Below are 47,575 nucleotides of genomic sequence, written 5' to 3' on the forward strand. Positions count from 1 at the left end.
ACTTATTCAAAACGGCCGCTTTACGTTCTTCGGAATAACGTGGCATGAATGCTCCCATGCCGCCCCGACTAGTGAAATTCAGGCTAAATCGCCAACTGGACAACTAGGCTGACAGAGGGGGCTATGACCCGAATAGTGAATACTTTAAGAAAAAGAATGGGGTAGTAAAGGGGATGGAGTAAATATATTTAACAATCACAGTCACAGCGACGTCTGCTACATTGCGGCTTTGCCTTCATTTCGCAGCCGCGCGTGCTGTGGGCGTTGTAGGTGTCCACAAATGATCAGAGTTCTACTTTTATTGTTTGCAGTTGCATATTTAAGTGCGTGCGGAACTGAAGAGGCAGATCGAGGAGAGAAAACGGAATACTTTGAATTCCCCTCGAAAGCGGAAAGTTCGAAAAATGTAGAGCTTACTCTAAGGCCAGTTAATTTAAAGCTAGAGATTCCGAAGAGCCATATTGAGAGTATTGCCCATCCCTACAAGCCTTGGGCTCAAGAAATTTGGGATCAGGTAAATATTGAAGCTCTGATTCCAGGTCTAATTTTCAAAAACCACGAAAATTATAATGATTTTAATGAAGAAAATTTGGATAGACTTTTGAGAATTAGAATAGGTATGTTGTCGAGTGATCAGTCTTTTGAGTTGATAACGCTAAATGGCGATTACGAAGAATTTAGCTATTTAGAAGAATATAATTTGAGGTCATATGTCAATATAAGAAATTATGGAGCGGAAAGCCAGAAGCTAGTGCAAGACAGGGGGCCGGACGTATTTATCGTAGATGAGCCTCACATGGTGACACCCTCTGGAAACCCAATCGTTATCAATTGTCGTATCGGTCGATGCTATGTGAGTGTGGTGATTCTATCGTTTCAGTTTCCTGAAGACGACCGGAAAGATTTTGGTGGAGTTAATGGCATCAGAATAGAATACGATTACCATAAAAAATATTTAAAGGAATGGGAGAGGATGCATGACTTCGTACTGTCAACTATTAACGCATATATCCAATATCCCAGTATAGAACTATAACAAGTCAATGTTGACGGACAGTTTCTCCGTGGCTTCACCACTCCAAAACTGCCGCAAATTTCAGCGTCATGTTTCTCTCAGAGCAGGCTCAAGTCCAAGGTGATCGACAAAAGGGATAAAGTCGCTATCTAGAAACAGCAGTGGTAGCTCTTTCTCTATGCAGAAGGTCGCGATGATCACGTCGGCAGTCTTTCGGATTGTGACGCCCTTTTTGCGGAGTGTCCGATAGTTGTCAGCGCAAACAACTGCCATGTCTTTGCCAAACATTTCATACTGTTCCAGCGAGAGCAGGCTTTGTTTGGTCTGACGATAGTGTTTGTCGTTGCGGATGCCTTGTAGGATTTCCAGAAATATGAGGTCGCCGATAGCGATGGATCCGTGGATTATTGAGGCATCCAACAGGTCAGTGTGCGGGTTCTTGACGCCGTTGAAATAGTCGATCCAGACGCTGGTATCAACCAATATCATCCGGCGCTCCGCATTTCATCCAGGTCGCCTTCCCACTTGATTTTGCCTCGCAGCTTTCGAATTTCCTGCTGCTTGCTAAGCTGGACCAGAAGTTTCAGGCCTTGCTCAACGGCTTCTTTTTTGGTTTTGTAGCCGGAGGCTTTGAGGGCTTCGGCCATCAACTGATCGTCAATGACAATGTTCGTTCTCATGGTGCACCTATGTGTATGGTTGTCAATTTATATACACAATCTAGCACTTCAAGGAATACATAACAATCGGCTGCACAGCGACCAGTTTTCCGCTGCTTCGCAGCTCCAAACCGGCGCGTGAGCCGGGCGTTACCCCTAGTCTGAATATTCGCTTCGCGAACGTCCACATCCCCGGCAAGACTCATCAAAAGCGAACACTCCCCCCGCTGCAATATGAGCCAATTTCCCACTGCTCTGAAAAACCTACGTCCAGTCTGTCTCGATATCAATGATTTGAGCCACACCCCAGATGTCGGCCATGAAATCGCAGATGCTGCTCGATAAAGCTCGAGATAAAGAAGTAGCTGTGGTCGTAGCCCTCCCGGAAATTGAGCTCCAGCGGGTAATTGCTGGTGCTGGCTGCGGCCGCAAGCGCCTCTGGCCGAAGTTGATCAGTCAGAAAGTTATCCGCGTCCCCCTGGTCGACCAGTGCCGGTACGAACTGTGTTGCATCCCGCATCAGCAGGCTGGCGTCGTATTCGGCCCAACGCGAGCTGTCTTTGCCCAGGTAGGCAGTAAAGGCCTTTTTGCCCCATGGGCAGTTTACCGGGTTGCTGATCGGGCTGAAGGCCGACACGGACTGGTACCGCGCCGGGTTGCGCAGAGCCAGAACCAGGGCGCCATGACCACCCATTGAATGGCCCGCAATCGAGCGTTGATTCGTTACCGGGAAAACAGATTCGATCAGTGCAGGCAGCTCATTGAGAGCATAGTCGTACATGCGGTAGTGGGGATGCCATGGGCTTTCGGTCGCGTTTACATAGAAGCCCGCCCCCTGGCCAAGATCGTAGCTTTCATCGTCGGCAACGTGATCGCCCCGGGGGCTGGTATCCGGTGCCACGATGGCCATGCCCAGTTCTGCAGCCGCGCGATGGGCGCCGGCTTTCTGCATGAAGTTTTCGTCTGTGCAGGTGAGGCCGGAAAGCCAGTAAAGCACCGGCACTTTCTGTCCGTTGGCAACCTGCGGTGGCAGGTAGATGGCGAAGCGCATAGCGCAGCCAAGGCTTTCGGACGGATGGCTGTACTGTTTGTGCCAGCCGCCAAAACTTTTGTTACTGCTCAGGTTTTCAAGGGTCATTGGACACTCCGTTGCGGGGCGGCCCGCCGAAGTGGCGGGCCGCCCTCACCATCACTTGTCGAAATGGATAACGCTGCGAATGCTCTTGCCTTCGTGCATCAACTCAAAGGCTTCGTTGATGTCATCGAGGCCCATGGTGTGGGTGATGAAATCATTCAGCTTGAACTCCCCTTGCATGTAGCGTTCAACAATGCCAGGTAGCTCGGAACGGCCTTTGACCCCGCCGAAGGCGGATCCTCTCCAGACGCGACCGGTAACGAGCTGGAACGGGCGGGTGGAAATTTCCTGGCCTGCCCCGGCGACGCCAATAATGACCGACTCGCCCCATCCCTTGTGGCAACATTCCAGTGCGGACCGCATGACATCGACGTTGCCTATGCATTCGAAGGAATAGTCCACGCCACCGTCAGTCAGTTCAACGATCACTTCCTGAATCGGCTTATCGTAGTCTTTGGGGTTGATGCAGTCAGTTGCGCCCAACTGCCGGGCGAGATCGAACTTGCTGTCATTGATATCGATGCCGATGATTCGACTCGCCTTGGCCATGGTTGCACCAATAATCGCGGAGAGGCCGATGCCGCCGAGACCGAAAATAGCCACCGTAGCGCCTTCTTCTACCTTGGCAGTGTTCATGACCGCGCCCATGCCGGTGGTTACGCCGCAGCCCAGCAGGCACACCTCTTCCAGCGGGGCTTCCTTGTTGACCTTCGCCAGCGAAATCTCCGGCAGAACGGTGTACTCGGAGAAGGTCGAGCAGCCCATGTAGTGATAGATTGGCTGGCCGTCCTTGTAGAAGCGGCTGGTGCCATCGGGCATCAGCCCCTTGCCCTGGGTTTCGCGGATTTTCCCGCACAGGTTGGTTTTGCCGGACAGGCAGAATTTGCACTCGCCACATTCGGGGGTATACAAAGGAATCACATGATCGCCGACGGCAACACTGGTAACGCCTTCACCAATAGCCTCTACAATGCCGCCCCCTTCATGGCCAAGGATTGCTGGAAAGTTGCCCTCGGGATCCTCACCCGAGAGGGTAAACGCATCGGTGTGGCATACACCGGTTGCGATCACTTTTATCCGTACTTCCCCTGCTTTCGGGGGCATCACGTCCACCTCTTCAACCGACAGTGGCTGACCCGGGCCCCAGGCAATTGCTGCTTTTGATTTGATTATCTCAGCCATAACGTTCTCCATTGATTATTCAGGAAGGGCGGGATGCCCAAACGAAGGCCATATTGTATTTATGGCTCTTTGATTGATAATCGCTGTTTTTATCAAATCACCTTTACGTGTGTGCAATAATCGGGTGGTGCAACGCAAAAAGGGAAAACCATGTATCGCTGGGAAGGGGTAAACGAGTTTGTGGCGGTTGCTGAAACCGAGAGTTTCACGCGTGCCGCGAAGCGACTGGATGTGTCGACGGCACAGGTCAGCCGTCAGGTCAGTGCCCTGGAGGCCCGCTTATCGACGCGGTTGTTCTACCGCACCACACGCCGGGTGTCGGTAACCGAGGCCGGACAGATCTTTTACCAGCACTGCCGGCAGGTACTTGATGCCCTGGAGCAGGCGGAACGCTCTATTACCAACATGCAGCTGGTCCCGCGAGGCAGGCTGAGGCTGACTGCGCCGGTGACCTATGGAGAGAAATCCATTGCGCCGCTGGTCAATGACTTCGTTTTGCGATACCCCGAACTCGACGTGGACATGAAGCTTACCAACCAGACACTGGATCTGGTCGCTGAGGGGTACGATCTTGCCGTGCGCATGGGAAAGCTGCAGGATTCGACCTTGATGGCCCGGCGTCTCGCATCCCGAACCCTATACGTGTGTGCCTCGCCCGATTATCTCGCCACGCACGGCACGCCTCACTCGTTGTCCGAACTGGCGAACCACAACTGCCTGCTGGGAAACCTGGATTACTGGCGCTTCCAGGAATTGGGCCAGCCGCGCAACGTGCGGGTAACGGGGAACATCCGCTGCGACAGTGGCAGGGCCCTGCTTGATGCCGCCCTCAAGGGGATTGGCATTGTTCAGCTTCCGGATTACTACGTTCAGAGCGCACTGGATTCCAGGCTGTTGATTCCGGTGCTGACCCGTTATCAGGAAGACGATGACGGTATCTGGGCGGTGTATCCCCATAACCGTCATCTGTCGCCGAAGATAAGGCTGCTGCTGGATTTTCTTTCGGAATCCCTGAAACCTGGCGGTTCTCCGCCGGACGCAGCAAACGCGGATTATTAAGCAATGAACCGATAGGATTGTGTATTCAAAGAACGGCGCTTTGCGACCGTAGCTCCCGTCTGTACCTCCTCAAGCCAGCCTGAATTCCAAAGAGTGTCAGGAGCACCGACCAAGCTGTCGGCCACACTTCAGCGCCAACGGCCGGCCAAACTGTGGGTTCAAGAACACTTTTGTTATACTCGCCGGATTCGACAATAAACCGGGTCATGGAATGGGCCGAACACGATGATGACCAAAAAGGATCTTCCCCTCCGTCAGTTGCTGAAACTGCGCAATTCCTGGATCGCCTGGGTGGTATTCCTGGTGTCTGTGGTTGCGACGGTATTGCTTTGGCAGGTCTCCATCCGGCTGGTTGAAGATCGCACCGAGGCCCGATTCCGAACTCAGTCCCTGCAGCTTAAGACCGCGATTGAAGAACGCCTGCTCAATTACGAACAGGTTCTTGCCGGCAGTGCCGGTCTGTTTGCTGTCACCGGTAAAGTCACACGCGATCAGTGGAAAGAGTACGTCGACAACGTCGATATCAATCGTTATTACCCCGGCATTGAGGGTATCGGCTACGTTGAGCGTATTGGTGTCCGCGAAATGGCCGATCACATTGCCTCGGTTCGGGCGGAGGGGCTTTACAATTATCTGGTCAAACCGCTGGGTACCGGGCCCTACTACTATCCCATGGTTTATCTGGAGCCGGGCACCGAGCGTAATCGCAAGGCGCTGGGTTATGACGCTTTCAGTGACCCCATACACCGTACTGCCATGGAACAGGCCAGGGATGACGCTATCCCGACGGTTACCGGCAAGGTTGTGCTGGTGCAGGAGTCTGTGGCCGAGGATCAGGCTGGTTTTCTGATGTACTACCCGGTGTTCCAGGGCGGCGAGATTCCGGAGATCAGGGCCGAGCGCCGCATGATGCTGGCCGGGTACGTGTTCAGTGCCTTCCGGATGAACAACCTGATCGACGGTATTGTTGGCCTGATATCGCCATTTCTGGATGTGCGCATCTACGACAGCGGGGTGGTGGCACGAGATACCCTGATGTATGGCTCCAATCTCGGTTCGCTGGACAACGAATTCAGCTTTGAAATGAGCCAGACCATCAGACACGGTGGCCGGGAGTGGCTGCTGCAGACCCGTTCCACGCCAGCCTTTGATTATCTCGCCGCCGACCCACGCCCCCCGATTGTTCTCGGCTCTGGCCTGGCCATCAGTTTGCTGCTCTGGCTGTTCGTGCTGGCCCTGATTCGCTCCCGGCTGATTGCCCAGGTCAGCGCCGGCCGTTATCGCGCCATCACTGAGGGCGCAGCCAACGTCACCCTGGTCATGGATCGTCGTGGGCGCCCGCTTTATGCCAGCCCGTCCAGTCGTGACATCCTGGGATTCGATCCGGACAAGGTGGAAGCCCTGGAATTCGAGAAGCTGGTGCACATGGATGACTGGTCGCACCTGCAAAGAGGTTTTGAAGAGTCCATGGCCTCACCGGGCAAACAGATGCCGGTGGTGCGTGCCCGGGTGCGTGATGCCGATGGCCAGTGGCGTGATATGGAAGGCACCTTCACCGCGATGCTCTCGGTGCCTGGCGTCAACGGTGTGGTTCTGAGCCTTCGGGATCTTACCCAGCTAAAGGCAGCTCAGTCCGAACTGCACCGACTGGCGTTCTATGATCCGCTGACCGGACTCGCCAACCGGCAGCTGTTCCGGGATCGGTTGAATCACGTGGTTCGTCGCAGCCGCCGAAGTGGCGAGGCGGCAGCCCTGATGTTCCTTGATCTGGACGGTTTCAAACGAATCAACGATACCCTGGGGCACGATGCCGGTGACGAACTCCTGCGTCAGGTCGCACAATGGCTGGAAGGCTGTGTCCGTGAGGAAGATTCCGTGGCCCGGCTCGGTGGCGACGAATTTGTGGTGTTGTTGTCCCGGATCAGTGGCTCCGAAGCCGCCGGCAAAGTGGCGGAAAACATATTGCGGCGCCTGTGCCAGCGTATTCGACTGAACGACCATGAAGTAGGTGTGACCGTCAGCATCGGGATCACCATGATCCCTCACGACAGTGAGGATGCAGGCGCTCTGATGAAATATGCCGACCTGGCCATGTATCGCGCCAAGGAGCTGGGGCGCAACACGTATCAGTTCTTCACGCCGGCCATGAACATCCAGGCCGCCCGTCGCTTGCTGCAGCAGGAAGAGCTGGCCACGGCACTCGATGGCGACCGGTTTGTTCTGCACTACCAGCCAAAAGTGGATCTGGCCACTCAGCGGGTGATCGGTGTGGAGGCTTTCCTGCGCTGGCATCATCCGGAAAAAGGTCTGGTCTCGGCCCAGCAGTTCATCACCCTGGCAGAAGAAACCGGGTTGATCATCCGCCTGGGCGAGCTGGCCCTGCGGCAAGCCTGTATCCAGGTCCAGGCGCTTGAGCGGGCCGGGTTCGAGTCGCTGAAGATGGCGGTGAACTTCTCGGTGCGTCAGCTGACGGACTCCGGCTTCCTGGACATGATCCGGCGGGTGATTACCGAGACGGGAGTCTCTCCCGAGCGGCTGGAGCTGGAAATGCCGGCGGAGTTGCTCAATGAAGACCCGAGAATGTTGCGGGAATTGCTGGTGTCGCTGAACGACCTGGGCGTGTGCCTGATTCTGGATGATTTCGGTACCGGCTCCTGCTCACTGGTGGCGCTGCAGCAGTTGCCGCTGGATGTGATCAAGATTGATCATCGCTTCATTCGCGACATTCCCTATAACGTCAGTGCCACCGATGTGGCGTCGGCGGTGATCGCCCTGGCTCACAAGCTGCACCTGACGGTGGTGGCGGAAGGGGTGGAAACGCTGCAGCAGCTGACGTTCTTGAAATCCGCCGGTTGCGCCCAGTGCCAGGGCAATCTGTTCAGCTATCCGCTGGACGAAGATGCCCTGATCGGATTCCTGATCCGGCAGTACGAGAAGCCGCTTATTTCCTGATCATGGCAATGGCGGCCTGTAACCGGTAAAATCACGCCGTTCCCGGATCCCGGTAGCGGCCCCTCCGGGCTCAATCCTACGTCTTATATGAGTAATCATTGTCTGTGACTGAACTGAGCCGAATCCGTAACTTTTCCATTATTGCCCACATCGACCACGGTAAATCCACGTTGGCGGATCGTTTTATCCAGATCTGCGGTGGCCTGACTGACCGTGAAATGGCCGAACAGGTCCTGGACTCCATGGATCTGGAGCGGGAACGCGGGATCACCATCAAGGCCCAGAGCGTCACGCTCAACTACAAGGCAAAGGATGGGGAAATCTACAAACTGAATTTCATCGATACCCCGGGCCACGTGGATTTCTCCTACGAGGTGTCCCGCTCACTGTATGCCTGTGAAGGGGCGCTGCTGGTGGTGGATGCTGGCCAGGGTGTGGAAGCCCAGTCGGTGGCCAACTGTTACACCGCTATCGAACAGGGCCTGGAGGTGGTGCCGGTCCTGAACAAGATGGACCTGCCCCAGGCCGAGCCCGACCGGGTTGCGGCGGAGATTGAGGACATTATCGGCATTGATGCTTCCGATGCCGTGCGCTGCAGTGCCAAAAGCGGACTGGGTGTTGAGGATGTGCTCGAGGATCTGATCAAGAAGATTCCGCCTCCCAAAGGCGATCGCAGTGCGCCTTTGCAGGCGCTGATTATTGATTCGTGGTTTGATAACTACCTGGGCGTGGTGTCACTGGTGCGGGTGACCGAAGGTGTGCTGCGCAAGGGCGACAAAATCATCATCAAGTCCACCAAGAAAGCCTGGAACGCCGACAAGGTCGGTGTCTTCAATCCCAAGCCCACCGACACTGATGTGCTTGAAGCGGGTGACGTCGGTTTCGTTGTTGCGGGAATCAAGGATATCCACGGTGCGCCGGTGGGTGACACCATCGTGCACCAGAAGTTTGCGGAAGAAACCCCGATGCTGCCGGGGTTCAAGAAAGTGAAACCCCAGGTTTACGCCGGTCTGTTCCCGGTCAGCGCCGATGATTATGACGATTTCCGGGATGCCCTGGAAAAGCTTACCCTCAACGACGCCTCGCTGTTCTTTGAGCCTGAGAACTCTGACGCCCTGGGCTTTGGCTTCCGCTGTGGTTTCCTGGGCATGCTGCACATGGAAATCATCCAGGAGCGGCTGGAGCGAGAGTACGATCTGGATCTGATTACCACGGCGCCGACGGTAATCTATGAAGTGGTCACCAAGCAGGGTGAGACTCTGTCGGTGGACAACCCATCACGGCTTCCGGATATTGGTTCCATCGAAGAAATGCGTGAGCCCATTGTCGAGGCCAACATCCTGGTACCCCAGGAGCACCTCGGTAATGTCATTGCCCTGTGTGAAGAAAAGCGCGGTGTGCAGAAGAACATGCACTTCATGTCCACACAGGTACAGCTCACCTACGAGCTGCCGATGGCGGAAGTGGTGATGGACTTCTTTGACCGGATCAAATCGGCCAGCCGCGGCTTTGCATCACTGGATTACCACTTTGTCCGTTTCCAGAGTGCCAACCTGGTTCGCCTGGATGTGCTGATCAACGGGGATCGTGTCGACGCCCTGGCGCTGATTGTGCACCGGGATCTGTCCCACCGCAAAGGGCGCCAGTTGATCGAGAAGATGAAAGAGCTGATCCCGCGTCAGATGTTTGATATTGCCATTCAGGCTGCCATTGGTACCCAGGTGGTCTCCCGGGTAACGGTCAAGGCCCTGCGCAAGAACGTAACGGCGAAGTGTTACGGTGGCGACGTCAGCCGCAAAAAGAAACTGCTTCAGAAGCAGAAGGAAGGTAAAAAACGCATGAAGCAGCTGGGTAATGTCGAGGTGCCTCAGGAAGCGTTTCTTGCTGTATTGAAAGTGGATAACTAAAAAGGCACCTGGATGGACATTGATTTTCCACTGGTACTGGTGGTTCTGACTTTCGTGACCGGAGCGGTCTGGCTGGCGGACATCGCGTTCCTGAGAAAGCGTCGGCTTGCCGGCGCAGAGCAGGGTGGCCAGGTAGACGAATCAGCCGATGAGTTCGAGGACCGGGAACCCTGGCTGGTGGATATCAGCCGCTCATTTTTCCCCGTGCTGGCGGTAGTCCTGGTGCTTCGGTCGTTCCTGATCGAGCCGTTCCAGATCCCCTCAGGCTCCATGTTGCCGACCCTAGAAGTGGGGGATTTTATCCTGGTCAACAAGTACGCCTATGGCCTGCGCCTGCCGGTGGCCGGTACCAAGATTGTTGAGATCGCCGATCCGGAGCGGGGTGATGTCATGGTGTTCCGCTATCCTGAGGATGGCACCACCAATTACATCAAGCGGGTTGTCGGCCTGCCGGGCGATCATATTCGTTACCGCAACAAGCAACTGTTCATCAATGATGAGCCGGTTCCCCGGGATTTCGTTGCGCGCTTGCCCCCCATGGAACGCTGGCGGGAACAGTTGGGTGAGGTTGAACATGATCTGTACCTGACCATGGGGCGGGTGAGCGGTTCCGGTGAGGGAGAATGGGTTGTTCCTGAAGGCCATTACTTTGTCATGGGCGATAACCGCGACAACAGTAACGACAGCCGTTTCTGGGGCACGGTGCCGGATGAGATGGTGGTGGGCAAGGCCTTTGCCATCTGGATGCACTGGAAATCACTGACAAGTCTGCCATCTTTTGATCGGGTGGGTGGCATCCAATAATTCTGATGGTTCCGGAGTATAAGACGATGAGAAGATACTATCCCGCAGGCCTGAACACGCAGCAGGGCGGCGCTTTGACGATGATGATCATGGCTCTGTTCTTTGGTGGCCTGCTGACTCTGGCGATCAAGATCGGGCCGGCCTACCTGGATGACTTTACCATCCAGGAAGCTCTGGAAAGCCTGGATGGTACCGACGGCCTGTCACAGATGGGGCCGGCACAGGTGCGCAGCCTGATTAACAAGCGCCTGAGTGTGAATAACGTTGACGGTTTTGATCCAAAGAACATCTCCGTTGAAAAAAATGGCGAACTGGTCGTGATCAAGGTGGATTACGAGGTTCGCAATAACATCTTCCGGAACGTGGACACCGTTGTGCACTTCCAGCACGAGTATGAGTTTCAGGGCCAGTGAGTTCACAACCAGACCTAGACCAACTTCAGCGCCGCATTGGCTACCAGTTCAAGGAACCGGAGCGGCTTCTGCTGGCGCTGACCCATCGCAGTTTTGGCAACCAGAATAACGAACGTCTTGAATTTCTGGGCGATTCTATCGTGAACATGGTGATCGCCGAGTATCTGTATCTTCATTTCGAGAAGGCCCGGGAAGGGCAGTTGAGCCGGCTTCGGGCCCGTATGGTCAAGGGGGTTACCCTCGCGGAGATCGGTCGTGAATTTCAGTTGGGCCAGTATCTGAGGCTCGGTTCGGGAGAGCTGAAAAGTGGTGGCTTCCGCCGTGAGTCCATTCTCGCCGATGCCGTGGAATCCATTATCGGGGCCATTTATCTGGACAGCGACTTTCATACCTGTCGGGCTCAGGTGTTACGCTGGTTTGAACAGCGCTTGGCAAACCTGGATATTCAGGACACACAGAAAGATCCGAAAACCCGGTTGCAGGAGTACCTGCAGTCCAGGCAATTTCCGTTGCCTCGCTATGAAGTGATTTCCGTTGACGGCGAGGCCCACAACCAGACTTTCCATGTCTCCTGCGCCTTGCCCTCGCTGGACCGTAAAACCACAGGCACTGGCAGTAGTCGACGTGTTGCTGAACAGCAGGCCGCCCGAAATGCACTCAAGCAACTGGGTGTGGAGAATTCCTGATGACTGATATTACCCGCCCGGAAAACCCGGAAAGCCGCTGTGGTTTCGTCGCCATTGTCGGCCGGCCGAATGTGGGCAAGTCCACACTGCTCAATCACATCCTTGGCCAGAAGCTGAGCATCACTTCGCGGAAGCCACAGACCACCAGGCATCAGGTGCTCGGTATCAAGACCGAAGGCCCGGTACAGGCCATTTATGTCGATACACCGGGCATGCATGAGGATGAGCCCCGGGCCCTGAACCGCTATATGAACAAGGCCGCCGCGTCCGCCCTGATCGACGTGGATGTGGTGGTCTTCGTGGTGGATCAGCTGGCGTGGACCAGTGCCGATGAGATGGTGCTGGAGAAGCTCAAGCGGGTAAAGTGCCCGGTTATCCTGGCGGTCAACAAAGTCGACAAGCTGGAGAAGCGGGAGCTGTTGTTGCCCCATCTGGAGGCTCTGTCTAAAAAGCGGGACTTTGCCGAGATCATTCCTCTTTCGGCACTGAAAGAGACTAATCTGGAGCCGCTGGAATCGGCTGTTGGCCGTTTCCTGCCCGAAAGTGTCCACTTCTACCCCGATGATCAGATCACAGACCGCAGTGAACGCTTTATGGCGGCCGAAATGGTCCGGGAGAAAATTACTCGCCAACTTGGCGCTGAACTGCCGTATTCCGTGGCAGTGGAGATTGAAGAGTTCAAGCACCAGGGCAATACCCTGCATGTTTCGGCACTGATTCTGGTCGAACGGGAAGGCCAGAAGAAAATCATCATTGGCGATAAGGGTGAGCGCCTGCGCAGTATCGGTCAGGAAGCCCGGGTTGATATGGAGCGGATGTTCGGGTCCAAGGTGATGCTCCGGCTCTGGGTCAAGGTCAAGCGAGGCTGGGCTGACAGCGACAGGGCTCTGAAAAGCCTGGGCATGAGCGATTTCTGAGGCCGCCATGAAGGGCGCGGTGCAGCAAGAGCCCGCTTATGTGGTCCATCGGCGACCCTGGCGCGAAACCGCCTTGCTGGTGGATCTGTTTACTCTGAATCACGGCCGCATGAGTGTGGTTGCCCGCGGCGCCAACAGCACCAGAAGCCCGCTCAAGGCCCAATTGCAGCCGTTCCAGCCGTTATTAGTGGACTGGACCGGCAAGAGCGAGCTGAAAACCCTGGTGCAGCTGGAAGTTCGCAGCGCGCCAGCGGTCAGCCAACCCCGTGCACTGTACAGTGGTTTCTACATTAATGAACTGGTTCAGCGGGTGTTACCGGTGGCCGATCCCTCCCCCGCGTTGTTTGCCAGCTATATTGAAACCCTGCAGGCCCTGGCGGATCTGTCTTCACAGGACGATGTCGAGCCTTTGCTGAGGCGTTTTGAGCGGGCGTTCGCCGCCTCGCTTGGCTACGATTTTGCCTGGGACGAAACCACGGATACCGGTATGCCTGTACAGGCGGGGGAGCTCTATGGCTACGACCCGGGCCAGGGGATCGTTTCCAATCTCTCGCCCGAGCTGCCATTGCGCCAATTGCCGGGTGAGGCATTGCTGGCACTGGCGGCCGACGATTTCATAAGTGAAGCGCCCCGTAAAACCGCCAAGCGCGTCATGCGGGTGCTGGTGGATTACCTTTTGCAGGGCAGGCCGCTGCACAGCCGTTCCCTGTTCAGTCATTCGAATCCGTCATCTGGGAGAGAATCATGAATACCCGAGTCCTGCTAGGAGTGAATATTGATCATGTGGCCACCTTGCGTCAGGCCCGCGGTACCCGTTACCCGGACCCTGTGCAGGCGGCGTTGGTGGCGGAAGAAGCCGGTGCCGATGGCATCACCATTCACCCCCGTGAGGATCGCCGGCATATCCAGGACCGGGATGTGCTGCTGTTGCGGGAAGTACTGCAGACCAAAATGAATCTGGAAATGGCGGTGACAGACGCCATGCTGGCGTTCGCCGAGCAGGTGCGCCCGGAATGTGTTTGCCTGGTGCCGGAGAAACGCGAGGAGCTCACCACCGAAGGTGGACTGGATGTGGATGGCCAGGAAGAGCGGGTGGCCAAGGCCTGTGATCGTCTGGCAAAAATCGGCGCCGAGGTTTCGTTGTTTATTGATCCGGACCCGGTACAGATCGACGCGGCGGTGCGCTGCGGAGCGCCGGTGGTGGAGTTGCATACCGGTGAATACGCCGAGGCCGGGGAACCCGAAGCGGTGGAAGCCTCATTCAAAGTGCTTGCCGATGCCGTGGCCTATGCCCGCAAGAAGGGGCTGATTGTGAATGCCGGCCATGGTCTGCACTACCACAACACCGAGCGGGTGGCCGCTATTCCGGGTATCAATGAACTGAACATCGGCCATGCGATCATCGCCCGTGCCGTCTTTACCGGCCTGAAAGATGCGGTCCGGGACATGAAGGCGATTCTTGACCGGGCCAGAGCCTGATCAACAATCAGGTGGTTTCCGGCTGGCGCTGCTGTTCCCGGAACAGTTGCTGCCAGTCGGTCTGCTCACTCCAGATCTGCAGCCGCTCCATGGCCGCAATCAGTTGATCTTTTAACAGCTCACGATCCGGAGCCTCGCACTTCAGGGCGGTCTCGAACCGGTTGGCGGCTGTGCGCAGCTCCGGAACGCCGCAGTAGCGGGTGGCCCCGTGAAGCTTATGCACGCACTCAAGCAGGGGCTCGTTGTCGCCGGTCTGCCAGAGCGCCTGAATCCGGTCGATATCGTTGTGTAACTGCTCCAGCAGCATGCTGAACAGCTCCTCCGCCAGATCGGCCTTGCCCGCCGCCAGTTGAATGCTCTCCTCTACACTGACGCAGTCCTGCTGCATCCGGCGATTTGACGGCCGCAGTGTCCGGCGGGTATCCCGTACTTCGGAGATCCGGAAGCGATCTGCGCTATTGGTGCAGTCGTAGCCGGTGTATTCGCGAATCAGTTCCACCAGTTGGCTGCTGCTGATCGGCTTGGGCATATAGCCGTCGAAGCCTTGTTGCGCCAGCCGTTCCTGTTCGTCCGCCAGAGCGTGGGCGGTCAGGGCAATAATGGGGGTGTGGTGTGAGCCGCTGTCCAGATCACGGATGCGGGCCGTGGTTTCCACGCCGTCCATACCCGGCATCTGCAGGTCCATGAACACCAGGTCAAAGGCTTTCTGACGGACCTTGGTCAATGCCTCGAATCCGCTGGAGGCGCCTTCTGCTTCCAGGCGACAGTCATTGAGCAAGGTCATTACCAGTTTCAGGTTGGCTTCGTTATCGTCCACCGCCAGAATGCGGGGCGTGCCTGAGCCGCTGTTCTGCCTCAATGGTAGCGCGGCTTCCGGCGCGCTTCGGTTGCCCGACTGAATGCCATGGATCAGCAGCAGTTCATCGTAGAGGGCGTCCCGGCAGACCGGTTTGGTCAGGTGGCCGCTGGCCAGGCCCGACAGCGGCGTGTCGTGGGTTTCCAGAGTGGGCGTCAGCAACAGGGTGCGGCAGTCGCGTTCCACTTCCAGGGAACGCACCAGGTTGCAGTACTGGCTGGAGTTGAGCAGGTGGCGGGTAATGCCGATGATGGCGCCGGCGTAGCCTTCCTGCCTCCGTTGCGCCTCTTCTATCTGTTCCTGCAGTGCTCCGGGTGAGGCAACCCGTTCAACGGCCACGCCCCAGTCCCTTAACAGGTGCTCCACCGCCAGCCCGGTGGTCTTCTGGTGTTCGAGATAGATGATCTTTTCGCCCCGGAGCGCCTCTTTGGGGCTGGAGCTGTCACCGGTTGAGGACAGTTCCGGGGTCAGGGTAAACCAGAACGTGGAACCTTTGCCCAGCTCACTTTCCAGGCCGATCTTGCCGCCCATTTCTTCCACCAGCCGTTTGGAGATGGCCAGACCCAGACCGGTACCGCCATACTGCCGGGCGGTGGAGGCATCGGCCTGGCTGAAGGCGTTAAACAGTGACTGCTGCTGGGCACGTGACAGACCAACGCCGGAATCGGTGATGCTCAGGCGCAGAGTAACCCGGTTATGCTCGGTATCTTCGTCTTCCAGACTCGCCCGTAATACCACTTCGCCGGTCTGGGTGAACTTGATGGCATTGTTTACCAGGTTGGTGATCACCTGCTTGACTCGCAGCGGATCCCCCATGATGTTGTCCGGTACATCGTTGTAGACCAGTGGCACAAGGTCCAGGTTTTTAGCGTGGGCCGCCGGTGCCAGCATGACCATCACTTCCTCCACGATATCCCGGAGCTGGAACGGCACGCGGTCCAGAATCAGTTTGCCGGCTTCGATCTTGGAGAAATCCAGAATGTCGTTAATGATGGTCAGCAGGATTTCCGAGGATTTGCGGATGGTGTTCAGGTGGTCGCGCTGCTGGCGGGGCAGTGGGCTTTTCAGCAACAGCTCGGTGAAGCCGATGATGCCGTTCAGCGGCGTCCGGATTTCATGGGACATGTTGGCCAGGAACTCGGATTTGATCCGGCTCGCTTCCAGTGCTTCCTTGCGGGCAAAGTCCAGTTCGATATTCTGGATTTCAATGGTCTCCAGGGTCTCCCGCAGGTCCTCGGTGGCCTGGTCAATGTTCTGTTGCATTTCGGCCTGGGCCTTGCTCAATTCCGAGGCCATATCATTGAGCCCCGACTCCAGCTGTTCGAACTCCGGGCCGGCACTGGTGTAAACCCGGGTGTCGAGCTTGCCTTCCTTGAGTTTGGCTACGGCTTCGTTGAGCTGGAACACCGGATCGGTAAAGGCACGGCTCAGCCGCAGCGCGATGGCAAGACTGAGCAGGACACCACCGATCACCAGCAGCAGCGAGATCAGCAGCGCCTTGTAGGTTTCCTTTTCCGTGCGGACGTGGGACATCTCTACGGCAACCCAGCCCAGCGGGGCGTGGCGCTTCGCCGCAGACTGGCGGGCGTCCGGGTCCAGCATGGTCTCGATCATCAGATCCTGAAGGTGAACCGGCGTGACAAAACGAGTGCTGCTGTCGTGGGTCACCCGGACCGGCTGGTTGGGTTCCAGCGGTGCCATCGCCACGGTTTCAGCGCTGCCCGGGCCGGTATGAAGCATGCGCTGGCCATCGCTGCCATAGAAGGTGATGGAGCGAACATCCTGTTCTTCAAGAAGTGCGTTGGAGAGGCTGCTCAGCAGGCTGCGATTGGCCGTGAACAGGCCGTATTCAGAGCCTGCGGCAAGCTGTCGGGACAGGGACTCTCCGCGATCCTTCAGCAGGTTCTCAATGTTGTTCACCCAGCTGTAGGTAAAGAATAGTCCTAACAACAGCGTGGTGAGCAGGGTGGGAACCAGAGTTACCACCAGTACTTTCTTGCGAATGCCCCAACGTCGCATACCGTGTTCCTGTAAAATTACCTTGTCCGCCGACAGGACACGCCTGCTGGTGGATACTTCCATGTCAGCATAGCTGAACGGCAATGATATAACCGTGGCCGTTATCCCGGAAACAGACAGTTATAGCCGCAGGTCATGGATATAGCGACAAGCTGTATTGGGACAAGGCGGCCATAACGCGTATGATTCGAATCCGAAAGTGTATCACAGGGTATCAATATGATTTTCCCCACCATTGAAGATTATGTCGGCCATACACCCCTGGTGCGTCTGCAGCGTCTGCCGGGAGACACCAGTAACGTCATCCTGGCAAAACTGGAGGGGAACAACCCGGCAGGTTCGGTGAAAGACCGGCCGGCTTTGAGCATGATCCAGGAGGCTGAACGCCGGGGCGAGATCAATCCCGGGGACACCCTGATTGAAGCCACCTCCGGCAATACCGGTATCGCGCTGGCCATGGCTGCGGCCATCAAGGGCTACCGAATGGTGCTGATCATGCCTGATAACCTGAGTGAGGAGCGCCGGGCCTCCATGCGTGCATACGGCGCCCAGGTGGTGAACGTTTCCCGTGAGCAGGGCATGGAAGGCGCCCGGGATCTGGCCATTCGAATGGAGGCCGAGGGCAAGGGCAAGGTTCTGGACCAGTTCAGCAATGCCGATAACCCTTCGGCCCACTATCACACCACGGGCCCGGAAATCTGGGAGCAGACCGCCGGGCGGGTTACGCACTTTGTCAGCTCCATGGGCACCACCGGCACCATCATGGGCGTGTCCCGTTACCTGAAAGAGCGCAATCCCGATATCCGTATTATCGGCCTGCAGCCAGAGGATGGGGCGTCAATTCCGGGTATTCGCCGCTGGCCGGAGGCTTACCTGCCGAAAATCTACGATGCCAGCCGGGTCGACCAGGTTCTGGATATTGGCCAGCAGGAAGCCGAGGACACCATGCGGGCACTGGCCGAGCGAGAGGGCATTTTCTGTGGTGTGTCCTCCGGCGGTGCCATTGCAGCGGCCCTGAAATTGTCCCGTGAGGTTGAAAACGCCGTGATCGTGGCCATTATCTGTGACCGCGGAGACCGTTACCTCTCCACCGGTGTGTTTCCCGGCGCCTGAGTGGCCCCTAATCAAGAGAATTCTATATGAGTAAGCGTCGCCGCAAGGTTCTGCCCAAGGAGCCTGTGCGTTGTGAAATCGAGACCCTGAGCCACGATGGCCGGGGCATTGCCCGCGCTGATGGCAAAACCCAGTTTGTTGACGGAGCCCTGCCGGGCGAAACCGTGATGGCCAAAATGGTCAGCACCCGCAGCCGGTTTGATGAACTGCGCACAACCGAAGTGCTGGAAGCAGCGCCTGACCGCCAGCAGCCGCCCTGTGAGTTTGCCGATCTTTGCGGTGGTTGCAGTCTTCAGCACATGAGCGCCGATGCCCAGATCCGGTTCAAGGAAAATACCCTGCGCGAGCATTTTGCCCACTTTGGGGGCATTGAACCGGAGCAGTGGGTGGCTCCGATGCGTTCTCCGGATAGCCTCGGCTACCGTCGCAAGGCGCGGCTGGGCGTACGTTATGTGAAGGCCCGGGAGTCGGTGCTGGTTGGTTTCCGGGAGAAACGCAACAGCTTTCTGACCGATATTGACCGCTGCGTGGTGCTGGATCCCCGGATCGGTGAGCGAATCGAGCCCCTTCGGGAGTTGCTGCATGGCATGGCGGCATTTGACCGGATTGCCCAGGTGGAAGTGGCCTGTGGCGATGATACGGCTGCCATGGTGTTCCGTAACATGGATGACCTGGTGCCGGACGACCGGGAAAAGCTGATCGCCTTTGGTCAGGCCCATGACTTGCATATCTATCTGCAGCCCAAGGGCCCGGACACCGTGCACCGGATCTGGCCGGAATCCGGCGGGCGGGACGATGAGCGTCTGACCTATCGTATGGATGAGTTTGACCTCACCATGGCCTTTCATCCTATGGACTTCACCCAGGTGAACGCCGGTATCAACCGCAATATGGTGCACCGTGCGGTCGAGTGGCTGGACGTCCAGCCGGGTGAGCGGGTGCTGGATCTGTTCTGTGGTCTGGGCAACTTTACGCTGCCACTGGCCCGCAAGGGCGGGCAGGTTGTGGGTGTGGAGGGCGACGATGCCATGGTGGTTCGCGGCCGTGAAAACGCCCGCCTGAACGATCTCTCCAATGTGGAATTCCACGGGGCAGATCTGCACGGGGATTTCACCGGGCAATCCTGGGCAAAAGAGGGGTTTGACAAGATTCTGATCGATCCGCCACGTTCAGGCGCGGAGGAGATCTGTAAGTATCTGACCGCTTTCGGTGCCAACCGCATTGTTTACGTGTCCTGCAACCCCGCTACCCTGGCGCGGGATGCCGGGGTGATGGTGCGCAACGGTTATCGGCTGGTACAGGCCGGTGTGATGGATATGTTTCCCCATACCACCCACGTTGAGTCCATTGCGTTGTTTGAGCGTAGCGCAGACTGACCGGGTTTCGGGGATACGCAATGGAACGGCCAGGATGGCCGTGAGAATAACCGAAAAACAAACGGGTAAAGCTCTGCCATGGTAAAAGTTCGGGAAGACTATTCGATCAGCGGTGACGGCGAGGTCGATATAGACCGCTGCGTGCACCACATCGCTGAACAGACTCATCTCGAGGATCCGGATCAGCTTCGGCGGGCTTGTGAGAAAGCCGCCCAGATCGCCGTTCAGGCGTTCCGGGAAGACCGCTTGTGGGCGCCCGGTGCCAGCAGTTTCCGGACCGGTCTGGAAATGGCGCAGGTTTTGGCAGAGCTGCATCTTGATCAGGCCAGCCTGGTTGCCGCCGTGCTCTATCGGGCGGTGCGGGAAGAACGGGTGCCGCTTGAAGAGGTTCGCAAGGAATTCGGCGATGAAGTGGCGGGGCTGATTAACGGCGTGCAGCAGATGGCTGCGATTTCGTCCATCCATCATCCGCTCAAGGGCAATGTCCTGGGGCAGAGCGAAGGCCAGTTGGACAATGTCCGCAAGATGCTGGTCACCATGATTGATGACGTTCGGGTGGCGCTCATCAAACTGGCAGAGCGCACCTGCGCTATCCGCGCAGTGAAAGATGCGCCGGAAGAAAAACGCATGCGCGTGGCCCGGGAAGTCTTCGACATCTATGCTCCGTTGGCGCACAGGCTCGGTATCGGCCACATCAAATGGGAGCTGGAAGATCTCTCGTTCCGCTACTTGCATGGCTCCGCGTACAAGAAAATCGCCAAGTTGCTGGATGAGAAACGGCTGGACCGTGAAAGCTACATCCGCCGGGTGATTGATACCCTGCAAACCGAGCTCAAGGCTTCCGGTATCAAGGCCGAGCTCAGCGGGCGGGCCAAGCACATCTACAGTATCTGGCGGAAGATGCGTCGTAAGGGAATCGATTTTTCCCAGGTTTACGATGTCCGTGCCGTGCGCATTCTGGTGCCGGAAGTGCGTGATTGCTATGGCGCGCTGGGGATTGTTCACACCCTGTGGCGCCACATTCCCAACGAGTTTGATGACTACATTGCCAACCCCAAGGAGAACGGTTACCAGTCGCTGCACACGGCTGTGATCGGCCCGGAAGGCAAGGTCATGGAGGTGCAGATTCGTACCCATGCCATGCATGAAGAAGCGGAGCTGGGTGTGTGTGCCCACTGGCTGTACAAGGGCACCGATACCAGGAACAAATCCACCGGCTACGACGCCAAGATCAACTGGTTGCGCCAGGTTCTGGAATGGCAGGAGGAGCTGGGTGACATTTCCGGACTGGCGGATCACCTGAAATCCGACGTGGCCTCAGACCGGGTGTATGTGTTTACGCCGGAAGGCCATGTGGTAGACCTGCCCCAGGGCGCCACGCCGGTGGATTTTGCCTACCGGGTGCATACCGAAATTGGTCATGCCTGCCGAGGTGCCAGGGTGAACAGCCGCATCGTTCCGCTGACCTACCCGCTCAAGACCGGGGATCAGGTATTTATTCTGACTTCCAATAATCCGGCTCCCAGCAGGGACTGGCTCAACCCGAGCCTGGGCTATATTCAGACGTCCAGGGCCCGAGCGAAGGTTACACACTGGTTCAAACAGCAGAACCGTGACCGCAATGTCATTGACGGCCGCGCTATTCTGGAAGATGAGTTCAAGCGCCTGTCGCTGTTTGATGTGGAGCTGGAACAACTGGCGGCCAAGGTCAACTACCACAGCATTGATGATATGTTTGCCGCCATCGGGGCGGGAGACCTGCGGCCTACTCATGTGGCCAATGTGGCTCAGCAACTGTTGGAGCCCCGGTCCGAACAGCTGGATCTTAAGCTGACCCCGAACCGGAAAAAGCCCTACGACACTGAATCCGATATCCAGATACTTGGTGTTGGCAAGCTGAAAACTCAGGTGGCCAAGTGCTGCAAGCCGCTGCCCGGCGACCCGATCGGAGGCTATATCACCGTGGGCCGCGGCGTGACCGTGCATCGCCAGGACTGCCTCACGTTCCTGAACCTGCGGGAATTTGAACCGAACCGCATCATTGAAGTGAACTGGGGCGGGCAGCCCGCGGCGGTCTATCCGGTGGATATCGAAATCGAGGCCTACGATCGATCCGGTCTGCTGCGTGATATCACCCAGGTGCTGTCTTCGTCCCGCAGTGATGTGTTGTCTCTCAACACCGTGACCAACAAAGACGAAAACACGGCCACTATGCGGGTGACGGTGGAAATCTCCAGCCTGGAGCAGTTGGCGCGGCTGCTGGCCCAGATTCGGAACCTGCCGAACATCATCGACGTAAGGCGGAAACGCGGATGAGTTACAGCATCGAAGATCTGAAACACCTGATGGCCCGGCTCCGGGATCCGGACACCGGTTGCCCCTGGGACACCAAACAGACCTTTGCCAGCATCGTGCCCCACACGATTGAAGAAGCTTACGAAGTCGCTGATGCCATCGAGCAGGAGGATTTCCCACATCTGAAAGACGAACTGGGAGATCTTCTTTTCCAGGTCATCTTCTATGCCCGCATGGGAGAAGAAGCCGGACACTTTGAGTTTGATGGTATTGTTGACCATTTGGTTCGCAAGCTGGTTCGGCGCCATCCCCACGTGTTTCCGGGGGGCACGCTGGAGAGCCGTATCGATCCGGATAATCGACCCGACGAAGCCTGGATCAAGGAAAGCTGGGAGCGCATCAAGGCCGAGGAGCGTGCTGAGAAACCGGTGGCGAATACTCCGGCCAGCCGTCTGGACGGTATTGCCCGCACCCTGCCGGCCATGGCCCGGGCGGAAAAACTGCAACGGCGTGCGGCCCGGCATGGCTTCGACTGGCCGGATATCGGCCCGGTGTTCGACAAACTTCACGAAGAGATCGATGAGCTGAAGGAAGCCTGGCAAATGGCCGAGGCCGGTACCGGAGATCTGGATGCGGTTGAGGACGAGCTGGGTGACCTGCTGTTTGTTTGCGTAAATCTGGCACGTTTCCTGAAAGTAAATCCCGAGCAGGCCCTGAAGCGAACCAATCACAAGTTTGATGCCCGGTTCCGTGCCATTGAGCGGGTGCTGGAAAAAGAAGGTCGTAATCTGGATGAAGAAACCCTGGAAGCGCTGGATGCCGTGTGGCAGAGCGTGAAAGGGGTGGAAAAGGAGTAGGGAAGCGGAACTGGAAACCGTCACCGATAGGTACAATCCGTTACCAATTTTCCGTCACCGGCCTGTCATTCTTCGTCTACACTTCCGGGAACAGTCGCACTGAAAAAGTGCGTTGTGCCATCAAACAAGATGCAGGAGTGAAGGCACCATGAAGATCAAAGATCTGGTCAAGCACTGGGATAAACACGGCCGTGGAAGACTGACCCGGGATGCCGCCTATCTGTCTTTGGCTGACCAGCATCATGACCGTTTGCAGAAGCTTGCGGCACTGTATCCGATGAAGTCCACTCAGGATCTGATGCGGGATCTGATCTCCGCCGCTCTCGACGAGCTGGAAACCAGTTTCCCCTACGTTCAGGGTGAGAAGGTTGTGGCTTACGACGAGGATGGCTTTGAAATCTATGAGGACAAAGGCCTGACGCCGCAATTCGTTGCCCTGAGCCAGAAACACATCAAGCGCCTCAAGGCCCGCCAGTTGGAGTCGGTTGCCTGACGGTTGCCAACACCCATTGCCATAGATTCTGTAACAACAACGCCGGGCTCAGCCCGGCGTTGTTGTTTGTATTACGACTTCTTCTGTTCTGCCAATCGGTCTTTCAGCGGGCCCTGGCTGATCAGGTCGTCCAGAGCGGCGGCAATCATGTCGTTCAGGATCTCACTTTCGCTCCGGTCCGGGTAGAGTTCCGCCAGGGCCGCAATCCGTGCGGCATCTTCCAGAGGCAGGCGCAGGTTGTATTCATGGCTGCGCTCCTGGGCCTGTTTTTCCTTTTCCCAATGCTGGGGCAGATCGGTCACTTTCATGTCAGCTCCTGAGCGAAGTGGTTGAATCGTCAATAGACTTTCTGCGTTGCTCCCTAGTATCGTAAGTTTAGATTGTTTCCGTCAATTCAGAAGGAACCTGCCGTGACCGAACTGCACCCGGATCTTCGAGAAAACGTACGTTTGCTGGGCGATCTGCTTGGCCAGAGCATACTCCGATTCCCCGGACAGGACTGCTACGACCGCATTGAAGAAATCCGCGCCGCCGCCAAGGCTGACCGGCGCCAGGAAAGCGGTTCCGGACAACGCCTGGTGAAGCTCCTGGGCCAGCTCAGCGATGATGAGCTGTTACCGGTGACCCGAGCCTTTAACCAGTTCCTTAATCTTGCCAACCTGGCTGAGCAGTACCATGGAATTCGTCGCAAGCAGGGGCATCCGTCAGATCTGATGGTGGAATCCCTGGGGGACGTGTTTGATCGGCTGAAGTCCGGGGGGATAGACCCGCAAGAGTTGCATCGGAAGGTTGCAGATTTACGCATAGAGTTTGTGCTCACCGCGCACCCCACCGAAGTGGCCCGGCGTACATTGATCCTCAAGTACGATGAAATGTCCGATTGCCTGTCGAGGCTGGATCATGACGACCTGATGCCCGGTGAACGGGAGGAAATTGTTGACCGGTTGTCGCTGTTGATTGCCGAGGCCTGGCATACCGACGAGATTCGGCATGAAAGGCCGACCGCCGTGGACGAGGCCAAGTGGGGCTTCGCCGTTATCGAGAACAGTCTCTGGCAGGCGCTGCCGAAATTTCTCCGTAGCCTGGACACCTCGCTGTCGGAGGCGACCGGTCAGGGGCTTCCGTTGCAGGTGTCGCCGATCCGAATTGCCTCGTGGATGGGGGGAGACCGTGATGGCAACCCCAATGTCACCCACGAAGTGACCCGAGAAGTGTTTCTGCTTGGTCGCTGGATGGCCGCAGATCTCTATCTGCGCGATATCCAGGCGCTGAGAGCAGAGCTTTCCATGTGGCAGGCAAGCGATGAATTGCGGGCCGAGGTGGGAGATTCCCGGGAGCCGTATCGCCAGGTGCTGGCCCAGTTGAGGGAACGCCTGATCAAGACCCGGGACTGGGCCGAAGCCAGCGTCAAGGGCGAGCCGGCAGACGATTCGGGCATTCTGTTCGAGAATGAGGATCTCACCGGGCCGTTGGAATTGTGCTATCGCTCCCTGATGGAGTGCGGGCTGGAAGCCATTGCCAATGGTCCGCTGCTGGATACCATTCGCCGGGCGCACACCTTCGGCCTGCCACTGATCCGACTGGATATCCGCCAGGAGGCCTCACGCCACGCCGAGGCGGTGGCAGAGATGGTGAACTACCTGGGGTTGGGTGACTATCTGTCCTGGTCGGAACAGGAGCGCCAGGCGTTTCTGGTCAAGGAACTGAAGGGGCGGCGCCCCCTGGTGCCCCGGAATTGGCAACCCTCCGAGCCGGTGCGCGAGGTGCTGGCAACCTGCGAGGTGGTCGCTGGCCAGACACCGGAAGCCCTGGGTTCCTATGTGATTTCCATGGCCAGCAAGCCCTCGGACGTTTTAAACGTGATTTTGCTGCTGCGGGAAGCGGGGATGACTTTCCCCATGCGCGTTGTGCCGCTGTTCGAAACGTTGGATGATCTCAAGGGGGCTCCCGACAGTATGGCGGCCCTGTACGAGGTGGACTGGTATCGGGAATACTGCAGCGGGCGCCAGGAAGTGATGATCGGCTATTCAGACTCCTCGAAGGATGCCGGCCAGTTGATGGCGGCCTGGGCCCAGTACCAGGCCCAGGAGAAGCTGACCGAAGTGGCCAATCGGTATGGAGTGCATCTGACTCTGTTTCATGGCCGCGGCGGCACCGTAGGCCGGGGCGGTGGTCCGGCGAATCGGGCGATTCTGTCCCAGCCGCCGGGCTCGGTGAACGGCAGCTTCCGGATTACCGAGCAGGGCGAGATGATCCGCTTTAAATTTGGTCTGCCGAGGCTGGCGGTGCAGAGTCTGACCTTGTACACCACCGCGGTGATTGAGGCGACCCTGGCGCCACCACCTGTGCCAAAGGATGAGTGGCGCGAGGTGATGGACTGGCTGACCGAGCGTTCGCTGCGGTCCTACCGTGAGGTGGTCCGTGAGAATCCGGATTTTGTGCCTTACTTCCGCCAGGTCACACCGGAAACGGCTTTGGGTAAACTTGCCCTTGGCAGCCGGCCGGCCCGGCGCAAGGCCACAGGGGGCGTTGAAAGCCTGAGAGCCATTCCGTGGATTTTTGCCTGGACCCAGATGCGGTTGATGCTGCCCAGCTGGCTGGGCAGTGATGTTGCCCTCGAAGAGGCGGCCCAGGCGGACCGCCTGTCCGAGCTGCGGGAGATGATGCAGGGCTGGCCGTTCTTCCGCACCTACGTGGATATGCTGGAAATGGTCCTCGCCAAGGCAGATTTGCGTATTGCCAGCTATTACGAGCAGACCCTGGTTGAGGACGAGCACTTGCTGGCGCTTGGCCAGAGCCTGAGGCAGCGTTTGCAGGGCTGCATTGAGCGTCTGCTGGAGCTCAAACAGCAACAGACTCTGCTGGAGCAGGAGCCGGTGTTTGCCCATTCAATGAAAGTTCGGAATCCCTACACTGATCCGCTGCACTATTTGCAGGCAGAATTGCTCAGGCGTGACCGGGAAAGCGAGGGGGCAGGAAAGGTGCCGGAAATGGTCGAGAGGGCGCTGAAGGTGACCATGGCCGGAATTTCTGCCGGTATGCGAAATACCGGTTAAGGTGCATAATAAGGCCGGGGCCGGACAGCCCCGGCCCATTTGCTTTAAGGAGTTACCCCCGTTGGCATTGTCGGAGAGGCTTTCGCGTTTTCTGGCCCGCAAGGGCATTACCTACCAGCCACTGGAAACGGAGCCCGTTGCCAATCTGGACGCGGCGGTGCTTGCTTCGGGTAAACCCCAGCATGACTTTATCAAGGCGACCCTGCTGATCGATATCAATGGGGTGGTTATGGTGGTACACCGTTTTGACAGCACGCTTGATATGGATGCCGTGCACCAGTTCACCGGTCGGCGCATGCAGCCGCTGACGGCGCGCCAGACTTCCCGGTTGTTCGGAGACTGTGACGCCGGATTCGTACCTCCGATCGGAGCCGCCTGGGAGCTGCCGGTTCTGGTGGATGAAGATGTAGTGACAGCCGAAAGTGTGATCTTCTCCGGCGGCACGGACCACAGCCTGGTTGAAATGGACGGCCGGGCCTTCCGCCTGGCTCAGGCTGGCGCCCGGCAGGGGCATCTGGTTATTCGTGGTCAGGGCGTGGAAGATCGCGAAGCCCTGACTCTGGAAGACGTGGCAGACAAACTGCAAAAGCTTTATCGGCTGCCGCCAATGCCGGCTCTGGCATTGCGAATCCTGCGGCTGACCGCCAACACAGAAGCGACGGCCAAAGAGCTGGCCGAGTTGATTGAATTTGACCCCAGTATGACCGCGCAGATCATGCGCTATGCCCGATCAGCGCTGTTCAACTACCCCGGCCAGATAAACTCTGTACAGGAAGCGGTCACCCGGGTCCTCGGCTTTGACCGGGTTGCCCACATTGCCTTGGGTATTGCCTCGGTGCGAGCGTTTGATGTGCCCCGCGGAGGCATGCTCGGCATGGACAATTTCTGGCGCCACTCGCTTTATTGCGCGTTCCTGTGCCAGAACCTCGCCGCCTATTCCGGCCGCGACAAGGGGCTCGCCTATCTGTGCGGATTGCTGCACAACTTCGGCTTGCTACTGGTGGGGCATCTGTTTCCATCGGAGTTTGAAGAGCTTAATGCTCTGCGGGAAATCAACCCGGAGGCAAGCATGCACTCGCTCGAGCAGGAAGTGTTTGGCCACAGTGAGCGCCAGGATATTCTGGCTGTTGGTCATGGTGCCATTGGCGGTATTCTGCACCGGCTGTGGCAGTTGCCGGAAGCCGTAATCAAAGCGGCCGGCATGCACCAGCACATCGGATACCATGGCGAGCACGAGGAATATGTCCAGATGGTGCAGCTGGCCAATGCCATGCTCAAGGAGCGTGGTATCGGTGACGAACTCAATCCTGACGACCTGCCGGCACTGGTTGAAAGCCTTGGGCTCCGGGCGGATGTGCTGGAACGGGTTCAGAGCGACATGGACCAGGTGGCTTCCGATCTGGACGTGTTGGCGTCTTCCCTCGCTTCCTGATTATTCCCAGCCCTGCACCGGCCGTTGAGGCTGCTGACAGCCAGGCTTTCGGACAATGATACGGAGGTCGACTTTCTCTGCCGGGTGTGAGTTCGTATAATGCTGCCTCGTTTTTGTGCGTGTGCGCCGGATACACGGTCCGGAGCCGTCGAGAGGTTGTCGCAAAGGCAGAGGTCTTTGCCATAACTTTTCAAACGATAATATAAAGCAATGGGAGCACAACGTTATGCGAATCATTATGTTAGGCGCGCCAGGCGCAGGTAAGGGCACCCAGGCCCAGTTTATTACCGAGCGTTTCGAGATCCCCCAGATCTCCACGGGTGATATGCTCCGCGCTGCGGTCAAAGCCGAATCCGAGCTGGGCCTGCAGGTTAAAGAGGTTATGGCGTCTGGTGGCCTGGTGTCTGATGACATCATCATTGCCCTGATTGAAGAGCGTATCCAGCAGCCAGATTGCAAGAACGGCTTCCTGCTGGATGGCTTCCCGCGCACCATTCCACAGGCTGAGGCCCTGAAAGACCAGGGTATCGCCATCGACTACGTAGTCGAAATCTCGGTTGAAGACGAAGAAATCGTCAGCCGCCTGTCTGGCCGTCGTGTACACGAGGGCAGTGGCCGCATCTACCACGTTAAATACGATCCGCCCAAGGTAGAAGGCAAAGACGATGAGACCGGCGAAGCGCTGATCCAGCGTGAAGACGACAAGGAAGAGACCGTTCGCAAGCGCCTCAAAATCTATCATGAGCAGACAGCGCCGCTGGTGGGCTTCTACCAGAGCTGGGCAGAGAAAGCCCCGGCCGATGCGCCCAAGTATGTGCGCGTTGAAGGCGTTGGCAGCCTCGACAGCATTCGCGATCAGATTCTGTCCCAACTGAAGTGATCGAAACCGGCTCAGCCCAGGAGGCGTGATTCTGTGAAACTTCTGGCACTGGATACCTCATCCGAGGGCTGTTCCGCGGCACTCTGGCTGGATGGCCGGGTGACCGAGCGATTCGAGGTGGCTCCGCGGGGCCACACTCGCCTGTTAATGCCCATGGTTCGCGAATTGTGCGCGGAGCAGGGCCTGTCCCCAACCGATCTCGATGCGCTGGCGTTCGCCCGGGGCCCAGGCTCTTTCACCGGGCTGCGGATTGCAACCGGTGTAGTCCAGGGATTGGCCTGGGGGCTGGATATCCCCGTGGTTCCAGTGTCGTCCCTGGCGGCGGTGGCGCTCGCGGCGATCGAAACGCACGCCCTGCAGGAGGGTGATTGCATTGCGGTGGCCTTTGACGCCCGCATGGGGGAGGTTTACTGGGGCGTGTTCCGCTGTGAGGCGGGGCTTCCAGTGTTGCTGAGCGAGGAGCGGGTCTGCCCGCCTGACGCGGTGACTCTGCCACCGGATGCCGGTGGCAACTGGTACGGCGCCGGTCAGGGCTGGACCCTGAAAGAGCAGATGCCCGGTGAACTCGTTGAACGCCTCGCAGCCATTGACGATACGTTGTTGCCGGCAGCGGCTCAGGTGGCGAAGCTGGCCGAACAGGGAATGTCGAACGGGCAGGCGGTGCCAGCAGAGCAGGCACAACCGGTGTATATCCGGGACGAAGTGGCCTGGAAGAAGTTGCCCGGTCGGGAGTGAACCCCGCTCCAACCGCCGTCTTTGCATTCTGCACCAGATCCTCCATAATGCGATGACGACTCTGAATCCTCACCCCGGTGGTGCGTTATGATTGGCGGCATCAATCCCTCAAATCCTTCGTTGTACCAGGCGGGTAATAACTCCCCGGCCCGGGAACGCACGGATGTATTCCGCACCCCGGCGGCGGACCCCCAGGCACTTGCCACGGGTGATGTTCGCAACCAGCTCAATACCGCCCGTCAGGATCGGGATACCGCCCCCGGTAATCCGGCACAGCCCGGTGGTACCGGCCCGGAACTGGACAGCCGGCGTGTCGAAGCCCGGCGCGCGGCGGAAGATGCCCGGCTTGAACGTTTCCGCGCAGATGAATTGCCGCTTCCTGCCGCCCGCGCGCTGTCGGCTTTTGCCGGCGTTGCCGCTGCCGGACAGGAGTTTGAGAGCGGCAGCGTGCTGAGCGGAATTGATATTCTGGTCTGATGCCGTCGCCTTCCTCTCACACCGAGCTTCCGGATTCCTCGTCTCTCCGTCACATCCTGGCCGTTGCTCATAGCCCCGTGGCTGAACCGGGCGTAGCCCGTACGCTGGCCACCGAGCTGGGGCTTGACTGGCTGGGCGTGGTCGCCCCCAAACAGGTTCGGGACTACGGTCTTCTATTGTTCATGGACGAGCATGGGCTGGCGTTACAACAAACCGGTAAAGGTGCGCCCGGGCCAGTCAGGGCGGAATTTGTCAGTGGCAAGATGGGCTACCGGCGCGAGCACGGTGGTGGCGCTGGCCAGTTGGTGGCGCGCGCCGTGGGTATGCAGAAAACCCGCGCTCCGTTGCAGGTGCTTGATGCCACCGCCGGCCTCGGCCAGGACGCCTTTGTACTGGCCTCCCTGGGGTGCCAGATGACACTGTTCGAGCGTAACCCGATCATTCATGCCCTGTTGGCCGATGGCCTGTACCGGGCTAGCCTGAATGAGGCTTGTGCACCGATTGTGGCGCGAATGACGCTGCACTCTGGCAACTCACTGGACTGGATGAACCAGGCAGGACCCGAAGCCGTCGATGTGGTCTATCTGGACCCGATGTTTCCGCATCGGGACAAGTCTGCGCTGGTCAAGAAGGAAATGCAGGTGTTCCGGCAGGTGGTGGGTGATGATGACGACGCCAGCCAGCTACTGGAGGCCGCGCTCGGCTGTGCCCGCTATCGGGTGGTGGTCAAACGCCCCCGCAAGGCACCCGCGATCGCCGGACCGGAGCCGGCTGCACGGGTTGAGGGTAAAAGCAGTCGCTACGACATCTATCCGATCCGGGCGCTGCCGGCCTGACAGTGCCGCAGCGATCTGTCAGGCGTCGAGCATGGTGACCTGCTGGATCGCCTGGCGTTTCTCCACGCTCAGAACCAGACGGGCGTCTTCAGCCACTTCATCCAGACCCTCGCCATAGCACAGCCGGCCGTCTTCATCGGTTGTGAGAACGCCGTTTTTCTGCATATTGGCGATGAAGTTCCGGAACAGGGTCTTGTCAAAGAACTCCGGTGCGTTCAGGCCGAACAGAATCGACATCCGTTCCGCCAGCAATGTGCTCTGTTCTTCCAGCTCTGCCGCCGTCAGGTTGCCGGAGCCATATTTCCTGAGTATGCCCAGGGTGATGTGATAGCGTTCCAGGGTCTGGATGATGAAGCGGGACAGAATCCGCGACCGCAGCATCGCTTCGGTACCTTCCTCAGGCCGTCCCAGACGCTCATCCTCAAGCCTGATCAGCAAGCCCTGGTCCACCAGCACGTCAATCCACTGATTGATCACCGCGTCTACCTTTTCCTGGTCATACTGCAGGAACAGCTCTGACTGCAGGTAGGGATAGGCGACGCTGGTGAGGAAAACGATCTTTTCCCGGCTCAGGCTGGCCTTGTTCTCGAACAGGCTGGCAATGAGGGCTGGCAGAGCAAACAGATGCTGGATGTTGTTCCGATAGTAAGTCATCAGGATGGCGTTCGAGCCCTCCAGGGCAATAATGTCGCCCAGTTTCTGGGGCTGACGGGTAATCAGCCCCATGTTCTCGCAATAGGCAATCCAGTCCCGGCCGCTGCCTTCGGGCAGGGTAATGGTTTCGGCATAGGGATAGGCGCGGAGCAGGTCAGCATACTTGTCCAGCAGGCGGATCAGCTGGCCCTCATCCATCGCCAGCCGCTCAGTGCCCAGCAGAACGGTGGCCGTCATGCCAATCGGGTTCACGGCCACCGAGGCGTTGATGTTGCTGGCCACACGCTGGGACAGATTATCAACGGCCTGGTTCAGCCAGGGGGGACGATACTCGGTGTCATAGGCTTCGTGGCGCCAGCTTTCGTGAACGTCGTCCAGTACCTTGTCCAGGTGGATCGGATCACCGAAGTTGACGGCAACGCGGCCAAACGAGTTGGTCAGTTTGCGAGCGGTCTTGGCGAGACCGAAAATGCTTTCTTTCTGTTTCTTTTTCCCGCGCAGCTCGCCGAGGTAGGAGCGCCCTTCCATGACTTTCTCGTAGCCGATGTACACCGGTACAAAAACGATGGGCTTGCGGTGATCCCGCAGGAAGCTTCGCACGGTCATTGACAGCATGCCCGGGCGCGGAGGCAGCATGCGGCCGGTCCGGGAGCGGCCACCCTCGACGAAATACTCCACCGAGTAGCCCCGGGTGAACATCACATGCATGTACTCGTTGAACACCGTGGCGTAAAGCGGGTTGTCCTTGAAGCTGCGGCGCATGAAAAACGCGCCACCACGTCGCAGGATTGGTCCCACGATGGGCATGTTCAGGTTAATGCCTGCCGCAATGTGGGGCGGCATCAGGCCGTTTTTGTAGAGCACATAGGACAGCAGCAGGTAATCGATGTGGGAGCGGTGGCAGGGTACGTAGACCACAGCGTTGTCCTGTGCCGCTTCCTTGGCTACCCCAATGTTGTGAATGGCAATGCCGTTGTAGATCCGGTTCCAGAGCCAGGCCAATACCAGCTCCAGGAAGCGAATAGTCACAATCGACATGCTGGCGGCGATTTCGTCTGCGTATTTGTATGCCTTGGCGCGGACCTTCTCCGGCGGGATGTCGTCCTTCGCTGCAGTCTCACGGATGGCTTCCTTGACCGCCTGGGTACGTACCAGCCCCTCCACCAGGGTGCGTCGATGCGACAAATCCGGCCCCAGCACCGCCTGGCGTACACGACGGAAGTGGGTTCGCAGAATTCGCGCCAGCTTGCGGTTGGCCTTCTGTTCGTTGTCGCGATACTCGTCCACCACCTGCCTGAGTGACAGCGGTTGGTTGAACTGCACGTAGGTGTTGCGGCCATGCACCAGAATAATCAGAAATTTCTGCAGGCGGCCCGCCACCGACCAGGTGTCCGAGAGCAGCAGCTTGACCAGGGACTTTTCCTTGTCGGGTGAGCGACCCCAGAACAGCGAGACGGGCACAATCTGGACGTCCTGATCCGGATGTTCCAGCCCGAAGTGGACCAGATCAGTAAATTCCCGGGTAGGCACCGGCTTGTGCCGGCCGCCCCGAAACAGGCCGCCAATGCGTTTGTAAAGGAAGAAAAACGAATGCGAGGGCCCGTTCTTGACCGGCAAGGTATCTGTGGCGCCCGGTAACCGGGCCCGGATGACTTCCTGCTCCAGCACCAGCCGGCTCGAAAGTGAGCTGTACTGGAGCACGTAACAGACGGGTTTGTCCGGGTCCAGCCCGAGGGCTTCCAGGGTATTGCCACTGACATCAGTCCTGACCCATAAAAACAGGATCTTTCGGAAAAGAGACAGGATCAGGCTGCGAATGCCCTGATAAAGTCGCATAAACGGTTACTCCGGTCCTGGAAACAGGCGCCAAGTTTAACGGGTTGGGGCGGTAGCGGAAAGTCGTGCACCAATTCTTGGTGATGAATGTGATGTGGTACATTTCGGGACTGGTATACAGGCAGCAGGAAAGGCAGGGCATGGCAGACGACAAGGTACAGTGGGTACCCGGGTGGAATGAGGCCTCGCCGGAGCAGGGTGATCTGCTGCTGGCGTTCACGGGCAACAGTATTCTGAAGCCGGCGGATGGCTGGTTCCTTCGCTGGGGTGGCCCGGAAATGGGTGGAAGCCGGCCGGAGGCGCTGTCCCTGGGCGCCTGGGAGGGGCGCCCTCTGTATGTCACCATGCTGCCGGACACCGGTGTGCCGGGCATGCAGACGCTGTCCCTGCGTGAGGCTATGCTGCTTACGCCCGGGGCGCCGGTGGATCTGCTCAGTACCGGTTATCAGGTCTGGCAGTGGTGGCAGGACCATCGTTACTGCGGCCGCTGTGGAGAGAAAACCGGAGCCCATCCCCGCGAACGGGCGCGCTGGTGCAACCGGTGTGGCATCCCCTGGTACCCGCGTATTGCCCCTTGCATCATTACCGTTATTCGCCGGGACGACCGCTTCCTGCTGGCAAAATCCGCGCGGGTCACCCGCAACTTCTACAGTCTGATCGCTGGTTTTGTGGAGCCGGGCGAGAATCTGGAGCAGGCGGTGGCCCGGGAGGTGATGGAGGAAACCGGCTTGGCGGTGACCAACATTCGCTATCAGGGGTCGCAGCCCTGGCCATTTCCTCACCAGTTGATGCTGGGCTTCTTTGCCGACTACGAGAGTGGTGAATTGCGGTTGCAGGAAGACGAACTGGCGGATGCTGGCTGGTTTACGGTGGATGAACATCCTCCGGTTCCGCCGGAAACCACCATAGCAGGGCGATTAATCAACGCCCTGAAAGCAGAGATTACTGCCGGCAATGGTGGTAACCACCATGATTGACCGTCGCCCGAGGGTGCTGGTGTTTGATTCCGGGGTCGGTGGCCTGAGTGTCGCCGCCTGTATCCACCAGACGTTGCCCGGTGCGGAGCTGGTTTACCTGGCAGATAATGCCGGCTTTCCCTATGGCGACAAGCCCGAACAGGTGGTGATCGAGCGCTGTTGCACGCTTATACGGCAATGTCTGGCTGAGTTTCCGTGCGATGTGGTGGTGGTGGCCTGTAATACCGCCAGTACCGTTGTCTTGCCCGAGCTCAGGGCCACTATTGCTGTGCCGGTGGTCGGGGTGGTGCCGGCGGTCAAACCGGCGGCAGCCTGTTCCGTCAATCGCCGCATTGGCCTGTTGGCGACACCGGCGACGGTCAAACGCGCCTATCTGGATGATCTGATTCAGAAGTATGCCCGGGATTGTGAGGTATTCCGCATTGGTCATCCGGCCCTGGTGCGCTGGGCTGAGGAGCTGGTTGGCGGCTCTGCGCCGGATCAGGTGGAGGTGGATGACGCCATGGTGCCGCTGCGCGAAGCCGGTGTCGACACGGTGGTTCTGGGCTGCACTCATTACCCGCTATTGTTGCCCTGGTTACGCACGGCGTTGCCGGAGGTGATGCACTGGGTGGAGTCCGGCGAGGCGATAGCCCGCCGCGTGGCCTGGTGGTTTGAACAGGCCGGTGACCTGGCCTGTGCGCAGACACCGCCGAACCAGTCCGGGGCTGTGGTGACCAGTGCCTGCTTTTCTGGTGATGCGCCGGAAGACCTGGGCCCGTTCATGTCGGAAATGGGCATCCCGGTGGTGATGGTGGCCGGTCACTGGCCCGGCGTTACAGCAACCGGGTCAGTTTGAACATGGCGAGGAATTCCAGCGCCGGGATCGCCCGCTTGTGGCAGCAGTAGGTTTTGAAGCCATCGCCGCGGAAGCGTGATTTTGTGAACTCCAGCCCCTTGAAGTTATACAGGAAGTTTCCTTTCTCATAGATTCCGTGGAGCATCTTCTTGAGCAGCCGGCTTTCCTGGTGTTCCGTGGCCTTGTCGAGGGACAGAGGTATCAGGCCCAGGTCCAGAAATGGCACACCCTCGGCCTTGAACACATCCATGGCGTGGGCCATCAGGGTATAGAAGATACCCTGACGGAAATCCGCGTTGGCGCGGGAGATGTTGGGCACATAACTGATAATTTCGTTGTTGCGATAGATCGGGTCGAAGTAGATAAAGCCGACGGCTTTGCCATCCTGATAGGCGTAGAAATGGCGTTCGTTTTCCCGATAATCCATTTCCATCGGGCGAATCAGGAAACGGATTTCGTTGCTCTTGCATTTTCGGGTGCGAATCCAGGCTTCCGAGATTTCCCGCGTGTGGTCATCACTGAAACGCTCTTTCACCGTGATCCCGTTCTTTTCGGCCTGGTTCAGGGCGGTTCTCAGAATCTGCTTTTTCTTGCCGCTGAGGGACCATTTGCGCAGGTCGATGCGGGATTCGCTGCCAAACTGGGTGCCGTAGAGCCCGAAGCGTAGATGCAGGAAATCCACCACCGGTTTGGAGACCTGGATGTAGCAGGCATTCGGGAACTTCTGGTGGAAGCGCTCCAGAATCACCGGGAAGTTCTCGGGTGCGCAAACCGGGTCTGACAGCACAAAGGTGCCGCCCCATTTACGCATGTAGGCCACGTAGCCCATCCCTTCAACATCGAAGTACTGCATCCCCGGCTGCAGAGTCGAGAAGGACTGTGAGTGCACGCCGAACTGCTTGAGGTAGTTCACCCGCTCTGAAAACGTAAACTGTCCGTCGGTGAGTCCCTGGGTACGGTCCAGTGCAAGAATCTGGTCTGACATGATGACGCTCCCGATAACCTGTTGTTGTTTTTGGTGTCAGGGGTTCAGGCCTGTTTTCGGCCGAGGATGGACCAGTAGCAGTCCATGTTCAGAAGCTTGAAGTGCTTCTTCTCGGTTACCTGCAGGCCCAGGCGCTGCATGTGCTCGGGGTAGTTGTAGATCTTGTGGAAGGCGTTGTTGGCAAACAGCCAGAAAATGAACACCGCCATGTACCAGTAGAGTTTCTTGAACATGCGGGACAGGATGTTGCCCGTCGGGTAGCAGAAGTCGCCGACAACCACTCTGGCATCGGCCTTGCCCAGGCGAATCAGGTGCTCGAGCACTTTGACCATCATGTCTTCGTCAAACACGTTCAGGAAAAAGTTGGCGACTACCATGTCGTATTGCTCGAACTCATCCACCTTCATGATGTCGCTGTGGATACGGCGTATGGTCAGATGAGGCGCTTCTTTATGCTGGGCATCGGCGAATTTGCGCAGCATGGTCTCGGACAGATCGACCACCGTTACCTCCGCTCCCAGCTCTGCGGCTCGGATAGCGTCCCGGCCGTGGCCGACGCCGGCAAAGAGAATGCGGTCTCCGGGTTTTACCGTTTCCACATCCAGCATGGCGGTCTTGCAGCGATGGATGTTCTTGCCGCTGTAGAGATTGCTGAGAAAATCGTAGACGGGGCCAATATACTTGTACTTGTCGCGCATGATGACTGCTGCCTTCTTCTTGTTCCCTGGTTGTCCGCCACCGTTATTGTGATTGTTGCTCCGACAGCCTGTCGGACATTCCGGTGATCGGTTACTGATAAACCGAGCTTAGAGAAGGGGTAGGTTGAAAGATGTGCAGTACTGCGCATTTCCGGATACACAAAGTAACGTAAGGATACACTTTGCAAACCGGGTCAATGTTTTGGTTCAGAGTGTCAGACAATCGATAATCGTTTTAGCCGGTGTATGCGAAGGCCAGCCCATCTTTGGCCAACAACCGTGTAATGTCGGCGGCGGGTCGGGCGGGGCCGTAGAAGAAGCCCTGAACCTGGTGACAGCCGAGGCTTTTCAGGTAAGCAAGTTGGTCGTCCGTTTCCACACCTTCGGCCACAATCTCAAGTTTCAGGCCGTGAGCCATGGCGATAATGGCGTTGACGATGCAGGCTCCGTCTTCCCCACTGCGTATGGCTTTAACAAAGGACTGGTCCACTTTCAGAGTGTGAATCGGTAGACGATGCAGGTAATTGAGCGAGGAATAGCCGGTACCGAAATCGTCGATGGCGATGCGCACGCCGGTGGCGGCCAGCTCCTTGAGCTTGCGGCTGATCTGTTCAAGATCATTCATGATCACATTTTCTGTGATTTCGATTTCCAGGTTATCGGCCGGGAAGTTGTGGGCGGCCACCCGGTTCATCAGGGTTTCGACGAATCTGGGGTGCTCCACCTGGCTGGGGGAGAGGTTCACCGCCAGGCGCAGGTCGGAATGCCCGCTACTGATCCAGCGGCCCACGTCGCGGCAGGCCTGATCGATAACCTGCTCACTGAGTTTGCCAACCAGCCGGGTTTCTTCTGCCAGGGGCAGGAAATCCCCGGGGTAGAGCAGTCCCCGTTCCGGGTGCTGCCAGCGCACCAGGGCCTCCAGGCCCACCACCCGGTTGGAACGGGAGCATACCTGTGGCTGGTAAAACACCCGGAGCTCGTTGCGTTCCAGTGCCAGGCGAAGATCCCGTTCCAGGCTCAGCCGGTTGGCGGTGTTGATGCTCATGCTGTCGGAATAGAAGCGATAGCCATCCTTGCCTCGCGCTTTCACGTGGTACATGGCAATATCGGCGTTCTGTATCAGCAGATCCATGGTCTCGCCGGCTTCCGGGAACACTGAAATCCCGATGCTGACCCCCACAAAGACCTCGTGGTCCCCCAGTTGGAACGGCGCTTTCAGAGCGTGGATCAGTTTACGGGCGATGTTCCTTGCGTCGTCATGGCCGTGAATGCTCGGCAATAACAGGGTGAATTCATCGCCCCCGAATCGGGACAAGGTGTCTCCGCGGCGCAGGCACTTTTCCAGTCGATGCGTGACCGCCTGCAACAGGCGATCTCCCATGGCGTGTCCGAGCGTGTCGTTAACCACCTTGAAGCGGTCCAGGTCCAGAAACATCACTGCAAGTTTCTGCTGGCTGCGTCGCGCGTGGGTGATGGCCAGTTCCAGCCGGTCTTTGAACAGAGCCCGGTTGGGCAGCCGGGTCAGCAGGTCGTGGTAGGCCTGGAAATTGATGAAGGCCTCGGCCTCCTTGCGTTCGGTCACATCGCGGGCAATGCCATAATACCGCGCTGGCTGGCCGGTGCAGCCGCCCTGTGTCTTGCCGGTCTGGGGCCAGGTTTGCGGGTCTACCGGGAAGGCGGTGATCTCGAAATGCCGGGTGGCCTTGCGGCTGCCCCGGGTTTTCAGGCGGACCTCCAGCACCCGAGGATTATCGGCAGAGATATTGGGGCCCTGCAGGGCATAGGTGCCACGGGCCACGTCCCGGTCATCCAGTATATGGCGGAAATGCTGCCCGCAGAGCTCTGAGGGCTGATAGCCGAGCAGGCTTTCGACCTTGTTGTTGATGAAGCAGATATGCCCGGTTTCATCGAGCATGAACACGATGTCCGGCGAGCTGTTGACGATATAGCGGTGCAGAGCCTCGGATTTCTCCAGCCGGGACTGAACCATCTCATGGGCACGAATAAGCGACTGCTTGCCCAGAACACCTTCCACAGTTGCCAGCAATTCTTCCGGGTCAAAGGGTTTACGGATGTAATCCAGTGCGCCCCGGCGCAGAGCCCGACTGACGGTGCTGAAAGACGACTCTCCGCTGACCACAATGACACCGCAATCCGGCTGCAGCCGGCCGGTTTCCGCCATTACCTGGAAACCGTCCAGCTCTGGCATGTTCAGATCCAGCAGCGCCAGGTCAAAGGCTTGCCGGTGAAGCTGTTCACAGGCCTGCCGGCCACCGTGGGCTTCTGACACCTCAAAACCACGGCTCCGTAGCAGGTCAGCCAGGGTTTTAAGCAGGCGAGGCTCGTCGTCCGCCACCAGGATGCTGGGACGTCGTGAAAGGCTGGAGGGCGCTGTGGTCTGTTCGCTTGCCATGGCTGGGTGTCCGTGGTTTCGTCGTCAGTCGGTGTCGTTATCGTTATGACTTGCCGCCGGCAGCAGTATCCGGAAGGCCGTACCCTCCTGGCCGGTGTGGCAAGCAATGATGCCCTCCATGTCATCAATCAGTTGTTTGACAATGCTCAGCCCCAGGCCGCTATGGCCATCTCCCTTGGTGCTGTTAACCGGTTCAAACAACCGGCGCTGCAGTGCTTCCGGAATGCCGGGGCCGTTATCGGCTACCTGCAATTCAACCCAGCGACGCCGGTTCTGGAACAGGGGTGCCGTGGTGCTCAGAGTGACCGTTCCGGACCGGTCATCAAAGCCCTCTGATGCGTTTCGGACCAGGTTCAGGACAATCTGGCGGACCGCAGACGGCGCCGCCTGCACTCGGGCGTCTGCGTTGCAGAGATTCAGGCGAAGCTCCCGGCTGTCATCGTGGAACAGACTGTCCTGGAGGATTCTGCCCAGGCCGGTCAGTTCCTCGTTCAGATCGGTGTCGGAACCTGTTGCTTCGGCGGTGTGCTGGCTGATCTGCAACAACAGGTTGCCGGCACGGTCAAGCTCTTCCTGGATGATGTTCAGCTCATCCTGAACGGTTGAGTCCTGGAGCCGGCTGCGCAGCTGGAACAGGTACTGGCGGATAATCGTGAGCGGGTTGCTGACCTCGTGCACCTGTCGGCGCAGGCGGTCGTTCACCATTTGCTGTTCCGAGCCAAGGCTGTCGGCCGATGACTGCTCAAGAACCGCCGAGAGTTGCCGGGTGAACAATTCTCCGAGGTTACGTGCGCCCACCAGTGTCTGGTCGTCGATACCAATCACGAAGACACTGGCACCGGTGGCAACGGGGAGTGCCAGTAGTGAGGGGGCGCCGAGCAGGGAGCACAGCTGTTGATCAAGCACGGTGGGTTCGGCTTGATCCATGGTTGTGGTGGAGTCGGTTCTGAGGGCAGTGGTCAGCGCACTGTCGCCGGAGGCCGGGTTAATGGACAACTCCGGCAGTTGCCGGCAGGTGCCTGAACGCAGCGTAAGATCCTCACCCTCCCGGCTGAAGCAGAGCACGGGCAGGCCGGTGATAAGCGTCAGGCTGCTGGCTGCTTCCGACACCAGTGTCGCGATGTTTTCCGGGCCAGATGATGGCAATGCCAGCGCTGTCCGCACCATGGTGTGCTCCAGCAGCCGTTGATTCAACTGACGTCTGGCCTCGCGGGCATCGTAGTCAGTATCCAGAGGGATACCGAGGGATGCGGCCACGCTGGCAACCTCTTCGCCGATCTTCTTGTTGATCTCACGGGTCAGATCTTCCTGCAATCCGAAGATGGTGGCCGCTGCCCCTACGCCTACGGCATCAGACAGAGCGAGCCGGGTAGAGAGACTGACCACCTTGACCAGGTGCCCGGCATCCCTCAGTTGTCCTGGCAGGGCCTGTTGATAGCGCATGGCATCGACAGCCATTGTGCCCAGCCCCCAGGAGGACACAAGCCCGGCGGCGATGTCGTTCTGCTGGTTCAGTATCTGTTGCTTGCGTTCGGGGCAAGGTGTTTTGATCGCAATGAGCTCGCCAATGTTATGCATCATCCCCAGAAGAAAGGCTTCTTCCGGTTCCGGGTAGCGGGTCAGCGTAGCCAGCGTCTTGGCCGTCAGTGCGGTGGTCAGGGAGTGCCGCCAGAAGTCCCTCAGTTGTTGCCACTCGTCGCCTCCAAGTTCAAACATCAGCTGTCGCAGCGCGGACGTCAGTAGCAGCGTCTGGAATTTTCGGGTCCCCAGTCTCAACAGGGCCTGTTCAACAGAATGGCTGGGAGCTCCCCGTTGGTATAGCGCGGAGCTGGTGAGGGCGAGTAACCGGGTAACGAGGGCGGTGTCGGCAGAAACGATACGGCTGATTTCGCGATAGCTTTGACCGGAATGGCAGGCGTCCAGAGCGCGCAGGATAACCTCCGGAAGGCTCGGCAGCTGTAGATCTGACGCAATATCCGTCGCTGTAGTCATGGCACGCCCCTATAGTCCTGCGCGGTCCGCTGATGGCCGTGCGCAAGCTTCCCTGTTCTGTATTGAAATAATATGACAGGGTGTTCATTCTTCTTGTTGGTCCCTGAGCTTAGACAATAATCTGTCACTATTAAATACTTATTGGTGCTTTTTTAAGCGATCTATCATCCGGTCTGTGATATGTGTACCCTTTTTACAGGTTAAAATGTCGCTTATAGTGACAAGTTTAAGCGTCCAGGCTGTTTTTCATGGAAGTCCCCAAGCAGACACAAAGCCAGAACCCAGCGCAAAAATCGCGCCAGACCCGAACCATTGCCATTACGGGTGGAAAGGGCGGTGTTGGCAAGACCACGGTGGCGCTGAACCTGGCCATTGCTCTGTCCGAGCAGGGCCAGAAGGTGCTTCTGCTGGATGGCGATACTGACCTTGCCAACGTCAGCATTATGGTAGGTGCCTACCCTCAGCGCACGCTTGCCGATGTGGTGGCGGGGCGATGCGTCATGCAGGATATTATCATGACCACTTACGGCGGGCTGGATCTGATCCCAGGTGCATCCGGTGTGCAGGACTGCATGGAGCTGTCGGAGCAGGGCGGCCTGGCTGTTCTGCGGGCCCTGCACGAGCTCGAGAACCGCTACGATACGGTCATCATCGATACGGCTTCGGGGTTACAGGCCGTGGGTTTGCATATGATTGCCGCCGCCGAGCTGGCCTGTCTGGTTGTTACGCCGGACCCAGCCTCGCTCACTGATGCTTTCTCGCTGATGAAAGTGCTCAAGCGCCGCGGCTACCGCCGAACCCCGGCAGTGATCGTTAATATGGCGCAGGGGGCCAGTCAGGCGCGCTCAGTGTTTCAGCGCTTCAATGGTGCCTGCCAGCGCCACCTGCAAAGGTCGCTGCATTATCTGGGCGCGCTCTGGCGTGATGAAACCCTGCGTCAGTCAGTGCTTAATCAGACGCCGGTGACAGTCCTCCCGGCCTCGGATCCCTCCTGTCGGCAGTTCCACTCTCTGGCAGAAATGCTGAACGTTCATGTTGGCCGACTGCCCCCAAGAAAGGCGGGGATCGCCGCTTATTGGTACCGGGCCGCCAAACGCGCCACTGAGGCGGACGCAGGTAATGGTCAGAGCAGCGGGGCGGATAAAAGCAGCCGGCAGCATTGTCTGGATCTGATCGCACAATTAGAGAAGGCCATGATATCGGTACCCGATGATGTCATGCTCAGATATGAAGCATTTACCCGGCTGTTTGCACTGTTGGGGCGCAGTCCCGATGCCGACACGGTGGAGATCATTCAGACCAGTCTCGCCGCCATGAACTGGGATAAGCTGCCGACTCGCGATCGCGCCAGTCTTGCTCGTCATTTGCGGCATTTGTCAGATGAGTTGGCGCCACCGCCGAGTGACCAGCCCCCCTCTCAGGCGGTTCATCACAGCCTTGAGGGCCCTCTGTATGACCGGGTCAGTTTCGGTGAGCAGGAGCAACTGGTACGCGCCCTGCGGGAAAAACCGGCCAATGTCTCACTGGACGACCTGCTGCGGGCGCTGGCGGGCAAAGACCGAACGGGCTCCTGAGGCAGCCGTTTCCGGGGCGATCCATGTGCCTTTTTAATTGTCATTTTATTAGCGTTTTTTGTGTCGTAATTTTGCAGTCTGTCACCGTGCTGTCACGTTCGTTGTGTGAGAATTGACCGATATCGTGGCTCGTGGCCCGCAATATGCAGGCACTCTGACAGGCGGTTGCAACAGGGAATCAGTGACGACGGGGAAAGGGATGTGCCCCGCCCGCACAGTACTGGCCGGCGTCAGATCGGCATTAGTGATCTCAGAGAAGGAGTTCTATCATGGCAATACAGCAGGTACATCACGCTGACACTTCATCATCAAAGGTGCTCGGACAGCTACGCGGCAAGCGGGTTCTGATCACCGGTACCACCGGCTTTCTGGGCAAGGTGGTCCTCGAAAAGCTGATTCGGGCGGTGCCTGATATCGGCGCTATTTACCTGCTGATCCGGGGCAATAAACGGCACCCGGATGCTCGTTCCCGTTTCCTGGAAGAAATTGCCACGTCCTCGGTGTTTGACCGTCTTCGCGAGGCCGATTCAGAGGCATTTGACGCCTTTCTGGAAGAGCGCATTCACTGCGTGACCGGTGAGGTGACCGAAGCGGGTTTCGGGATAGGGCAGGAAGACTATCGCAATCTCGCCACCGAACTGGATGCGGTGATCAACTCCGCTGCAAGCGTGAATTTCCGTGAAGAGCTCGACAAGGCGCTGGCCATCAACACCCTGTGCCTTCGGAATATTGCCGGCCTGGTGGATTTGAATCCGAAGCTTGCGGTCCTGCAGGTCTCCACCTGCTATGTCAATGGCATGAACTCGGGGCAGGTAACCGAATCGGTGATCAAGCCGGCAGGCGAGGCCGTGCCGCGTTCCCCGGACGGCTTCTATGAGATAGAAGAGCTCGTTCGCCTGCTTCAGGATAAAATTGAAGACGTTCAGGCCCGTTATTCCGGCAAAGTGCTGGAGAAGAAGCTGGTGGACCTGGGAATTCGGGAAGCCAACCGCTATGGCTGGAGCGATACCTACACCTTTACCAAGTGGCTGGGCGAACAGTTGCTGATGAAGGCGTTAAACGGGCGCACCCTGACCATTCTGCGTCCTTCGATTATCGAAAGTGCCCTGGAGGAGCCGGCGGCCGGCTGGATTGAGGGGGTGAAGGTGGCAGATGCCATCATCCTGGCTTACGCACGGGAAAAAGTGACCCTGTTCCCGGGCAAACGCTCCGGTATCATCGATGTGATTCCAGTGGACCTGGTGGCCAACTCCATCATCCTTTCCCTGGCGGAAGCTCTTGGAGAACCCGGTCGGCGACGCATCTATCAATGTTGCAGCGGGGGCGGCAATCCAATCTCCCTGGGTGAGTTCATCGACCATCTCATGGCGGAATCAAAAGCCAATTACGCTGCCTACGATCACCTGTTCTACCGGCAGCCCAGCAAGCCGTTTCTGGCGGTTAACCGGGCGCTGTTTGATTTGGTGATCAGTGGTGTTCGCTTACCGCTCTCCCTGACGGATCGTGTGCTCAAATTACTGGGAAATTCCCGGGACCTGAAAATGCTCAGGAACCTGGATACCACCCAGTCGCTGGCAACCATTTTTGGTTTCTACACCGCGCCGGATTATATCTTCCGCAACGATGAGCTGATGGCGCTGGCGAACCGGATGGGTGAGGTCGATAAAGGGCTGTTCCCGGTGGATGCCCGCCTCATTGACTGGGAACTCTACCTGCGCAAGATTCACCTGGCCGGGCTCAATCGCTATGCCCTGAAAGAACGAAAGGTGTACAGCCTGAAAACCGCGCGCCAGCGTAAAAAAGCAGCCTGAAAATCTTCTCCGGGGCAGGAAAGCGTTTCTGCCCCGGATTCTTCCTTCTGTTTTGGCCATTTCCTGCGGGCCAACTATCCTTAAGAGTGTTACCTGGTAGTGGCCCGTCCCTGCCCTTATCGCTGCATTTCTGAGCAGGTTGCCCCTAATTGCCGGGCATCTTAGGACGTTAGTCTAATTCATTGTGCGGTGGCACACATGTTGAACTACAGGCATCTGTCTTGCGGGCGAAAAACGCCCGACCACCCTGAATTTAAAAACCGACAATGACAACAGACTCAGATCAAGGGGGAGCACAATGACTGACAAGCAGGTATATCCGGTAAGTCCGGAGGTCGCCGAGCGCGCACTGGTCAGCAAATCGCAATATGAGGAAATATATCGCCAGTCCGTAGAGGACCCGAATACCTTCTGGGGCGAGCATGGCAAGCGTATTGACTGGATCAAGCCGTTCACCAAGGTCAAGAACAGTACCTACGATTACAATAACTTATCCATCAAATGGTTCGAGGACGGTGTCCTGAACGCCTCGGCCAACTGCCTCGACCGTCACCTGGAACAGCGGGGCGATCAGACCGCGATCATCTTTGAGGGGGACGATCCCTCGGTATCCCGGAATGTCACCTACCGGGAGCTCTACGAAGAGACCTGCAAGTTTGCCAACGTGCTCAAGGATCAGGGCGTCAAGAAGGGTGATGTGGTTACCATCTACATGCCCATGATTGTTGAAACTGCCGTTGCCATGCTGGCCTGCGCACGTATTGGTGCGATCCACTCTGTGGTGTTTGGTGGCTTCTCTCCGGAAGCTCTGGCCGCACGGATTGTGAACGGCAAATCCCGTTTCGTGATTACCGCAGATGAAGGTCTGCGTGGTGGCCGTGCCATCCCGCTGAAGAAGAACGTGGATTCCGCCCTCAAGCATGAGGACGACGCCAAGGTCGACAAGGTGATCGTGGTGTCTCGCACCGGTAACGATCAGGTGCCCTGGACCGAAGGGCGCGACCTGCGTTACGAAGACCTGATGAAGAGCGCCTTGGCCGAATGCCAGCCAGAGCCAATGAATGCGGAAGACCCGCTGTTCATGCTGTACACCTCGGGCTCTACCGGTGCGCCAAAAGGCGTTCTGCACACCACCGGTGGCTACATGGTCTATGCCTCCATGACCCACCAGTACGTGTTTGACTATCACGATGGTGATGTTTACTGGTGTACCGCTGACTTCGGTTGGGTAACCGGCCACAGCTACATTCTCTATGGCCCGCTGGCAAACGGCGCCATCACCCTGCTGTTCGAGGGCGTGCCCAACTATCCGGACAGTTCCCGTATGGGGCAGGTGGTCGACAAGCACAAGGTCAACATCCTGTATACTGCGCCGACCGCTATCCGCGCACTGATGGCGCAGGGTGAGTCCTGCATGGACGGCACCACCCGCGGCAGCCTGAAACTGTTGGGCTCTGTGGGTGAGCCGATCAACCCGGAAGCCTGGGAGTGGTATCACCGCGTTATCGGTAACAGCAAGTGCCCGATCGTAGACACCTGGTGGCAGACCGAGACCGGCGGCATCCTGATTTCTCCGCTGCCTGGCGCGGTGGACCTGAAGCCGGGTTCCGCGACTCTGCCGTTCTTCGGCGTTCAGCCGGCACTGGTGGATAACGAAGGCAACATCCTGGAAGGCAAGACCGAAGGCAACCTGGTGATCCTCGACAGCTGGCCGGGCCAGATGCGCACCATCTACGGTGATCACGAGCGTTTCGTTCAGACTTACTTCAGCACCTACAAGGGTATGTACTTCACCGGTGACGGTGCCCGTCGGGACGAGGACGGTTACTACTGGATTACCGGTCGGGTGGACGACGTTCTGAACGTCTCTGGCCATCGACTGGGCACTGCGGAAGTTGAGAGTGCGCTGGTTGCCCACGACAAGGTGGCTGAAGCTGCGGTGGTGGGTTACCCGCATGACATCAAGGGGCAGGGCATCTACGTGTACGTAACCCTGGTGCAGGGCGAGGAGCCCAGCGACGAGCTCAAGAAAGAGCTGGTACAGTGGGTGCGCAAGGAAATCGGTCCGATTGCCTCGCCGGATGTGATTCAGTGGGCACCTGGACTGCCCAAGACCCGGTCTGGCAAGATTATGCGCAGGATTTTGCGTAAAATTGCCGCTAATGAGCACGATCAGCTTGGAGATACATCCACTCTGGCTGATCCGGGCGTAGTGGATGAGCTGATCAGCAGTCGGGCGTTCAAGTAACGCCTCGCTGCTGGCACTAACTTGTGAGGAATCTGTTGAATGACACAAACAATTATCGTCGCTGATGATCACCCGCTGTTTCGGGCAGCACTGAAACAGGCGGTCAATCAGGCGGTGCCGGATGCCGAGACGGTGGAGGTCGACAGCATCAAGGCGCTGCAGGCGGCGGTAGAGTCGCACCCGGACGCGGACCTGATCCTGCTGGATCTGAACATGCCGGGTGCCCATGGCTTTTCGGGTCTGGTGTTCATGCGAGGCCAGTACCCGGGTTTGCCGGTGGTGGTTGTGTCCGGTTCAGAGGATCTGCAGGTGATGCGCCGTTCGATTGATTACGGTGCTTCCGGCTTTATTCCCAAATCGGCACCTTTGCCGACCATTACCGAGGCGATACAGGCGGTGCTGGAAGGGGATGTCTGGCTGCCGGAGGGAGTCGCCGACAAGATTGAGCGGATGCAGGCTGAGACCACGGATTTCTCTGAGCGTCTGGCGTCGCTGACACCGCAGCAGTTCCGGGTGTTGGGGATGCTGGCTGAGGGGCTTCTGAACAAGCAGATCGCTTACGATCTGGATGTTTCGGAGGCGACGATCAAAGCTCACATCACGGCGGTGTTCCGCAAGCTTGGGGTTCGTAACCGGACTCAGGCGGTGATTGCCATTCAGCAGATGGAGCTGGATCCTTCGGAGCAGTCGCTTTCGGGGAGTTGAGGTTTTAGCTTTTCAGTTTGTTTCAAAACGGGAGCCTTTGGAGGCTGTGTAAAAACACGATTTACATAGCTTCTGAGCAGGCCCGCAAAATGCCTCGGACATCGTCCGGGGCATTTTTGCTTTCAATCAGCCTATATTTACAGGCAATAAAGAGGCCTAAGCGCCTCAAGCCAGCCTTGCCAGCATCCCCTTCACGCCCAGCACGTTGATC

General features: G+C 57.9%; 38 protein-coding genes. 27 read left to right on the forward strand and 11 right to left on the reverse strand.

The window, feature by feature from the left end:
* The first annotated feature begins 280 nt into the window (after positions 1 to 280).
* Complete coding sequence (locus tag QPL98_RS17235; protein ID WP_303293668.1) at positions 281 to 1,036, forward strand: hypothetical protein; 756 nt, start codon at positions 281 to 283, stop codon at positions 1,034 to 1,036.
* 66 nt (positions 1,037 to 1,102) lie between these two features.
* Here QPL98_RS17235 and QPL98_RS17240 read toward each other — a convergent pair whose 3' ends face one another.
* The 4 genes from QPL98_RS17240 to QPL98_RS17255 form a co-directional block, all read right to left on the reverse strand.
* Positions 1,103 to 1,504: a PIN domain nuclease gene (locus QPL98_RS17240; RefSeq protein WP_303293669.1), complete on the reverse strand. Its 402-nt coding sequence runs from the start codon at positions 1,502 to 1,504 to the stop codon at positions 1,103 to 1,105.
* The gene (locus QPL98_RS17245) at positions 1,501 to 1,695 is read right to left on the reverse strand and encodes a type II toxin-antitoxin system VapB family antitoxin (RefSeq protein ID WP_153741212.1); all 195 of its coding nucleotides are present in this window, start codon (positions 1,693 to 1,695) and stop codon (positions 1,501 to 1,503) included. The genes QPL98_RS17240 and QPL98_RS17245 overlap by 4 nt, the downstream gene beginning before the upstream one ends.
* Positions 1,696 to 1,960: 265 nt before the next feature.
* Complete coding sequence (gene fghA, locus QPL98_RS17250) at positions 1,961 to 2,812, reverse strand: S-formylglutathione hydrolase (protein WP_303293670.1); 852 nt, start codon at positions 2,810 to 2,812, stop codon at positions 1,961 to 1,963.
* A gap of 51 nt (positions 2,813 to 2,863) precedes the next feature.
* Complete coding sequence (locus QPL98_RS17255) at positions 2,864 to 3,982, reverse strand: S-(hydroxymethyl)glutathione dehydrogenase/class III alcohol dehydrogenase (protein ID WP_303293682.1); 1,119 nt, start codon at positions 3,980 to 3,982, stop codon at positions 2,864 to 2,866.
* Between the two features lie 159 nt (positions 3,983 to 4,141).
* Here QPL98_RS17255 and QPL98_RS17260 point away from each other — a divergent pair, with 159 nt between their 5' ends.
* From QPL98_RS17260 to pdxJ, 9 genes are all read left to right on the forward strand, one after another.
* Complete coding sequence (locus QPL98_RS17260) at positions 4,142 to 5,050, forward strand: LysR substrate-binding domain-containing protein (protein ID WP_121208436.1); 909 nt, start codon at positions 4,142 to 4,144, stop codon at positions 5,048 to 5,050.
* 225 nt (positions 5,051 to 5,275) lie between these two features.
* Positions 5,276 to 8,002 carry an EAL domain-containing protein gene (locus QPL98_RS17265; protein WP_011785716.1) on the forward strand — a complete coding sequence of 909 codons (2,727 nt, stop codon included), beginning with the start codon at positions 5,276 to 5,278 and terminating at the stop codon, positions 8,000 to 8,002.
* Between the two features lie 104 nt (positions 8,003 to 8,106).
* Positions 8,107 to 9,909 carry a translation elongation factor 4 gene (gene lepA, locus QPL98_RS17270; protein WP_303293671.1) on the forward strand — a complete coding sequence of 601 codons (1,803 nt, stop codon included), beginning with the start codon at positions 8,107 to 8,109 and terminating at the stop codon, positions 9,907 to 9,909.
* Positions 9,910 to 9,921: 12 nt separating this feature from the next.
* Entirely contained in the window at positions 9,922 to 10,713 is a 792-nt protein-coding gene (gene lepB, locus QPL98_RS17275; protein WP_014420772.1) for a signal peptidase I, read from the forward strand.
* 26 nt (positions 10,714 to 10,739) lie between these two features.
* Positions 10,740 to 11,126, forward strand: a complete 387-nt coding sequence (locus QPL98_RS17280; RefSeq protein WP_303293672.1) for a DUF4845 domain-containing protein — start codon at positions 10,740 to 10,742, stop codon at positions 11,124 to 11,126.
* Positions 11,123 to 11,812, forward strand: a complete 690-nt coding sequence (rnc, locus tag QPL98_RS17285) for a ribonuclease III (RefSeq protein ID WP_011785712.1) — start codon at positions 11,123 to 11,125, stop codon at positions 11,810 to 11,812. Before QPL98_RS17280 ends, rnc begins: the two co-directional genes overlap by 4 nt.
* Positions 11,812 to 12,729: a GTPase Era gene (gene era / locus QPL98_RS17290; protein WP_011785711.1), complete on the forward strand. Its 918-nt coding sequence runs from the start codon at positions 11,812 to 11,814 to the stop codon at positions 12,727 to 12,729. The genes rnc and era overlap by 1 nt, the downstream gene beginning before the upstream one ends.
* 7 nt (positions 12,730 to 12,736) lie before the next feature.
* Positions 12,737 to 13,477: a DNA repair protein RecO gene (gene recO / locus QPL98_RS17295; RefSeq protein WP_303293673.1), complete on the forward strand. Its 741-nt coding sequence runs from the start codon at positions 12,737 to 12,739 to the stop codon at positions 13,475 to 13,477.
* Positions 13,474 to 14,208, forward strand: coding sequence for a pyridoxine 5'-phosphate synthase (gene pdxJ, locus QPL98_RS17300; RefSeq protein WP_014420775.1), 735 nt, complete (start codon positions 13,474 to 13,476; stop codon positions 14,206 to 14,208). Before recO ends, pdxJ begins: the two co-directional genes overlap by 4 nt.
* A gap of 7 nt (positions 14,209 to 14,215) precedes the next feature.
* On the opposite strand, the gene QPL98_RS17305 is transcribed toward pdxJ, so the two are convergent.
* Positions 14,216 to 17,083, reverse strand: a complete 2,868-nt coding sequence (locus tag QPL98_RS17305) for an ATP-binding protein (RefSeq protein WP_303293674.1) — start codon at positions 17,081 to 17,083, stop codon at positions 14,216 to 14,218.
* A 219-nt stretch (positions 17,084 to 17,302) separates the two neighbouring features.
* On the opposite strand from QPL98_RS17305, the gene cysM reads away from it, so the two are divergent.
* The 5 genes from cysM to QPL98_RS17330 all read left to right on the forward strand — a co-directional run bounded on the left by cysM (position 17,303) and on the right by QPL98_RS17330 (position 23,217).
* Positions 17,303 to 18,196 carry a cysteine synthase CysM gene (gene cysM / locus QPL98_RS17310; RefSeq protein ID WP_022990901.1) on the forward strand — a complete coding sequence of 298 codons (894 nt, stop codon included), beginning with the start codon at positions 17,303 to 17,305 and terminating at the stop codon, positions 18,194 to 18,196.
* A gap of 26 nt (positions 18,197 to 18,222) precedes the next feature.
* Positions 18,223 to 19,572: a 23S rRNA (uracil(1939)-C(5))-methyltransferase RlmD gene (rlmD, locus tag QPL98_RS17315; protein ID WP_014420778.1), complete on the forward strand. Its 1,350-nt coding sequence runs from the start codon at positions 18,223 to 18,225 to the stop codon at positions 19,570 to 19,572.
* A 78-nt stretch (positions 19,573 to 19,650) separates the two neighbouring features.
* The gene (gene relA / locus QPL98_RS17320) at positions 19,651 to 21,888 is read left to right on the forward strand and encodes a GTP diphosphokinase (protein WP_022990902.1); all 2,238 of its coding nucleotides are present in this window, start codon (positions 19,651 to 19,653) and stop codon (positions 21,886 to 21,888) included.
* Positions 21,885 to 22,724, forward strand: a complete 840-nt coding sequence (gene mazG, locus QPL98_RS17325; RefSeq protein WP_121208441.1) for a nucleoside triphosphate pyrophosphohydrolase — start codon at positions 21,885 to 21,887, stop codon at positions 22,722 to 22,724. The genes relA and mazG overlap by 4 nt, the downstream gene beginning before the upstream one ends.
* 148 nt (positions 22,725 to 22,872) lie before the next feature.
* The gene (locus QPL98_RS17330; protein WP_011785703.1) at positions 22,873 to 23,217 is read left to right on the forward strand and encodes a hypothetical protein; all 345 of its coding nucleotides are present in this window, start codon (positions 22,873 to 22,875) and stop codon (positions 23,215 to 23,217) included.
* 71 nt (positions 23,218 to 23,288) lie between these two features.
* On the opposite strand, the gene QPL98_RS17335 is transcribed toward QPL98_RS17330, so the two are convergent.
* Positions 23,289 to 23,525: a hypothetical protein gene (locus QPL98_RS17335; protein ID WP_199453796.1), complete on the reverse strand. Its 237-nt coding sequence runs from the start codon at positions 23,523 to 23,525 to the stop codon at positions 23,289 to 23,291.
* Between the two features lie 102 nt (positions 23,526 to 23,627).
* Between QPL98_RS17335 and ppc the strand changes: the two genes are divergently transcribed.
* The 6 genes from ppc to QPL98_RS17365 all read left to right on the forward strand — a co-directional run bounded on the left by ppc (position 23,628) and on the right by QPL98_RS17365 (position 30,633).
* Positions 23,628 to 26,273 carry a phosphoenolpyruvate carboxylase gene (gene ppc / locus QPL98_RS17340; protein WP_153741221.1) on the forward strand — a complete coding sequence of 882 codons (2,646 nt, stop codon included), beginning with the start codon at positions 23,628 to 23,630 and terminating at the stop codon, positions 26,271 to 26,273.
* Between the two features lie 61 nt (positions 26,274 to 26,334).
* A complete protein-coding gene (locus QPL98_RS17345; RefSeq protein WP_303293675.1) occupies positions 26,335 to 27,705 on the forward strand; it encodes an HDOD domain-containing protein in 1,371 nt (456 codons plus the stop codon).
* A gap of 226 nt (positions 27,706 to 27,931) precedes the next feature.
* Positions 27,932 to 28,585, forward strand: a complete 654-nt coding sequence (gene adk / locus QPL98_RS17350) for an adenylate kinase (protein ID WP_023010883.1) — start codon at positions 27,932 to 27,934, stop codon at positions 28,583 to 28,585.
* Positions 28,586 to 28,618: 33 nt separating this feature from the next.
* Positions 28,619 to 29,320, forward strand: a complete 702-nt coding sequence (tsaB, locus tag QPL98_RS17355; protein WP_286895009.1) for a tRNA (adenosine(37)-N6)-threonylcarbamoyltransferase complex dimerization subunit type 1 TsaB — start codon at positions 28,619 to 28,621, stop codon at positions 29,318 to 29,320.
* A gap of 87 nt (positions 29,321 to 29,407) precedes the next feature.
* Complete coding sequence (locus QPL98_RS17360) at positions 29,408 to 29,797, forward strand: UDP pyrophosphate phosphatase (protein ID WP_273030342.1); 390 nt, start codon at positions 29,408 to 29,410, stop codon at positions 29,795 to 29,797.
* A complete protein-coding gene (locus QPL98_RS17365; RefSeq protein WP_273030340.1) occupies positions 29,797 to 30,633 on the forward strand; it encodes a class I SAM-dependent methyltransferase in 837 nt (278 codons plus the stop codon). The genes QPL98_RS17360 and QPL98_RS17365 overlap by 1 nt, the downstream gene beginning before the upstream one ends.
* An 18-nt stretch (positions 30,634 to 30,651) precedes the next feature.
* Here the strand turns inward: QPL98_RS17365 and plsB are convergent, their stop codons facing one another.
* On the reverse strand, positions 30,652 to 33,123 hold the full coding sequence (gene plsB / locus QPL98_RS17370) for a glycerol-3-phosphate 1-O-acyltransferase PlsB (protein WP_014420784.1): 2,472 nt from the start codon (positions 33,121 to 33,123) through the stop codon (positions 30,652 to 30,654).
* A gap of 140 nt (positions 33,124 to 33,263) precedes the next feature.
* Here plsB and nudC point away from each other — a divergent pair, with 140 nt between their 5' ends.
* Together nudC and murI are read left to right on the forward strand one after the other, a co-directional pair.
* The gene (nudC, locus tag QPL98_RS17375; protein ID WP_303293676.1) at positions 33,264 to 34,100 is read left to right on the forward strand and encodes an NAD(+) diphosphatase; all 837 of its coding nucleotides are present in this window, start codon (positions 33,264 to 33,266) and stop codon (positions 34,098 to 34,100) included.
* Positions 34,093 to 34,938, forward strand: coding sequence for a glutamate racemase (gene murI / locus QPL98_RS17380; RefSeq protein ID WP_303293677.1), 846 nt, complete (start codon positions 34,093 to 34,095; stop codon positions 34,936 to 34,938). The genes nudC and murI overlap by 8 nt, the downstream gene beginning before the upstream one ends.
* Here murI and QPL98_RS17385 read toward each other — a convergent pair.
* The 4 genes from QPL98_RS17385 to QPL98_RS17400 all read right to left on the reverse strand — a co-directional run bounded on the left by QPL98_RS17385 (position 34,916) and on the right by QPL98_RS17400 (position 41,026).
* The gene (locus QPL98_RS17385; RefSeq protein ID WP_014420787.1) at positions 34,916 to 35,923 is read right to left on the reverse strand and encodes a DUF2156 domain-containing protein; all 1,008 of its coding nucleotides are present in this window, start codon (positions 35,921 to 35,923) and stop codon (positions 34,916 to 34,918) included. The two genes, murI and QPL98_RS17385, sit on opposite strands and share 23 nt — an antisense overlap.
* Before the next feature lie 44 nt (positions 35,924 to 35,967).
* A complete protein-coding gene (locus QPL98_RS17390; protein ID WP_011785691.1) occupies positions 35,968 to 36,621 on the reverse strand; it encodes a class I SAM-dependent methyltransferase in 654 nt (217 codons plus the stop codon).
* Between the two features lie 235 nt (positions 36,622 to 36,856).
* Entirely contained in the window at positions 36,857 to 39,034 is a 2,178-nt protein-coding gene (locus QPL98_RS17395; RefSeq protein WP_303293678.1) for a bifunctional diguanylate cyclase/phosphodiesterase, read from the reverse strand.
* Positions 39,035 to 39,058: 24 nt separating this feature from the next.
* Positions 39,059 to 41,026 carry an HDOD domain-containing protein gene (locus QPL98_RS17400; protein WP_303293679.1) on the reverse strand — a complete coding sequence of 656 codons (1,968 nt, stop codon included), beginning with the start codon at positions 41,024 to 41,026 and terminating at the stop codon, positions 39,059 to 39,061.
* Positions 41,027 to 41,274: 248 nt separating this feature from the next.
* Between QPL98_RS17400 and QPL98_RS17405 the strand changes: the two genes are divergently transcribed.
* From QPL98_RS17405 to QPL98_RS17420, 4 genes are all read left to right on the forward strand, one after another.
* Positions 41,275 to 42,600 carry an AAA family ATPase gene (locus tag QPL98_RS17405; RefSeq protein WP_303293680.1) on the forward strand — a complete coding sequence of 442 codons (1,326 nt, stop codon included), beginning with the start codon at positions 41,275 to 41,277 and terminating at the stop codon, positions 42,598 to 42,600.
* 269 nt (positions 42,601 to 42,869) lie between these two features.
* The gene (locus tag QPL98_RS17410) at positions 42,870 to 44,411 is read left to right on the forward strand and encodes a fatty acyl-CoA reductase (protein WP_199453770.1); all 1,542 of its coding nucleotides are present in this window, start codon (positions 42,870 to 42,872) and stop codon (positions 44,409 to 44,411) included.
* A 298-nt stretch (positions 44,412 to 44,709) separates the two neighbouring features.
* The gene (gene acs, locus QPL98_RS17415) at positions 44,710 to 46,659 is read left to right on the forward strand and encodes an acetate--CoA ligase (RefSeq protein ID WP_303293681.1); all 1,950 of its coding nucleotides are present in this window, start codon (positions 44,710 to 44,712) and stop codon (positions 46,657 to 46,659) included.
* A gap of 39 nt (positions 46,660 to 46,698) precedes the next feature.
* Entirely contained in the window at positions 46,699 to 47,364 is a 666-nt protein-coding gene (locus tag QPL98_RS17420; protein ID WP_011785685.1) for a response regulator transcription factor, read from the forward strand.
* Positions 47,365 to 47,575 lie beyond the last annotated feature (211 nt).

Origin of the sequence: Marinobacter sp. ST-43 (genome assembly GCF_030541085.1) — a bacterium.
In the GTDB taxonomy this organism is placed as follows: Bacteria; Pseudomonadota; Gammaproteobacteria; order Pseudomonadales; family Oleiphilaceae; genus Marinobacter; species Marinobacter nauticus.

Bases quoted from the DNA above. Each gene is read 5' to 3' on its own strand.
- adk (WP_023010883.1), top strand. From the start codon at position 27,932: ATGCGAATCATTATGTTAGGCGCGCCAGGCGCAGGTAAGGGCACCCAG.
- QPL98_RS17245 (WP_153741212.1), bottom strand. From the start codon at position 1,695: ATGAGAACGAACATTGTCATTGACGATCAGTTGATGGCCGAAGCCCTC.
- fghA (WP_303293670.1), bottom strand. From the start codon at position 2,812: ATGACCCTTGAAAACCTGAGCAGTAACAAAAGTTTTGGCGGCTGGCAC.
- QPL98_RS17235 (WP_303293668.1), top strand. From the start codon at position 281: ATGATCAGAGTTCTACTTTTATTGTTTGCAGTTGCATATTTAAGTGCG.
- QPL98_RS17405 (WP_303293680.1), top strand. From the start codon at position 41,275: ATGGAAGTCCCCAAGCAGACACAAAGCCAGAACCCAGCGCAAAAATCG.
- QPL98_RS17390 (WP_011785691.1), bottom strand. From the start codon at position 36,621: ATGCGCGACAAGTACAAGTATATTGGCCCCGTCTACGATTTTCTCAGC.
- cysM (WP_022990901.1), top strand. From the start codon at position 17,303: ATGATTTTCCCCACCATTGAAGATTATGTCGGCCATACACCCCTGGTG.
- plsB (WP_014420784.1), bottom strand. From the start codon at position 33,123: ATGCGACTTTATCAGGGCATTCGCAGCCTGATCCTGTCTCTTTTCCGA.
- QPL98_RS17400 (WP_303293679.1), bottom strand. From the start codon at position 41,026: ATGACTACAGCGACGGATATTGCGTCAGATCTACAGCTGCCGAGCCTT.
- rlmD (WP_014420778.1), top strand. From the start codon at position 18,223: ATGAGTAAGCGTCGCCGCAAGGTTCTGCCCAAGGAGCCTGTGCGTTGT.
- QPL98_RS17395 (WP_303293678.1), bottom strand. From the start codon at position 39,034: ATGGCAAGCGAACAGACCACAGCGCCCTCCAGCCTTTCACGACGTCCC.
- era (WP_011785711.1), top strand. From the start codon at position 11,812: ATGACTGATATTACCCGCCCGGAAAACCCGGAAAGCCGCTGTGGTTTC.
- recO (WP_303293673.1), top strand. From the start codon at position 12,737: ATGAAGGGCGCGGTGCAGCAAGAGCCCGCTTATGTGGTCCATCGGCGA.
- QPL98_RS17335 (WP_199453796.1), bottom strand. From the start codon at position 23,525: ATGAAAGTGACCGATCTGCCCCAGCATTGGGAAAAGGAAAAACAGGCC.
- QPL98_RS17330 (WP_011785703.1), top strand. From the start codon at position 22,873: ATGAAGATCAAAGATCTGGTCAAGCACTGGGATAAACACGGCCGTGGA.
- lepB (WP_014420772.1), top strand. From the start codon at position 9,922: ATGGACATTGATTTTCCACTGGTACTGGTGGTTCTGACTTTCGTGACC.
- mazG (WP_121208441.1), top strand. From the start codon at position 21,885: ATGAGTTACAGCATCGAAGATCTGAAACACCTGATGGCCCGGCTCCGG.
- QPL98_RS17260 (WP_121208436.1), top strand. From the start codon at position 4,142: ATGTATCGCTGGGAAGGGGTAAACGAGTTTGTGGCGGTTGCTGAAACC.
- QPL98_RS17410 (WP_199453770.1), top strand. From the start codon at position 42,870: ATGGCAATACAGCAGGTACATCACGCTGACACTTCATCATCAAAGGTG.
- QPL98_RS17360 (WP_273030342.1), top strand. From the start codon at position 29,408: ATGATTGGCGGCATCAATCCCTCAAATCCTTCGTTGTACCAGGCGGGT.
- pdxJ (WP_014420775.1), top strand. From the start codon at position 13,474: ATGAATACCCGAGTCCTGCTAGGAGTGAATATTGATCATGTGGCCACC.
- acs (WP_303293681.1), top strand. From the start codon at position 44,710: ATGACTGACAAGCAGGTATATCCGGTAAGTCCGGAGGTCGCCGAGCGC.
- QPL98_RS17385 (WP_014420787.1), bottom strand. From the start codon at position 35,923: ATGTCAGACCAGATTCTTGCACTGGACCGTACCCAGGGACTCACCGAC.
- murI (WP_303293677.1), top strand. From the start codon at position 34,093: ATGATTGACCGTCGCCCGAGGGTGCTGGTGTTTGATTCCGGGGTCGGT.
- nudC (WP_303293676.1), top strand. From the start codon at position 33,264: ATGGCAGACGACAAGGTACAGTGGGTACCCGGGTGGAATGAGGCCTCG.
- QPL98_RS17420 (WP_011785685.1), top strand. From the start codon at position 46,699: ATGACACAAACAATTATCGTCGCTGATGATCACCCGCTGTTTCGGGCA.
- QPL98_RS17365 (WP_273030340.1), top strand. From the start codon at position 29,797: ATGCCGTCGCCTTCCTCTCACACCGAGCTTCCGGATTCCTCGTCTCTC.
- QPL98_RS17280 (WP_303293672.1), top strand. From the start codon at position 10,740: ATGAGAAGATACTATCCCGCAGGCCTGAACACGCAGCAGGGCGGCGCT.
- QPL98_RS17305 (WP_303293674.1), bottom strand. From the start codon at position 17,083: ATGCGACGTTGGGGCATTCGCAAGAAAGTACTGGTGGTAACTCTGGTT.
- QPL98_RS17265 (WP_011785716.1), top strand. From the start codon at position 5,276: ATGATGACCAAAAAGGATCTTCCCCTCCGTCAGTTGCTGAAACTGCGC.
- QPL98_RS17240 (WP_303293669.1), bottom strand. From the start codon at position 1,504: ATGATATTGGTTGATACCAGCGTCTGGATCGACTATTTCAACGGCGTC.
- relA (WP_022990902.1), top strand. From the start codon at position 19,651: ATGGTAAAAGTTCGGGAAGACTATTCGATCAGCGGTGACGGCGAGGTC.